Below are 57,671 nucleotides of genomic sequence, written 5' to 3' on the forward strand. Positions count from 1 at the left end.
AGAATTTTTTCTGCCTCTTTCATTGAAGTCCCCTCACTTACTGTTATTAATTTTTCTGAGGTCATAACTTCGATGATAGGACGATTTCCATCACGTTCAAAACGTAAATCACGATTAGTAACAATTCCTCTTAGGGTTCCGTTTTTGTCAACAATAGGAATTCCTCCAATACTGTTTTCTTTCATACTTTTTTGAGCATCAGCTACTTTTGCTTCCATATGAAGTGTTACAGGGTCGATTATCATTCCACTTTCAGCCCTTTTCACCTTGCGAACTTGCATTGCCTGTTCATCAATTGTCATATTTTTATGCAAAACACCGATACCGCCTTCACGTGCCATCGCAATAGCCATCGCAGCTTCCGTAACGGTATCCATTGCAGCTGAAATAATTGGAACATTTAGTGAAATGTTTTTTGTAAATTTTGTTGTGATAGAAACATCTCTTGGTAGTACCTCGGAATAATTGGGAATAAGAAGTACGTCATCGTAGGTTAATCCTTCACCTACTATTTTATTTTGTTGAAGATTCATAATGCAACTTGAAATTTAGTTGCGTGCAAATGTACATCTTTTTTTAGAAATAAAAAAACGGGTTGCTTTTTTCAACAACCCGCTTTCGTATATTACTTGTTTTTCCAATCTTTAATGTTGTTTTCTAATGCTTTTATGTAGCCATCGTTTCCAGCTTTTTTTGCCGATTCTAGTGCTTTTTCAGCTGTTTTTATAGCTTCTTTGTAATTTTTCAAGGCTGCTTCAATATCTGATTTCAATTTTAAAATCCAGTAAGCATTTGGATTTTGTTCTACAGCTTTAGTAGACCATTCCAAAGCTTTGTTCAAATCTATATTTTCTTCATAGTAATAGTTTGCAGCCCTGTGATATTCACTAGCTGTTGGACCATTCATAGTTTTTCCAATGCTTTCCATAACGGCACTTCGCGTATTAACTTTGATTGGTACTTTAACTAAAACATTGTCCCAAGCTAGGGTAAGCATTGCTTCATTATTTCTGATATTATCAAAACTGATTAAGAAAGTTTCGATTTTAGGGCTGATGGTTCCTGGCTTTACGATAGTTTCAGCTATAACTTTTGATGCATCATAGTTTTTTCCTGGGTCACCCCAAAGTTGATGCTCTTGGTATAAAAACACTTTCCATTGATCAACTTCTGGAATTGAATAAAGAGCATACTTTCCTGCTTTAACTTCTTTGTTTCCGAAAGTTACTGCTGTTGAGAATTCGATAACCGTAGCTGCATTAGCTCCTGTACGCCAGATTTTTCCGTATGGGACTAAATCTCCGAAAATTACTCTTCCTTTTACTGAAGGACGAGAATAAGATACATTAATATTGGTCAATCCTACAGTTTGGCTTATGGAAGATTTCGGGCTTGGATTAGGGGTTTTTAGTTGAGCAAAGCAAATGTTCAACAAAAACATAGCAAGTGCTGATGTAAGTAATTTTTTCATATTGAATGATTTGAATAAGATTGTTAGTATATTTCGATTAGTACTCATCATCCTCTGCCAGTCCTTTCAATACAAGTTCGGCTGTGGCAGGATTGGTCGCTATCGGAATGTTGTGAACGTCACAAATTCGCATAAGCATCAAAATATCAGGTTCGTGAGGGTGCTTATCTAAAGGGTCTCTGAAGAAGAAAACTCCTTGAATTTTTCCCTCTACAATTTGTGAGGCAATTTGAGCATCGCCTCCTTTGGGTCCAGAAAGTACCTTTTCTACTTCAAAACCAGCATTTTGAGCGTGTTGTCCTGTGGTTCCTGTTGCAATAATTTGGATATTGGCTGAGTGAAGAATTTTTAAATTTTTCATCAGAAAGGAAACCATTTCTGCTTTTTTTCCATCGTGTGCAATAACTGCTAATTTCATTTTCTTTGTGTTTTATTTTTTTGATAAATCGTTGTAATATATGGTTTTTATAATCCCGTCTGCTAGTCCAATTCTCGGTACGTGAATTATTTTTGCTTGTCCCCATTTCATTGCATTGATGTAAACCTGAAGAGCGTAGAGAATTACGTCCGCACGGTCAGGATTAAAGCCTAAAATACGAATTCTTTCCTCATAAGTAAAGGAAGAAAGGTATTTAGAATGGTCTTTTAAGTATTTGTATGATAAAGGTTTTCCTTCTTTTTTTTCAGAATCTTTGAATATTTTGTTGATATTCCCTCCTGACCCAATGGCTTCAATTGAAGAGATATTTTTTGTATTTTCTTTAATCCAATCTTCGGCTTCTTTCCACATTTTTGAACTAACCATACCATCTAAAAGACGGACGGTACCTATGGGAAAAGAACGTGAATTGATTATTTTTCCATCTACAAAAACGGTGAATTCTGTGCTTCCTCCACCAACATCAATATATAAGTAAGATTTACCTTGTTTTTCTATAAGTGAGTGTATATCAGTAGATGCAATGATTTTTGCTTCCTCTGAGCCATCAATAATTCGGATTTTAACGCCTGTTTTTTTGAATATTTTTTCTGTGATTTCGTGTCCGTTGGAAGCCTCTCGCATTGCAGAAGTAGCACAAGCCATATATTTTTCTACTTTATTTACTTTCATCAGTAAATCAAAGGCTTGCATTGAATCGGAAAGGCGATTAGCATTTTCTTCTGAAATTTGTCCGTCCAGAAAAACATCAGCTCCCAAACGAATAGGAACCCGAACTAAACTACTTTTTTTAAATATTGGAGTTTTGTTTTCTGATTCTAATACATTGGATATTAATAGCCTGACTCCATTCGACCCAATATCAATAGCTCCTAATTTTTTTATTTTCATTTTGTTGTTGGTTTTATAGTTAATGCAAATTTAATTTAAAAAATGATATTTATTTGAATATTTCTGAATTTTATTGTGACTTATTTTAAGAATAATCTTTTTTTAGGATAATCAATAATAGCTTTTCCTGTTTTTAAAATATCAGCACCGATAATTCCGTGAACTGGTGAGATATTGTGTTGTGTTAGAGCGAAATTTACGTGTGTCAAATCAAAAAGAACGATAGATGCTTTTTTACGTTTCCATTTCCCGATTTCCAATAAATTGGTTTTCGATATTTGTGTTTCCATTTCACTGGCTCCTGCTCCTGAGGCTTTAATTTCAGAAAATTCTGTTTTTAAATTGAAATGTTCAATACCATCGAATCCTAAACAAGTGTTTGAGGCTCCTGTATCTAAGATGAATCGCCCTTCTATTCCGTTTATTTTAGCTTGAATTTCAAAATGTTGTGTAATGGTTGGAGTCAAAGGTATTGCTACATATCCCTGACTTATAAGTAATTGTTTTAAATTCATAATTTTAATTAGAATGAGTATAGTACGTTTGGTGGCAAAAGTACAATTTTTTTAATTTTTATTTGATTATTTACAGACATAATTGATAATCATATTTCGTCTATATATTCAAAACAGAATTTTTAATACATTATTTTTATATTTTTGCAAGTTAAAAAAAATGAGATATTTGTTTTATGATAATTACAGATACACATACGCACTTATATAGTAATGCTTTTGATGAAGACCGTAAGGAGATGATAAAGAGGGCGATAGACTTGGGAGTTACGCGATTTTTCATTCCTGCAATTGATTCTTCTTACACTCAAAGTATGTTTGCTTTAAAAGAAGATTTTCCTGATAATGTGTTCTTAATGAATGGTTTACATCCTTGTGATGTTAAGGAAAATTATAAAGAAGAGCTTGTTCACGTAGAAAAACTGATGGATAAACACTCTTTTTGTGCTATTGGTGAAATTGGAATAGATTTGTATTGGGATAAAACTTTTCTAGCAGAACAACAAGACGCCTTTCGTTGGCAAATTCAGTTGGCAAAAAAACATAATTTGCCTGTGGTTATTCATTGTAGAGATGCATTCGATGAAATTTTTGAAGTGTTGGAGCAGGAAAAAGACGAAAAACTTTTCGGAATATTTCATTGCTTTACAGGAACGGAAGAACAAGCCCAAAAAGCCATTGGATATAATTTGAAATTAGGAATTGGGGGAGTAGTTACATTCAAAAATGGAAAAATAGATACTTTTTTGAATAAAATTGATTTACAGCATATTGTTCTGGAAACAGATTCACCTTATTTGGCTCCTGTTCCTTACAGAGGCAAGCGTAATGAAAGTGCTTATATTATTGAGATTTTAAAGAAAATAGCAAGTTTATATCAACTTTCTTTGGAAGAAGTTGCTCATATAACAACGGAGAACTCCAAAAAAATTTTCGGTATTTAGCATTGTTTAATGAAAAAAAAATCGTTACTTTGCTATCCGTTACAACCATAAAATAGCTAAAACCTTGGATTATTTTAAATCAATTCGCCCTTATTACGACCGTGAAGTAGAAGACGTGCTACACAAGGTGAAAGACCATTCTTTTATGAAAGCAATGTTGGGCTATGGTTTTCCTCAGTTTTCGGAGCAAGAAAGGTTTGAGTTATTGTCTTCTTGCAAGTCTATTTTTGAATTTCAAACCAAAATAATGTACAAAGTGGTAAAGAAAGCAATGGAAAAAAGTATTGCTGAATTCACCCACGAAGGGTTTGATAAATTGAGTTCTGAAAAGGCTTATATGTTTATTTCTAATCACCGAGATATTGTTCTTGATACTTCGTTGTTGAATGTTACTTTACACGATTACAATCTAAAAATGACAGCATCAGCGATAGGGGACAACCTGATTAAAAAGAAGTTTCTGCAAAAACTCGCTATGTTGAACAGAAATTTTATCATTTTCAGAAATCTTCCACCAAGAGAAGCATTGGAGCGTTCTAAAATTGTTTCGGAATATATAAGATATTGTATTTGTGAAGATAATCGTTCTGTTTGGAGTGCTCAACGTGAGGGACGTACGAAAGATGGAGATGACCGAACCCAGCAAGGTGTCCTGAAAATGTTATCTTTAGCTACGCCTCAAGGAATTTCAACTTTGCAGTATTTTAAGCAATTAAATATTGTTCCAATTTCAATTTCGTATGAATTTGACCCGACCGATATGCTGAAGATACCAGCTTTGATGGCACAACACTATGGTGTAGAATATGTTAAGTCGAAGAAAGAAGATTTTGAAAATATTTTGCAAGGTTGGCTTGGGCAGAAGGGGCGTGTGCATATGTCGGTAGGAAAGCCATTGAATGAAGAACTTGACCAAATTGAGCGAGAACATAGTCATATAAACAAGCAATTACAAGTTTTAGCTGAACTTTTAGATGAATTTATTCATAAGCAATACAAGCTTTTTCCAGCGAATTATATTGCCTATGATTTGCTAAATAAAACAGATAAATACAAGGAATTCTATAATGAAAAAGAATTCCGTCAGTTTGAACGCCGAATGCATAATCGTAGCAAATCAGAAGATGCTATCTCACAAAAGAAATACTTGGAAATGTATGCAAATCCAGTAAAAAACAAGTATAGTTATTAGTTTAAGTTTGTATTATACAATGGAAACAGAAAACTCAAAAATACTTTTGATATACACAGGAGGAACCATCGGAATGATGAAAGATTATGAAACAGGCGTTCTGAAAGCGTTTGAGTTTGATAATATTTATCATCGTATTCCTGAATTATCACATCTGGATTGTTCGATTGATTCAGTAGCTTTTGAAAAAGCAATTGACTCATCAGATATGAATCCGAAACATTGGATAAATATTGCTGAAACCATAGAAAAAAATTATGATAATTATGATGGTTTTGTAGTTTTACACGGAAGCGATACAATGAGTTACTCAGCTTCGGCACTTAGTTTTATGCTCGAAGGACTTTCAAAACCTGTAATTTTTACGGGTTCACAGTTGCCTGTAGGAGATTTACGAACCGATGCAAAAGAAAATTTAATAACTTCCATTCAGTTAGCCGCATTGAAAGAAAATGGAGAATCTGTAATTAAAGAAGTAGGATTGTATTTTGAATATAAGTTATATCGAGGTAACCGAACTACCAAAATTAATGCTGAAAACTTTCAGGCTTTTGTTTCAATGAATTATCCAACGCTTGCGGAAAGTGGAGTGCATCTGAAAGTTATGAAAGAAAATTTATTGTCTCCAAAAACAAATGTGAAGCTAAAAGTATGGAAAGAGTTTGACCAAAATGTGGCTATAATAAAGCTATTTCCAGGAATTACAGAGAAGATTTTGGACGGGATTTTTAATATTTCAGGTTTGAAGGCAGTAGTTTTGGAAACGTATGGTTCTGGAAATGCTCCTACCGAAAAGTGGTTTTTGAATTGTCTTGAAGCAGCTGTTAAAAAAGGTATCTACATCGTAAATGTTACGCAATGTTCGGGAGGAAGTGTCGTTCTGGGTAAATATGAAGCCAGTGAGTATTTAAGAAAGATGGGCGTAATTAACGGAAAAGATATTACAACAGAGGCAGCAATCGTAAAACTAATGATTTTGTTGAAAAAAAATATTTCTTCTAATTTATTCAAAATCAGTTTTGAAGAAAATGTAAGTGGAGAAATTTAATAAAAAGTTAGCATTTTTCTTTCTCAATAGAAAAAAAATTCGTTATTTGGCATTCTGAAATAGAGAGGTGTCCGAGTGGTTGAAGGAGCACGCCTGGAAAGTGTGTATACGTCAAAAGCGTATCGAGGGTTCGAATCCCTTCCTCTCTGCTTACATAGAATAAATGTAATTTAACCATTAAAATAATTATTAATTAACTAACAAATTAAAAAAGATTAAACATGAAAAAAATGACATCTAAGCTGTTATTTGCAGCTATGCTAATTTTGAATGTCGCTATGGTTAGCGCACAAGAGGTTGAAAGTGCGGAAGCATCGAAAGGGTTTCACCAAATTTTAAAAGAACGTTTTATTGAAGGAGGACCTGCATTTATGGGGGTTGTATTACTCTGTTTGATTTTAGGTTTGGCAGTAGCTATAGAGCGTATCATTTACTTGAACTTAGCAACTACAAATACTAAAAAATTGGTAGCAGAAGTTGAAACTGCTTTAGATAACGGAGGAATTGAAGCTGCAAAAGAAGTTTGCCGAAACACAAAAGGACCTGTTGCTTCCATTTTCTATCAAGGGTTAGACCGCTCAAGTGAAGGAATTGAAATGGTTGAAAAATCAGTAGTCGCTTACGGAGGTGTTCAAATGGGGCAATTAGAGAAAAACGTATCTTGGGTTTCTTTGTTTATTGCTATCGCTCCGATGTTAGGATTTATGGGAACGGTAATTGGTATGATTCAAGCGTTCGATAAAATTAGTGCTGCAGGTGGTCTTGATGCATCTTTGATTGCAGGAGATATTAAAGTAGCTCTTTTGACAACAGTATTCGGGCTTATCGTAGCTATTATCCTTCAAGTTTTCTACAACTACATCGTTGCTAAAATTGATGCAATTGTTAATGATATGGAAGATGCTTCTATCTCATTGGTAGACTTGTTGGTAGCAAAGCAAAAAAGATAAAAATAACTCTTAAATTAATAAAGAAACTTTTAGATTATGTACAAAATATCAAAAATAGGTGCTTTAGCATTAGGTGTGTTAGGGGCATTGCTTTGGATTTTGTTAGTCTCTTCAGATATGACTAACCCAGGCGAGGCTATTAACAATACACCTATGCATTGGATGTTTATTGTATCGTATGTTTTGCTTGCAGTAGCAGTGCTTGTAGCGGTTATTTCAGGAGCAAAAAACGTATTATCATCTCCCAAAGCATTGAAAAAAACACTTATCTATACAGGGGCTTTTGTAGTCATCGTGGGATTGTCATACGCTTTTGCAGGTGGTGACGGAACTGAAAAATTGGTAAGTGCAGGTTTAATTTCATTCTATATCCTTACAACAGTAGCCGTAGGTTTATTAGTTGTTTCGGGGATTAAGAATGCACTAATAAAATAATTGAAATATGGCAAAAAGAGGAATACCTGAGGTAAATGCGGGTTCAATGGCCGACATTGCATTCTTGTTGTTGATATTCTTCTTGGTAACGACAACAATTGAAACCAATGCGGGTATTACTACAAAGTTACCTCCAAAGCTTCCAGTTGATATGCCACCTCCACCGCCTGTAAAAGAGAAAAACGTGTTGGTCGTGGTAGTGAATAAAAACAATCAGTTGTTGGTTAACAACCAATTGATGGAGTTGAAAAATGTAAGAAAAACGGCTATTGAATTCTTGGATAATGGTGGCGACGGAACTTGTGCTCACTGTAAGGGAGCTAAAAATCCTTTGTCTTCAGATAACCCAGAAAAAGCAGTAATTTCGCTGAGAAATGACCGTGAGACTTCTTACAAAACGTATATTGCTGTTCAAAATGAATTGATAGCTGCTTACAACGACCTTCGTGAGCGTGAACGCAAACGTTTGTTCCCAGAAGAAGTGTCGTATATGGAGATGGACGCAGAGTTCAACGCTGCTAGAACTCCGAGAAGTCGTAAGGATATACTGGAAGGAAAAATCAAGAAGTTACAGGAGCTATTCCCAAGAAAATTGTTGGAAACAGCACCTAAGAAAAACTAAAAATCAGAAACAAAATGTCTAAATTTACAAAAAAGAAAAGTGGAGAGTTACCACCAGTTTCAACGGCATCGTTACCTGATATTGTTTTTATGCTTTTGTTCTTCTTTATGACAGTAACGGAGATGAAAGATAGCGATTTGATGGTTCATAACAAGGTGCCAACAGCTGACCAAGTTCAAAGACTTGACAAAAAAGATCCAGTGGTTTACATATATGCGGGAAAACCTCTTGACAAATACAAAGACAAGTATGGTTCTAATGCAAAAATTCAGATTAATGATAAGTTTGCAGATGTATCAGAGGTAGCTCCTTTCATATTGCAGTACAGAGATGGTATTCGTGAGGAATTACGTGATATTTTTATCACTGCATTGAAAGTAGACGCAGAAACAAATATGGGACTTGTTAGTGATATCAGAGAAAAGTTACAGGAAGTTAATGCTCTGAAGTTGAATTATATAACAAGAGAAGGTTCTCCATTAGATCAAAAATAGGATTAAAATTCTATAATTCGTATTGCAAAAAAGAGATAATATTTTTTATCTCTTTTTTGTTTTTTACTACGGATGTATTTTCTTTAATATATCAAAAAAAATATTATCTTTGTCCCGATATAATTAATACTTGTTTATAGATGAAAAAAATTATTATTGTATGTTTAATGCTTTTTTCTTTAAAAGCTTTCACACAAGATATGCAAAGTTACCCAAAACACGAGGTAAAATTGAATATTTTTAACGCAATCGCTATTGCATCAATTGAGGTTGGTTATGAATATTTTATCGGATTTAATCAGTCTATCGAAGGAGAAATGTTCTTTAATGATAGATTTTCGTATTTTCCTAAAAAAGATGGCAAGTTTAAGGCTACAAGTTTTAAATTAGGTTACAATTATTATTTTGATTTGGATAATTTATCAGGACCTTACATTAATCCTTTTATAAAAACGCGTTTTGGAGAATTTAAAAATAATAATCAAGAAAAAACGAATTTAGATAGTTTCATACTAGGAATAGGTGTTGGATACTTGTGGAATTATAATGATACTTTTGTTGTTGCTCCATATGTGAATATAGCACGTAATTTTGGAAAAGGAGTTACAGAAAACAACTACTTTTGGGCTATTGAACCAAATGCTGGAGTTAAAATAGGTTACAGATTTTAGTAGTATAAACTTTAATCTAAACATTTAATAATTAAGAACTTTGTTTGAGTTTTTCAACTTAGGCAAAGTTTTTTGTTTTTAAGATAAAACTTTTAATCTTATGCTTTGAGGTATGCACTTTAAATCATATCTTTGTCAATTGGAAAATATTATCACATATCAATAATAATGTTAAAGTTATGGTAAAATTTTTGTTTTCAACTCGTTTGATGGCTGTGCTGTTCGTTGTTTTTGCTATTGCATTGGCTTTAGGAACTTTTATTGAGAACGACTATGGCATTGATACAGCTCGTATTTGGATATATAATGCTTGGTGGTTTGAGTTGATTATGTTAATTTTTATGATTAATTTCATAGGAAATATCAAACGCTATAATTTGCTAAAAAAGGAAAATTGGGCGGTTTTAGTACTGCATCTTTCTTGGGTTTTCATTATCATTGGTGCGTTTATAACTCGATACGTTAGTGATGAGGGAATTATGTCAATTCGTGAAGGAGAAACAGTTGATTTTTACGTTTCTGATAGAACCTATGTTACTGTTTTTGTAGATGGCGAACATCAAGGAGATGGGCTAAGACGAAGCAATCAAACAGAAGTTCTTTTTTCACAACATACTAACAATTCATATAATTGGAAATCAGATTTTAAAGGAAAAGATTTTGAAGTAAAATATAAGGAATTTATTCGTGGGGTTGAGGATGGATTTGTTCCAGATCCTGAAGGCGAAGGATATCTTAAATTAGTAGAATCTGGCTCAGGAGGAAGACACGAACATTATTTAAAGGATGGGGAAATCAGTAATATTCATAACGTTCTTTTTGCTGTAAATCGTCCTACAGCTGGAGCAATTAATTTGACAATCAATGAAAAAGGATACTTTATTAATACGCCGTTTGAGGGAAATTATATGACAATGGCAACTCAGGAGCAGACTCCAGTGTTTAAAGATAGTATTCAACCTTTTCATTTGAGGTCGTTATATGTTTTAGGTCAAACGCAGTTCGTAATTCCAGAACCAATGACGAAAGGACGAGAAGGAATTCGAAAACTTCCTGAAAAAGAAGTGACTAAGGAAAGCCCTAACGCAGTTGTATTTGAAGTAAAATCTGGAAACGAAGTTAGGGAAGTTACAGTATTGGGCGGTAAAGGTGTTGTAAATCCTCCTATGATGGTCAATCTGAATGGCTTGGACTTTTACATAAGTTATGGTTCACGTCGCGTTCCAATTCCTTTTTCTGTGACATTAAATGATTTTATTGCAGATAAATATCCAGGTACGGAAAAAAGTTATTCAGCTTTTAAAAGTAAAGTTTCAGTAAAATCGGAGAATGAGAAGTTTGATTATGATATATTTATGAATAATATATTGAATTACAAAGGATATAGAGTTTTTCAGGCACAATTTCATCCCGATGAAAAAGGTTCTGTACTTTCGGTAAACCACGATTATTGGGGAACTCTTTTAACTTATATAGGTTATTTTTTACTCTACGGAGGATTGATAGCTTTTATGTTTGTAGGGAAATCCAGATTTATCAGACTTGCTCAACAGCTTAAAGAAGTACAAGCTAAACGGTTAACTTTATGTATTTTATTTTTGATGGGAAGTACTTCATTATTTGCTCAACACGCAATGCAACCCACTGAAAAACAGGTAGATTCTATTTTGAAAGTTACAACTGTAAGCAAAGAACACGCCAAAAAATTTGGAGAGCTTGTTATTCAAGATGCAGGACGAATGAAGCCGGTAAATACTTTCGCTTCTGAACTTCTCCGAAAAATGAGTAAAGATGACACATTCAAAGGAATGGATGCCAATCAAGTACTTATTTCAATGATGCTAAACCCAATGGCTTGGTATTATGTTGATTTTATGTTTGTTAAGAAACAAAATGATAGTCTTCATTCAATTTTGGGAGTTGAAAAAGGAAAGAAATATGTAAGTGCAGTCGATTTTTACGATGAGAAAATGAACTATAAACTTGCTCCTTTTTTACAAGAAGCCTATGCTACAAACACTCCAAATCAGTTTCAGAAAGATTTTAAACAAGCAGATGAGCGTATAGGGCTTTTAAATCGTGCTTTGTCTGGAGAAATTTTAAAAATATTTCCACTTTTAGATGATGCCAATAACAGATGGGTATCAACACTTGAATTTCGTGAAAATCCAACAGTTGTGAATGACTCATTGTATGCTAATTTTATAAATGGTTCTGTACCAATTTATTTGAATATGCTTCGAGAATCTGTACAAACGGGTGATTATGCTAATCCAGATAAATTATTAGATGCTTTTAAAAAGAATCAACAGAACCACGGAGGAGATGTGTTACCTTCGGAGAATAAGATAAAAGCAGAGATTTTGTACAATAAAGCCCATATTTTCAATCGGTTGTTTGAGTGGTATTTGTATGTAGGAACATTTATGTTTGTACTGCTTATTGTTGATATATTTTCTAAAAATAAAGTCTTCAGAATTATTATTAATTTCTGTAAGTATTTGATTTTCTTTCTATTTTTGTTACATACGTTAGGACTCATTGGGCGTTGGTATATTTCGGGTCACGCACCTTGGAGTGATGCTTACGAAAGTATGATTTATGTAGCTTGGGCTACGATGGGGATTGGCTTGTTATTCGCAAAACGTTCTCCATTGTCATTAGCTTCTACCGCTTTTGTGACCTCAATGATACTTATGATAGCTCACTGGAACTGGATGGACCCTTCTATAGGAACACTGCAACCTGTGCTTAATAGTTATTGGCTAATGATTCACGTGGCTGTTATTGTAGGTAGTTACGGACCTTTTGCTTTAGGGGCTATTCTGGGAATCGTTTGTATGTTTTTGATGATTTTCACTAATAAAAAGAATAAGGGAAAATTATCTCCAGCTATTCAGGAGCTTCTCATTGTTAATGAGTTGGCATTAACCGTCGGATTGGTAATGCTCACTATTGGTAACTTCTTGGGCGGAATGTGGGCAAATGAAAGTTGGGGACGTTATTGGGGTTGGGACCCAAAAGAAACGTGGGCTTTAGTTAGTATTATGGTATATGCTTTCGTAATTCATATGCGTTTAGTTCCTGGTTTGAGAGGTAAATGGGCATTTAGTTTTGCTAGTACGGTATCATTTTTCAGTATTTTAATGACTTATTTCGGAGTGAATTTCTATTTATCAGGGCTACATAGTTATGCAAGTGGAGATAAGATTATAACCCCTTCTTTTGTATACTATTCGGTGGCTTTTGTCCTTATTTTAGGATTAACTTCTTTTTGGAAATACCGATTGTATTACAAAAAATAATAAGCAAAATTACATTGCTATATAAAAACAAAAGTTGGGAATTTGTCCCAACTTTTTTGTTTTCTACTAAAAGACTATTCTTCATCATCAACCGAGTCATCAGGTATTTCTAAAGTACCTGCCCCTAAATCGTCATCATCTCCTGAGATTGAGAAATCATCGTCTTCATCAAAATTTTCCATCGTATCAGCCAATCTGGTACTTACTTTAACGAGATAAATGGTGTCCTCAGTACGTACCTCTAAAGCTTCAACAGTTTCATTCTTTGCATTTTTAAATCGGATTACATCATCGTCACCATATCCATCAGGATATTTCTCTACCAACATTGATAAAATTTCATTCGTAAGCTTCTTATAATCAACTATTACGCGTTTCATAATTATCTGATTTTTTTCGGTGGCTAATGTAATTCAAATTTTAGAATTACGAAATAGAAAAATAAAATTTTAAAATTATTTTTATATTATTATGAAATGTTTTAGTAGTGGTATTTTTGGAGAGGATTGATCTTTATTTTATTTATCTGAATTTTATACTTTTGTGAGAGTAATTCAGAAAAATAGTATGATTATGGGAGTAAAAGGAATAATTTTTATAATAATATCATTTTTCTCAATATGTAACGGAATTTTATCATCTCTAAAACAAAAAGATGATGAAAAGATAAGGAAGAGTAGAATTCCTTTCGAGTAGAGGGAGTATTACGAGGGTATTGATTTTTCAAAAAAAGGGACAGAGCTTTATGAAGATTTAGCAATATTGACTATAGAAAAACACACTAAATTTTTAAAATATTCAGACAGGCATCATTATCTTTATAAGGCAGATTGTTCAGAAGTTAATCCCGAAAATGTAACATTAATTTATACCAGTGAAGAACGTTTCTGGAAAGAGTATGAAGGCAATAAAAAATATTCTCCCAATACATTTAATACAGAACACGTGTATCCCCGCTCAAAGATTATTACACAAGCAGTTACAGATTTGCATCACTTAAGAGTTTGTGATTCCAAAGTGAATAACAGACGTGGAAATTATCCTTTCACCGATGGCAAAGGAGAAGCTAAGTTGGTAAAGAAAAGTTGGTTTCCAGGAGACGAATGGAAAGGTGATGTAGCAAGAATGATTTTGTATCTAAATTTGAGGTATGGAGAAGAGTTAAGCAAAGAAATATCAACAGGAGGTGTTGATTTACTGCTGAAGTGGAACGCCGAAGATCCAGTTTCTTTTATCGAAAAAAACAGAAATAATGTGATTCAACAAGCACAAGGGAATCGTAATCCTTTTATAGATAATCCCTATTTGGCAACATTAATTTGGGGAGGAATTCAGGCTGAAAATATTTGGAAATAAAATAGGCGAGTTTATATAACTTGCCTATTTTGTTATAAAATGATTTTTTATTTAACATTAAAGAAAGAATCTACAAATTCATATTTATTGAAAATCTGCAAATCGTCGATGCCTTCGCCTACACCAATGTACTTAACAGGAATTTGAAATTGGTCGGAAATCCCTATGACTACACCTCCTTTAGCTGTTCCGTCCAATTTGGTTATAGCAAGTGCAGTAACATCGGTTGCTTTGGTAAACTCTTTTGCCTGTTCAAAGGCATTTTGTCCAGTAGAGCCGTCTAAAACTAATAAAACATCGTGTGGAGCATCTGGAATTACTTTTTGCATCACGCGTTTTACTTTGCTTAACTCATTCATTAAGTTAATTTTATTATGCAGACGACCTGCAGTATCGATAATTACCACATCAGCATTCTGGCTCACTCCTGAATTTAAAGAGTCATAAGCTACTGATGCAGGGTCACTTCCTAACTGTTGTTTTACGATGGGAACGTCTACACGGTCAGCCCATACTTGTAGTTGATCAATAGCTGCTGCACGGAATGTGTCTGCTGCCCCCAGTACTACTTTTAAACCCTTCTTTTTAAATTGATTAGCCAACTTTCCTATGGTTGTCGTTTTTCCAGCACCATTCACTCCAACGACCATTATCACGTAAGGTTTTTTATTTGAAGGAATTGAAAAATCGGTTTCTTCACCACTTTTACTTTCAGAAAGAAGTGAAGCAATTTCTTCACGGAGAATTTTATTTAACTCATTCGTTCCTAAATATTTATCTTTAGCAACACGAGCTTCAATTCGGTCAATAATTTTCAGTGTAGTATTTACACCAACGTCACTTGCTATAAGAATTTCTTCTAGATTATCAAGAACCTCATCATCTACTTTTGATTTTCCAACAATAGCTTTCCCGAGTTTATCAAAGAAACTATTTTTTGATTTTTCTAGTCCTTTGTCTAAAGTTTCTTTTTTTTCCTTTGAGAAAATATTTTTTAAAAAATTCAATGCCATTTTTTTATTATTTTAAGGTCAAAAAATAATATCAATAAAAAGAGGGGGAATAACTCTTTTTTAAAATTTCCGCTAAAATACAAAAAAAGTATAATAAAACGATGATTCTTAAAAATCTTTATTAATTAAAAACAAAAAAGCCGTCTCACGACAGCTTTCGTTATTTATAAATAGAGAAAATTAAATTATTTTTTTTTCAAGAATTCATCTACCAATTCTGGAGCCATAACGCTTTCAACGAAAGTATAAGCACCTGTTTTAGGAGATCTAACCATTTTGATGGCCTTTGTCAATTTCTTTGATTTTCCCTGTAATGTTGCTACTGTTTTCTTTGCCATGACTCTTATTATTTAATTTCTTTATGAACAGTTACTCTTTTCAAGATAGGATTGAATTTTTTTAATTCCAATCTATCAGGTGTATTTTTTTTATTTTTTGTTGTAACATAACGAGACGTACCTGGCATACCAGATTCTTTATGCTCAGTACATTCCATAATAACTTGTATTCTATTTCCTTTCTTAGCCATTGTACTATGTTTTTTATATTTTTAAGATACTACTAAATGTACCCTCTGCGTTCAATTTGTCTTAAAACTGCGTAAATTCCTTTTTTGTCGATTGTTTTTATCGCAGATGCCGATACTCTCAATGTAATCCAACGGTCTTCTTCAGGAATGTAGAAACGTTTAGTTCTTAAGTTTACGTTGAATTTACGTTTTGTTTTGTTCATTGCGTGAGATACGTTATTTCCCACCAAAGCTTTTTTACCTGTTAATTCACAAACTCTAGCCATTTTTCTCTATTTCTATTATTATAAAATCTTAGTTAATCAAAATCAGGGTGCAAATTAACGTACTTTTTTTGAAACAGCCAAATTATATTTGATATTTTTTAGGGAAAAGATATGATCTTAGTCAAATCAACGAAAATTAAGGTTATGTATTGGTCAATAATTCCTCAATTTTTTTTATCACTCCTTCGTTGTTGTTGTCATATTCTGTTACAAAAGAAGCAATTTTTTTTACCTCTGACTCAGCATTTTTCATCGCATAACTGAACTTAGCAACTTGCATCATTTCAATATCGTTCATTTGGTCGCCAAAAACAAGAGTTTCATCGGGAGATACATTCCAAATCTTTTGTAATTCGCTTAATGCTAGTCCTTTATTTACTTTTTGATGAGTGATATCAAGCCAGAAATTACCCGAAATAACAACATTAAAATCTTTTGAAAAATGTTTCAATTGCGGATAAGAATTTATTTTGGAAGTTTCTTTGTCACAAATTGAAATTTTAAAAACAGTGTCGTCAATGGTTGAGAAATCTGTAACTCTTTGATAAGAAGGGTAGTGCCTTACAATTTCTTGAAAAATACTTTCCGAATTGGTTTTGATGTAAGCTCTTTTCTTTCCACAAACAACAACACCTATGTTTTTTATTTGTTCACAGGCATCTAAAATGGGTTTTATGTCATTTGTTATTGGAATTTCATACAATTCTTGTTCTTGGAATTTGACAAAAGCACCATTGTCCGATACAAAACCAATCTCAGAAATAATTGGTTCAAAGAGTTTTTCGAGGCTCTGCATTTGTCGTCCACTAGCGACACAGAAGCGAATATCTTTTTCTTTAATTAGTTTGAAAATTCTCCAGAAACTATCGGGAATCTCTTTTTTGTTGTTAACCAAAGTTCCGTCAATATCCGATACAATTAATTTTATCATAAGTTTTTTTGCAAAGAAATAACTTTTTTCAATAAAAGGTATATTTTTGCCATAAAAATTTACTTGCATCGTGATTTTTTAATCAATTAAATTATGAGAAATTCAGAAGTTTTACATACTCCCATAGTGTATCTTCGTGGTGTTGGCACACAACGTGCTGAACTTCTGAAGAGTGAATTGGGTATTTTTGAATTTCAAGATTTATTAAACTTATTTCCATACAGATACATTGACAGAACCCGATTTTATAAAATTAATGAACTACAGAGTAATAGCTCTGAGGTTCAGATAATAGGCAAAATAGTTCACTTAAAAACGGTAGAATCCACTTCTCGCAAAAATGTGAGCCGTTTGGTGGCAACATTTGTAGATGACACAGGTTCAATGGAATTGGTGTGGTTCAAAGGTTTAAAATGGATGAGAGATTCTTTGAAAATTAATGAACCTTACGTTATTTTCGGAAAAGTAAATTCTTTCAACGGCATTTTTTCGATGGCACACCCAGAAATGGATTTGCTAAAAGATTTTGATAAAAATCTGGGTGGAAGCATTCAGCCTGTGTATCCTTCTACTGAGAAGCTTACAAAAAAAGGTGTTAGTAATCGGGTAATGAGGCAATTGATGCAAAATATGTTTGAAGATATTGGCAATGTGTTTTACGAGAGTTTGCCACAAACAATAATTTCTTCGCTCAATTTGGTTTCTAAATCAGAAGCTCTTACTAATATCCATTTTCCTAAAAATCAGGAATCACTTACAAAAGCTATTTTTAGACTAAAATTTGAAGAACTTTTCTACATTCAGTTGCAGTTAGTTCGAAAAAATATGCTCCAAAAGCAGAAAATCAAAGGCTTTCCGTTTGATAGAGTAGGGGAGCATTTTACAAATTTTTATGAAAATCATTTGCCTTTTCCTTTAACCAATGCACAAAAACGTGTTCTGAAAGAAATCCGAAATGATTTAGGTAGTAACGCTCAGATGAACAGACTTTTACAAGGAGATGTAGGTTCAGGCAAAACGATTGTAGCCTTGATGGCAATGCTTTTGGCTGTGGATAATGGCTTTCAAGCTTGTTTGATGGCACCTACTGAAATCCTTGCAAATCAGCACTTTCAAGGAATTTCAGATTTGTTAAAGCATACAAACGTAAAAGTAGCTTTACTAACAGGTTCAAGCAAAACAAGTGAACGAAAAGAAGTTGATAGTCAGTTAAAAAGCGGAGAACTTTCCATTCTGATAGGAACTCACGCTGTTTTGGAAGATAGAGTGATTTTTAGCAATTTAGGTTTAGCAATTATTGATGAACAACATCGTTTTGGAGTTGCTCAACGTTCTAAACTTTGGAGAAAAAATCATACTCCTCCGCACATTTTAGTGATGACTGCTACCCCCATTCCTCGAACTTTAGCTATGAGTGTGTATGGTGATTTGGATATTTCAATAATAGACGAACTTCCCCCTGGAAGAAAACCTGTAAAAACAGTTCATCAGTTTGAAAATAACAGGGCAAAAGTGTACGAATTTGTAAAAAAAGAGATAGATAAGGGTAGACAGGCTTACGTAGTTTATCCTTTAATTGAAGAATCTGAGTCTCTTGATTTCAAGAATCTTACAGAAGGGTATGAATATATTTCAGCTAGTTTCCCGTTGCCAAAGTATAATGTTTCAATAGTTCACGGAAAATTAAAACCAGCTGAAAAAGATGCCGAGATGGAAAAATTTGTACAAGGTAAAACTCAGATAATGGTAGCTACGACAGTTATTGAGGTGGGGGTTAATGTGCCAAATGCTTCAGTTATGGTTATAGAAAGTGCGGAACGTTTTGGACTTTCTCAACTACATCAGTTACGAGGACGGGTAGGAAGAGGAAGTGAGCAGAGTTATTGCATATTGATGACAGGTAATGAATTAAGTAGTGATACCCGCACCAGAATGCAAACAATGGTACATACAAATGATGGATTTGAAATTGCTGAGGTGGATTTAAAATTGAGAGGTCCAGGTGATTTGATGGGAACTCAGCAGAGTGGGGTTTTGTCTTTAAAAATTGCTGATATTGTAAAAGACCAAGATTTACTTAAAATGGCACGGTATCAAGCAATTGACTTACTAAAATCGGATAGTAATTTAGAAAAACCAGAAAATAAAATGGTGCTTTATACACTATATCAATTACTAAAGCATAAAAATATTTGGACACATATTTCGTAAGTAATTTTTTTGAAAGAAATACGGAAGAATATTTAAACAAAAAGCTTCAAAGTTTTGTACTTTGAAGCTTTTTTTGTGGGTCCTACTGGATTCGAACCAGTGACCCTCTGCTTGTAAGGCAGATGCTCTGAACCAGCTGAGCTAAGAACCCTAAAAGTAACATTAAAAAAATTCTAATCAAGTGGGTCCTACTGGATTCGAACCAGTGACCCTCTGCTTGTAAGGCAGATGCTCTGAACCAACTGAGCTAAGAACCCCAATGATATGAAAAAATTTGACTAAGTGGGTCCTACTGGATTCGAACCAGTGACCCTCTGCTTGTAAGGCAGATGCTCTGAACCAGCTGAGCTAAGAACCCTTAATGCTTAATTGCGGGTGCAAATATAGCACAACTTTTTTAAAATACAAATTTTTAATTACTTTTCTTTTCTAAAGATAGAAATAAATCAATTTTATATTTTTAAATCATATTGATTATTAGGATTTTTTAGCTAGTTACAAACCTCTTTGATTCGTTTTATCGCCTCACGAATTTCTTTTTCGGAAGCAGCGTACGAAATCCGTATGCATTTGTCATCTCCAAAAGCTTCACCTGTAACAGTTGCTACACCCGCCTCTTCCAATAGATAAAGTGAAAAATCAGAGGCAGTATTGATGGTCTTTCCACGTAATGTTTTACCAAAGAAATACGAAATATCAGGGAAAACGTAGAAAGCTCCTTCGGGAACGTTTAGTTTAAATCCTTTCACTTCACTTAGTAAATCCAGAATTAAATCACGACGCTTTTTAAATTCATCAATCATATATTGAATTTTGCTCACGGGGGCTTTTACGGCAGCAATCGTAGCTCGTTGAGCGATGGAATTCGCACCACTGGTAATCTGTCCTTGCATTTTGGTACAGGCTTTGGCAATCCACTCAGGAGCACCGATATACCCAATACGCCACCCCGTCATAGCAAACGCTTTTGAAACACCATTAACGGTGATAGTTCTGCCGTACATTCCATCAATTTCGGCAAAACTTGTATAATTTCCTGTGAAGTTGATATGTTCGTAGATTTCATCGGAAAGGATAAAAATATTTGGATATTTCCGAAGTACTTTTGCTAAGCCCTCTAATTCTTCTCGATTATACACGGAACCACTTGGGTTACAAGGAGAGTTGAACCATACCATTTTTGTTTTTGGAGTGATGGCTGCTTCGAGCTGTTCTGGAGTTATTTTAAAATCATTCTCAATGGTTGTATGAACTTCGACTGGAACGCCCTCTGCAATTTTTACGATATCTTTGTAACTTACCCAATAAGGTGCGGGAAAAATCACTTCATCACCATTATTTATCATTACCAAGGCTACATTTGCCAAACATTGTTTTGCTCCAGTTGAAACACTGATTTGTGAGGGTTTGTAAATTAGATTGTTATCGCGTTTGAATTTCTCACATATAGCTTCTTTTAAATCAGCGTATCCATCTACGGGGGAATATTTACTGAAATTTTGATTAATTGCCTCAATACCAGCTTCTTTAATAAAATCAGGAATGTTGAAATCAGGTTCACCTAAACTTAGCCCGATAATGTCTTTTCCTTGTGATTTCAATTCACGGGTTTTTGCCGCCATAGCTAACGTGGCAGAGGTTTCCATATTGTTAATTCGGTCAGATAAAAATTGTTGCATAATTCAAAATATTAGTCTGTGAGTGGCAAAGTTACGTAAATTTTTAAAGTGTTTGTTTAAAAAACTATCGAAAAATTAATACTTTTGCGATTGATTTTTACAGAAATAATTCCTAAATGTAGAAAATCAGAAAAATTAAAATAATCACTATTTACTTTTCTTTTAAAAATAAAATTAGATGGAGTGTATCAACAAATATTTCAACAATTTAACTGAGAAACAAATTTCGCAATTTGAAAAATTGAAACCTGTGTATGAGCAATGGAATGCTAAAATTAATGTGATTTCCAGAAAAGATGTGGACTCTTTCTATGAACGACACGTTTTGCATTCATTGGCAATTGCAAAAATAGTTTCTTTCCTTGCTGATAGTGAAATACTTGATGTTGGTACAGGAGGCGGTTTTCCTGGTGTTCCTTTAGCAATTTTATTCCCACAAACAAAATTTACTTTGGTGGATTCCATCGGAAAAAAAATAAAAGTAGTAGAGGAAGTTTGCAAAGAGCTTGATATTAAGAATGTTACTGCAATTAATAGTCGTGCGGAACAAATTGACAAAAAATTTGATTTCATCGTAAGTAGGGCTGTGACGCAAATGCCTGAATTCGTGAAGTGGGTGAGAGGGAAAATAAAGAAAAGTTCAAAACACTCGTTAGATAATGGAATTTTGTACTTGAAAGGAGGTGATTTAACTGAAGAATTAGCTTCTTTTAAAAATATACAATTGTATGAAATTTCTAACTTTTTTTCAGAAGAGTTTTTTGAAACTAAAAAGGTGGTTTATCTTAAAAACTAAAATTTTATGAACTAATTATCTGTAAAGGAGCATTATTAGGGCAATTTCAAAAACCATTCAAAAATATTTCTAAGCGAATTAAAGAAGAAGATAAGTTGTTGATAGATAGATTTTTGTTGAAATTCGATTCTCACGAGAGGGAAATCATTAAGCATATGATTTTTGGAAAAAGCAGATAAAGCAACAGAAAACTTTGTAGATTAAGAAAAAAGTATTACTTTTGCCCCTCGAATTTTTAATATATAATAATAAACTTATGAATCATTACGAAACTGTTTTCATTTTGAATCCCGTTTTATCTGAACAACAGATAAAGGAAGCAGTAGAGAAGTTTGAGAATTTTCTTACAACTAGGGGAGCAGAATTTGTGGCAAAAGAGAATTGGGGCTTGAAAAAATTAGCTTACCCTATCCAAAACAAAAAAAGTGGTTTTTATCACTTGTTTGAATTTAAAGTAGCTGGTGAAGTTATTGACGCATTTGAATTGGAATTCAGACGTGACGAGCGTGTTATGCGTTATTTAACAGTGAAATTAGACAAACACGCTATCGCGTGGGCTGAAAAAAGAAGAGTAAAGTTGAACACTAAAAAGGCGTAAGGAAATGTCAATCGAACAACAAGCAAAAGGAAAAAAAGATGGAGAAATTAAATATTTAACTCCACTGAATATAGATACTTCAAAACAAAAAAAATATTGTCGTTTTAAGAAGTCAGGAATTAAGTACATAGATTACAAAGATGCTGATTTCTTGTTGAAATTTGTGAATGAGCAAGGTAAGTTATTACCAAGAAGACTTACAGGTACTTCTTTGAAATATCAACGCAAAGTGGCTGTGGCTGTGAAGAGAGCACGTCACTTAGCTTTAATGCCTTACGTAGCAGATTTATTAAAATAATAAAAAGGAGTAGATACTATGGAAATTATATTAAAACAAGACGTACAAAACTTAGGTTTTAAAGACGATGTTGTAACAGTAAAAAATGGTTACGCTCGTAACTACTTGATACCACAAGGATTTGCAATTTTAGCTACTCCATCGGCTAAAAAAGTGTTGGCTGAGAATTTAAAACAGAGAGCTTACAAAGAACAACATGTAGTTGATGAGGCTAAAAAAGTAGCTAAATCATTAGGTGCTTTAACAATGAAAATCATTGCAAAGGTAGGAGCAGGAGATAAATTATTTGGTTCAATCAATAGTTCTGATTTAGCACAAGAATTGTCAAAAGCAGGGCATAACATTGACAAAAAATTTATCACAATTGCTGGTAATACAATTAAAAGAACAGGGAAATATACAGCTTCTATTCGTTTACACAGAGAAGTTGTTGTTGATTTTCCGTTTGAGGTTGCTGCTGAAATTCAGAAAGTTGAAAAACCAGCTGAGAAACCTGTTGAAAAAGCAGAAGAAAAATCAGAAAACGAATAAAAAGCAATTTTATTTGGTTAATAATAAGAACACCTACAAACTTTTATTTTGTAGGTGTTTTTCTTTTAATCAATTTTGAAAAAAAGTTCTAATTCTTTTAGAGTTTCTTCTGAGGTTTGAATATCCTTAACGATTATTCCTTTGTTTAGAACTACAATTCGGTCTGAAACCTCTACTGTATGTAGCAAGTCGTGACTTGAAATTAAAATTGTAATTTCTTTATTTTCAGTTAGCTCTTTGATTATTTTCTTTAAACGAATTTGAGTAGTTGGGTCTAAATTAGCAAAAGGCTCATCAAGAATAATAACTTTGGGGTTCCCGATGAGAGCAGCAATGATTCCTACTTTTTTTTGATTTCCTTTAGATAAATCTCTCAGATATTTTTGTTTTCCTAAAATTTCATCATTGAAAAAGTCACTATATTTCTGTATGTGATTATTAATGTCTGCTTTGTTTTGTCCACGGAGTTCTCCTATAAAATAAAAATATTCTTCTGCAGTTAAATATCCGATTAGAAAACTTTCATCAATAAAGGCTGAGGTAAAAGTTTTCCAATTTTCGCTAGAATTAACCTGAATTTCATTATTTGTTATGTTTCCTGTTGTGGGTTGAATTAGGTCAAGTAGTAAGCTAAAAAAAGTTGTTTTTCCAGCACCATTATTTCCAACAAGACCAAAACTTTCTCCTTTGTTAATGATTAGATTAGGAATATTGAGTACAGTTGTGCTTCCGTATACTTTGCTAAGATTTTTTACTTCAATCATATTTTATAAGATTTTTGAGTTGATAATTGAAAAAATTGATTTACTGATTTTCTTTAAATCCGTTTATGGTAATGTATTTTCTTGATTTATATTTCTTTACGATAATATTCATAAAATAGTTTCTGAGAATGAAACCCATAATTCCTATTAATGCAATAACTGCAGAAGCAATCATATCATTAAAAAAATAATATGCTATTGACCATAAGATAATAGGAATGAGTAATATAGGCAAAGAAATAATCCATTGTGTTATTCCCATACCCTGATAACTTCCGAAACCACGTTTTTCCAAATCGATACGTTTTTTGTTATAAGCTCCTAAAAAGAGAACAGAAGGAACTCCAATTCCTATATTGTAAATAGCACAAGATGTGTTGATTATAAAGATATGTTTTCCAAAATAGATGTAAGGCGTTGAAATGATAAACAAAACAATAATTGAGAAATAGAACAATACTGCTTTTGAATTTAAGTACTGCCTTAACGGAATGTTTTGAGCCATCAGCATTGGGTAATAAGCACTATCCCAAGCAGGTACAAATTGTCCGAAGTTAATTAAAAATACTCCAGTTGTGAATATTCCAACAAAAACCAAAAAGAAAGGCATATTTTCAAAAGAGGGATTTGGATAGAAAATCAATCCATAAAAAATAAAGATTAGTGATGTCCAAAAAACGGATTTACTTCGTTTGTTACGCCAAATGAGCTTTAAATCAAGTTGTAGAAAAGTTGCTATATTTCCGAATCGTTTTAACCATTGAAAATCAGAAGTTTTTATTTTTTGAGTTTTTCCTCTGAAAGTTGAATTAAGATGTAAATTCTTAGATAAACTATTGAAATTCAGTATGTAAATTCCTATGGTTAATACTATTGGAATAATAACTAAAAAAGGATAGCTCAATAATAAATTGAATGATTGCCCAATGAATTTTGTGATGCTAAATATTTCAAAGTATTCTAAAAGGATAAAAATAACAATGCTTCCTGCATAAGGAAGTAAACCTTTTAGGTTTTCGCCAAATTTTTTAATTAAGATGAAATTTGTAAAGTTCGCTAAAAAAACGAATGAAAACATTGCAACCCACCAACAAAAAATTGTTAAGAAAGAACAATCATTTGAGGTAATTACCCACATTCCAAACGGAACAAAAATTAAAGGTGCAAACAAATTAAAAGGATGTAAAATGGTTTTTAGAAGTAGATAATGAATGATTTTACTTCGGTGTATGTTATTTGTTAGTAATGGTTTAATATCCATAACAGGTAATGATTGAAACATAAAACGGATAATCAATTCCCACAAAAACCAAATGGCAATAAAGTTATTAAAAATATATATTGGTTCTTGTTTTGGGAAGATTTCTTTCAAAATTGGATAAATAGTAATTCCTATAAATAAAGCCATACTTAGGAAGTAAATAGCTATGAAAGCGATAAAAATCTTCAAAGCAAGGCTTCTCCCAAAGGTTGCTGAACGCGTAAAAGCTTTCCATTCAAGGGTTAAAAAATGTTTAAACATAATAATATTCTATTAAAATATGTGAAATGCAAATATAAATAAAAATATGAATGCAAGTTGTTAATGAAAAAATATTTATTTTGTTGTGATTTTATTCAGATTTTCCAATATTATCATTTATATTTGTGGAATAAAAATAAATTAAGTTTTCAAGATGAAAAAAATAGCATTATTTATTGCTTTCGGAACTTTTTTTACGGTTTCGGCGCAAGACAATTTGATTAACGCAGTGGCTGGAAACCAAAGTGAAAAAGCAGGATTTAAGTTTACTCCTGTAATTAATCTCGAAAGAATGGAAGTGAAAGACCAAGGAAGTAGTGGTACTTGTTGGAGCTACGCTGGTGCATCTTTTTTGGAAAGTGAAATGAGCCGTATGGGTAAAAAACCTGTGGATTTGGCTGAGATTTATACTGCCAGAAACACCTACATTGAAAAAGCAAAACAATATGTTCGTTTTCACGGAAATTTAGATTATGGTGATGGAGGTGAGTTGCACGATATTATCAATATGTATGCTAAGTATGGAGCTGTTCCTCAGTACATTTACACAGGATTGAATTACGGAACTACTCGTAATAATTTTTCAGAAATGCAAGCAGCCTTGAAAGGATTTTTGGAAGGATTGGTTAAGCGACCTAATATTAAAAAACTAACTCCCAATTGGGAAAAAGCTTTCACTGCCGCCATTGATGCTTATTTAGGAGAAATTCCTGAAACATTTTTGTTCGGAAATAAAAAATATACACCCCAATCTTTTGCTAAAGAAGTGGTAGGAATTAATCCTAACGATTATGTTGAAATGCTTTCGTACGAACACGAACCAAAGTACAAAAACGTACTGATGGCTGTTCCAGATAACTGGAGTTTTGATCAAGCATATAATGTTGAAATGACTGATTTTGTGAAAGTTATTGATAATGCTCTTAAAAAAGGATTTACAATAGCTTGGGCTTCAGATGTTAGTGAGCGTTATTTCAGTTGGAAGAATGGTGTTGCATTTGTTCCTGAAAAGCATTGGGAAGAAATGACAATGGAGGAACAAAAAACATTGTTTGATAATCCTCCAACAAAGGAAAGAAGCATCACTAAAGAAATGCGTCAGAAAGCGTTTGATAATTATGAAACTACCGATGACCACGCAATGCACATCGTTGGACTTGCTAAAGACCAAAATGGAAGAGAGTATTACATCGTGAAAAATTCGTGGGGAGTAAGTAACGACCATCAAGGGTATTTGTACGTTACCAAAGCATTCGTAACCTACAAAACTACAGCCATAATGCTCCATAAAGATGGAGTCCCTTCAGATATTTTGAAAAATTGGAAAAAATAAGACAACTAAATATGAAAAAAATATTATCATTAATGCTCATTTCATCAATGGGATATTTAACAGCACAAGAAAATCTGACGTACCAAAAACCATCGGAGGAGATTTTGCAGTTAGCTGATTTCGAGAGAGCTCCATCGGTAATGATGAACAACCAACGCACGTGGATGGTTTTTAGTTATCGTTCCACGTATCTTAGTTTAGAAGAATTAAATCAAGAGGAAATCCGCTTAGGAGGACTTAGAATGAATCCTAACGTGAATGCCCCAAGCAATTTAAACTATATTTCTAATCTGAGAATTCAAAAGGTAGGAGCAAAACAGGCTCAACAGATTAAAAATTTACCCGAAAAAGCGAAGATAGCTTACGTGATGTTTTCTCCTAATGAGAAGAAAATATCTTTCACAAATACAACAGAAAAAGGGTTAGAACTTTGGTTGGTTGATTTGGAAACAGCTACCGCTAAGCGTTTAAGTGATACGTTATTGAATGCTAATTTTGGAACTCCTTATGTTTGGTCGCCTGATGCTTCTTTTTTGCTTATTAAAACTTTGGTAGAAAATCGTCCTGCGTTGCAAAGTGAAGCTAAAAGTATCCCTACAGGTCCTATTGTTTCTGTTGGAAGTGGGCAAGTTTCACAAAATAGAACGTATCAAGATTTGCTGAAAAATAAAATTGATGAATTTAATTTTGAGGTTTTAATTACTTCCGAATTAAAAAAAATAGATTTGAATGGAAATCAAACGTCCTTTAAAGAAGCAGGAATGTATCTTTCTGAGAGTTTCTCTCCCGATGGAAAATATTTGCTGATAACGGAGATTAAAAAACCTTTTTCGTACATTGTACCTTATAGTCGTTTTCCAAGAGAATCAAAGGTTTATGATGTTCAAGGAAAAGAAATTGCCAAAGTAAATGATTTGCCGTTAATTGAAAATATGCCAAAAGGTTTTTCATCAACATATCAAGGCAAACGCTCTATGACTTGGTGTACAGATAAGCCACACACATTGTATTTTGTTGAGGCTTTAGATGGAGGAGACCAAAATAAAAAAGCCGATTTTCGTGATGAGTTATTTGTTTGGGAAGCTCCGTTTACGAAATCGCCGACGTCACTGATGAAGATGAAGCAACGTTTTCAAGGAGTTACTTGGGGAGATGAAGAAAACGTTTTGGTTTCTGAGGCTTGGTATGATACTCGCAATAGCAAGATAATTTTATTGAATCCTAAAAATGGCACACAAAAGGTCATTGTTGACCGAAATTATCAAGATGTTTATAACAATCCTGGAGTACCACAAACGATTAAAAATAAATGGGGAAGGTATGTTCTTCAAATTGAAAACGGGAAAACATATTGGTTAGGTGACGGATATACTAAAGAAGGTCAGTTTCCTTTTCTTGATGAATTGGATTTGAAAACGTTGAACAAGAAACGTTTATACACATCCAAAGTAAAAAATCAAAAAGAAAACATTCACGATTTAGATGCTAAGAAAAATTGTTTGCTTATCAGTTTGCAATCTCCAACAGAGTACCCAAATTATTATATTAAAAATTATAAAAACAATAAGCTAACACAACTTACATTTTTCAAAAATCCGTTTGAAGCTCTCAAAGGTGTTCATAAAGAGGTGATTAATTACAAACGTAAAGATGGTGTAGCTCTTAGTGGGACGCTCTATCTTCCTAAAAATTATGACTTTAAGAAGAAAGAAAAATTACCATTACTTATTTGGGCATACCCGAAAGAGTATAAAAGCAAGGATACTGCTGGGCAAAGTACCGCCAATCCTAATGAATTTACATATCCACACTACGGTTCGTTTATTTATTGGGTTACAAAGGGTTATGCGGTTTTAGATGATGCTGCATTTCCGATTGTAGGAGAAGGTACGCAAGAGCCTAACGACACTTTTATTGAGCAATTGGTAGCTAATGGAGAAGCTGCAATTGATGCGGTGGATAAATTAGGATATATAGACCGAAAAAGAGTTGCTGTGGGAGGTCATTCTTACGGAGCATTTATGACGGCTAACTTATTGACTCACTCCGATTTATTTGTTTGTGGAATTGCCAGAAGTGGAGCTTACAATCGTACATTAACCCCTTTCGGTTTTCAGTCCGAACAAAGAAACTATTGGGATTCTCCAGAAATTTACAATACGATGTCTCCGTTTATGAATGCTCACAAAATGAAAAAGCCATTGTTGTTAATACACGGAGCTGCGGACAATAATGCTGGTACTTTTACTTTCCAGACGGAACGTTACTTCCAAGCTCTTAAAAATTTAGGAGCTCCCGTGCGAATGGTGTTGCTTCCGCTTGAAAGTCACGGTTATAGAGCCAAAGAAAGTATTTTACATACCCTTTGGGAACAAGATACATTTTTAGAAGAAAATTTGAAGAACAATAAAAAGTAGTTGTTTTTCATTAGTTTATAAAAAAGACCTTGAGCTATTATCCGTTCAAGGTCTTTTTTATTTCAAAAAAATATTTTTAATGCTTAATCTTACCAAGTAGGATTATCAAATCTTCCGAAAGTTTAAATTTCCAAAGGATTATACCACAAAAAACAAGAATTATCAGCGATTTTAGAACAATATTCCAAATTGGATTGAAAGGGAAATCCCAAAAATAGAAGCTAATTATTGTGATTATTCCAAAGAGAGTGATTTTTAGAGTTTCGTTGTAAAAAGGATTTAATCTGAATTTGCTATATGTAAAAGATAATTTCAAGAAATTGTAAATAGAAAAAGCGCACAAGGTGGCAAAACCAGCTCCATTAATGCCATAAATAGGTATCAACCAGATATTTAAAATAATGGTGCAAAAGGTTAAAAATATACCAAAATACAATATCGTTCTGTAGTAAATGGAGTTAAATAAAATTGCATTGTTGATGCCCACTAACGAATCAAAGAGTTTAACAACGGAGATAAGAATTAGTACAACTATTCCGTTAACGTATTCTTTATCAGGAAGTAATTCGTAAAATTGCTTTGCATTAGAAATTATTAGGATAAAAATAATAACACTTGTTAAATAAATATTTATAGTACTTTTTTTGTACAAGTCATTAAGCTGGATTGTTTCTTTTTGGTTAAGAAGTTTAGCAACTAAGGGACTTACAATCTGATACATAGCTCTGTAAGGGATAGCAATAACCGTTGCGGTAAAAATGGCCACATTGTAAATAGCAATTTGTGAAATAGGCAGATATTGGTTAATCATAAATTTATCGATATCCATCAGCAAACTTGCCACTGACCCCGATAAAATACTAAAAAGGCTATATTTAAGAATTTCATTTCTATTTTCTGGCAGACCGAAATAAAAAGTAGGACGTTTTATACGAAAAGCAGATATCGCCATAAAAATCATTCTCAATAAATATACTCCAAAAACGCTATACATAAATTGCTTGAAATCAATGATTTTGAAATAAAATAATATCAGAAGAAATGTGATACCAACACGCTGAAAAACTTCTTTCAGAAAGTTTCCAAATACGGTTTTGAATTGAACTCTTGCCCACGAATAGCAAATTTCAAAATAAGCCATCGTAATTGAAGTGATGAAAATCAAAACGACATAATCACCCACGATTTCATTCTTTTGAGAAAGCCATCTTACAATTTGTTCATAAGCTAAAATTCCAACAAAACCAAAGGGAACAATAGTTAACAAAGGCAACACAAAAAGCATAAAATTGAATTTGGAAAGCTCTTGAGGTTCTTTGTAAGAAGAGTAAAACCGAATGAAAGTATTATGCACACCAAAAGCTACTAAAGGTGATAGAATAGTTGCTGTGGAAGTGACGTAGCCTACCAGTCCGTATTCTTCTTTTGAAAGAAAGTATACGAACAGAAATAGTGTATTGATGGCTCCGAAAGCAAAGCCAAGATAAGTAATTAGTATATTTTTAACCGATTGCCGAAAAACAATACCCATTTTAAAAAAATTACTTTACAAAAGTAACAAAAAGTAGAATGAAATTGTAAATATATTGATTATAAATATAAAAAGGTCGGGGTATCCGACCTTTTTATATTTACATTTTGTTTAAATCTTAGAAGTAAACATTGAATAACAATGAAGCTACTCCAATTCCGTTTTCGCCTCCGAAACCAAAACCAAAAACGCTTGTTTTGTTTCCAGCTGCATCTTTGCTTGATTGGTGGCCAACACCAACAGCATAAGAGTATTGAGCTCCTAAAGCAACTTTAGGGAAGATGAAGTACTCAGCACCTACAAAACCTTGAGCACCAATAGCAAAACTGAAAGCATCTTTTTGAGGAACTCCAAATCCTAAAAGAGCATCAGCTCCGTAGAACCCTTGCAAACGTGTAGAACCTTTTCTCCACTCTTTTCCGTATCCTACTGCAAGACCGAAAGTTGTTGTAGCATCAACGTCTTTTGGTTTTAAATAGTTGAAAATGAAGTTAGCAGTGTAACGATCAGCAGTGTTATCACTTGTCATTTTTTTACCTAAGAAAGAGTATCCTTCAGCAAATCCAGGAACAGCAAAAGCTGTGTTGTTTTTGCCAAAAGCAGAATTACCAAACTCATTGTTAGTGTTGCTGTTGAAAGCATTTCCAATGAATTTCAAAGCGTTTCCAGCGTTAAAACCGAATGACCAATCACCTTCTTTTGGTAGATATTCTTCACCTTTAGAAGAAACCAACTCTTGTGCACTTACAGCACTAAATGCAAAAACTGCAGCTAATGATAAAATAATCTTTTTCATCTTTGATATAAAATTAAAATTAGTGGGGCAAAACTAAACAAATATTTTTAACAAACAAGAAAAAATGATTTAATTTTATTATGTTAAAATTTTATATTGCTTGTAATCAGTGCTTTATGTTTTATTTGAATGTTTAATTTAACAAATTACATAATGAAAAGCATAAAATTTAGCTCCATTTATCCTAAAATAATCAATCTTTTTTTGAAAAAATTATCATTATATTCTTGTTAATCAATGTTCAAAATATATGATTTAGAAGAAAAGGTGTTTTAGTTTTATTTTTTTATGTAATGTATTTATCTGAAAAATAGATTTTTAATATTTTTTATAAATAATTTTTTAGTACTATGTATTGCATAGTATTGTTTATTGTTATATATTTGCCCTAACAAAATACCTTATATAATATGGAGACAATTAACACAGAAAAAACCAAAACACAGATGCGAAAAGGCATCTTGGAGATGTGTATTCTTTCCATAATCAGCAAAAACAAAGAGGCATATGTTTCGGATATTATTGAGGCTCTGAAATCTGCTGATATGATTGTAGTTGAGGGAACGCTTTACCCGCTTTTAACACGGCTAAAGAATGAAAAATTACTCGACTATAATTGGAAAGAATCCAATTCGGGACCACCCCGAAAATACTATGTGCTGACCGATAATGGTACAACTTTTCTGCAAGAAATCGTGAAATCGTGGCAAGAACTACAAACAATGGTTAATAAAATTATTTAGTTATGGACAAAACACATAATATCAGTTTGGGCGGATTTTCATTTTTGATTGAAGATAAAGCCTATCAAGAACTTTCAAAATATTTGAACGAAGTACGTAAATCACTCGGAAATACTTCTGATACCAACGAAATCATTTATGATGTGGAACAACGAATGGCTGAACTGCTCAAAACTCAAATGAAGGGTAGGGAAGTGATTGTAAGCCAAGATGTTGATTATTTAATAAGTGTTTTAGGGCGACCAGAACAATACGTTGATGAAGAACAAACAACAGAAACCAACTTTTCAAAACAACAGGAAACTACTTTTAAACGTATTAATACGCATATCAGAAGTCGTAAGCTTTATCGTGATATGGAGAGAAAGAAACTTGGAGGTGTACTTTCAGGGCTTTCTTATTATTTGAATTTTGATGTGGCGTGGTTGCGAATTATTTATTTGGTTTTATTATTTTTTGTGCAAACATCGCTTATTTTTAATAAGTTGCATTATTTGAATTTGACCTCTACTTCTACGTTTTTTGGTATCAGTGGATTTTGGATTATGATGTATATTGTTTTTTGGATATTAGTGCCTCCCGCTGAAACTACTGCCGAAAAGTTAGAAATGCAAGGTAAATCTGTAACAATTGATACGCTTTCTGCTTCCAAAATTACAAAAAATGCAAACGGACGACAACTTTACCGAAGCCGAGAAAAAGCAAAATTGGGTGGGGTTTTGAGCGGATTATCAGAATATTATCAATTTGATACCACTTGGATACGAATTCTATTTATTGTTTTGGTACTAGGATTGATACCGCTGATAAGTATATCTTCATTGCTTGTAATTGGATATGCAATTCTGTGGATAGCCATACCCAAAAAGCCTATATTTTTTGATGACGAACCTAACGAACTGGATAAAAACCAAAGTAATAAATCTGAAAGTGAGTTTGAAATGAAAGAAAATGAAACTCATCATACAACGAATCAAGATTTTGAAAATCAGAATTTCGTTGAAAAAAAACAAACACAAAAAACCGGAAATAGAGAAGGTTTTTGGCTGTTTGTACGAGCTGTCATCAAAGGCGTTTTATATGTTATTATTGGTTTTGTGTTGCTCATTTTGTTGTTCAATCTTTTGTCTCTACTCTTGGCGTTGTTTGGGATAGGTATTGCAGGTTGGGGTGTTGGTTTCAGTGTACTTACCTTAACAGATTATCTTTCATTTATTGTAGAAGGAAATTGGCAGCTTTGGATTGCCTATTTTTCAGCAGCATCACTATTTATTTTGCCTATTTTGGTAATTTCGATTTTGTGTCTTAAACTATTTTCTAAAAAAGGTTATCAAGTATCTAAAGCGTGGATTTTACTCAATGTTTTTCTGTTCTTTTTTGGGGTAATGGGAGTAATTACCGTGAGTGTTGATACGTTTAAACATTTTCAAGCCTATGATTCTGTTGAAGAAAGAATTCCTTTTGCCGTATCTGATACTATTTCGTTATCGTATGAAAAACAGCCTCATAGATATTACAAGTATGATATACTAAATTTTGGTAGCCCAATTTTAAAAGATGATAATGAAATCATTGCCAAAGGAGATTTTGTTCGATTCCGCATTGGGGAAACCTCTGAAAAAGAACCTTATATCATTTTGAAGAAATATTCCAGGGGAAGAAACCTTTCTGATGCTCAATCTAAAGCTTCACAAATAAAATACAACTTGAAAATAGAGGAGAATAAAATTGTTTTGCCTGAAAAGTATTCACTTGGCGAAAATCCAAAAATAAGAGACCAACGAATTGAAGTTGTTTTATATCTTCCTCAAGGAAAACATATTACAAGTTCGGATGAAGAACTTTCCGTATTGGAGTTCAGAAGTAATAAATGGATAGACATTAGTAGGGGAGGAGTTGCTAAAATGACTGAAAATGGGCTTGTTAAAATTGAAAATAATTAATTTATAATATTTAAAATAGTATTAAAAATGAAAAAATTAACCATCTTTACCACATTACTATTATTTTGTTCGTTAGTTTTCGGACAAAATACGTTCAGAGGAAAACTTGTCGATGCCACAACCAAACGAGTTATTCCTGATGCAAATATTATTTTGATAGCTCTGCCCGATTCTACATTGGTAAAAGGGGCGATTAGCAACGATGAAGGAATTTTTGAGTTGATAAATACCTCCAAACACGATAATTTAGTACTAAAAATATTGCATTTGGAGTATAAAACTCAAACTATTTCAGTGAAAAATACTGATTTTGGTACAATTTTGTTGCAAAAATCGATAAATGAACTTGGTGAGGTAGTTGTTTCGGTCTCAAAACCTATTATGAAACAGAAAGGAACGGCTGTCGTTACTGATATTTCTACTTCTACACTGAAAGATTTGCCTAAAATGGAGATGCTTTTGAACTTTTTACCTGGGGTATCGACTTCCTATACAGGTGGTGGCTACAATGTGTTTGGCAAAAGCAATCCTATTTTCTATATTAACAAACGAAGGGTGTACAATGCTGAAGAAATTAACCGACTTTCTCCACAAGATATTCAAAGTATTGAGCTGGAAACTCAACCTGGTGCTGAGTACGACAACAATGTGGGAGCTGTCATTCGTATCATCTTGAAGAAAAAACAAGGTGATGGACTTAGCGGAAGTATTTATAACGGCAATGAATTTAAAAAAGGAATTTGGCAATACTTAGGAACAAATCTGAACTATCGTACTGGAAAAACTGATATTTTTGGAAGTATTAATGTAAATTTTCGTCAAGCAGTGCGTAGCGATAATTGGCAAGAACTCATTGTGCAAACACCTACAAATCAATGGAAAGTACGTACTGAAGATATACAGAAAAACAACGGAAAGAATATAAACGCAAAACTTGGTGTAAATCACGAGTTTAACGATAAACATTCCGTTGGGGCAACCGTGTGGACGTACGTAAATCCGTTTGCTGGGCATACATTCACCGACCAACAAACGGAAACTTTCCAAAATGCAACGCTCTTCAGTAAAGGACTTAATCATTACGACCGCTTTAACCAAGATAAAAAAATAGAAGTTAATGCGTACTATGAAGGGCAACTTTCCGACAAAATCAAACTTCATACTGACGTGGATTATTCCATAGCAAATTCTGACCACACTTCAAATATTTTAGAAAAAAATCTATTGGCAAATTCGCAAAAAAATGTGCATACTCATTCTAATTCTCAAGCCAATTGGTTACATACCAAAACTACTTTCACTCAAAAATTGAATAAAGCTACACTGAGCTATGGTGCTGAATTTAGTACACTTACACGCGATGAAAATTACACGGACAATGTGCTAACGACTTCTCTCGTTGAAAATAAAGAACTTCGCTCATCGGGATTTGTTAGTTTTTCGCGACCAATTGGTAAGACGAATATAAAAACAGGAGTTCGTTATGAATATGCTGATTTTGAGTATTTCCAAAACCATACAAAAGACCACGTAAAAAGCCGAACTTACGGGCATTGGTTGCCTAATGTATCGCTTTCTTTTCCTTGGGATAAAACCAGAATGGCAATCAGTTATACCAAAAAAATCCGCCGACCTGCCTTTTACGAATTGAGCGATTATGCGGCTTATGAATCGCCATTTATGTACAATCGAGGTAATCCTGATTTGCGTCCACGCCTTGATGATGAATTTAGTTTGTTGGCAACTTACAAAAGTATCTCAGCTTCAGTTATTTATTCATTTATGAAAGATGCGTACTATGAAGATTATAATTTGTTGGCATCAAATCCGAATGTTGTTGAGCGTACAATGCGTAACTATGATGATTTTCAGATTCTTAAAATGGTACTTTCTGCACAACATAAAATCGGGAAGTGGATGCCTAAGCTGGACGTTACTTTCGGAAAGCAATTCGCTAAAGATGTTTTTTATACTAACAAACCTATTTTTGCTGTTGAAATGATGAATCAATTTATATTATCAGAAAATTGGTTAGGTCTTTTTTATGTAAATTATCAATCAAAAGGAAGTTTGGCTGTTACTTATCGTGAAAAATCTGCGATTTTTTCGGGGATAGCCCTTGCACGTACTTTCTTTAATAAATCATTGCAAGTGTATTTGGTGGCACAAGATATCTTTAATATGTCAAATGCTACTACTGTTGTGCAAAATTCTTATATTACAAACCGCCGTTTTTCTGACGGAAATAATCGAGGAATTAACATAGGTTTACAATACACATTTAATCCAACTCAGAATAAATACAAAGGACAAGGAGTTGATGAAGATGAAAAAGGACGTTTATAAAAAGTAAAAGTAAATTTTAGTATAGAGGGATTTTTAATGAACTGAAAATCCCTCTATGTTTTTATAAGTTATTAACTTTCAAGAGAAAGTCGTGCTTTGGCTGTGGTTTGTTGGTCAGTGAATTGGTTTTCTAAAAATTTATAATATCCTACGATGCCAACCATTGCAGCATTGTCAGTACAATATTGAAATTCAGGAATATATGTTTTCAATCCATATTTTTCTCCCAAAGTGAGTAGTGCGTTGCGTATTCCTGAATTTGCTGAAACTCCTCCACCTATGGCAATTTGTTTGATACCTGTTTGTTTGACAGCTTTTTGTAGTTTTTTCATCAGAATTTCAACAATGGTATACTGTACAGAGGCACAAATATCTGCGAGATTTTCAGCAATGAAGTTTGGATTTTCCTGAGTTTTCTTCTGTATGAAGTACAAAACAGCAGTTTTAAGTCCTGAAAAACTGAAATTTAGCCCTTCGGTTTGTGGCTTCGAAAATGAGAATGCTTTTGGGTTGCCTTCTTTCGCATATTTGTCAATCAGTGGACCACCAGGGTAGGGCAGACCAAGTATTTTCGCGGTTTTATCAAAAGCTTCACCTACAGCATCATCAAGGGTTTCTCCCAGTATTTCCATTGAAAAGAAGTTGTTTACCTTTACAATTTGCGTATGTCCGCCACTTATGGTCATTGCTAAAAAAGGAAATTCTGGCTTTGGATTTCCCTCATCAATAAAATGGGCTAAAATATGTCCCTGCATATGGTTTACTTCAATCAGGGGGACACCTAATCCCATTGCTAACGATTTGGCAAATGAAGTTCCTACAAGTAGTGATCCCATAAGCCCTGGACCTTGAGTGAAAGCTATGGCTGAAATCTTTTCTTTTGGTATACCTACTTTTTTCAGAGCGTTATCTACCACAGGTACAATGTTTTGAAGATGTGCCCGTGACGCTAATTCAGGTACAACGCCGCCATACTGCTTGTGTACTTCCTGATTTGCAACAACATTTGAAAGAACTTTGTCATTTTCAAGAACCGCAGCAGAAGTATCATCACAGGAAGACTCAATGGCTAATATATAAACGTTTGATTTTGTCATTTTGAGTAATTTTTCTGTACAAAAGTATAAAACAATTATCAATTAACAATACATTGCCAGTAACTGACTTTTGAAGTAGTTCGTTATGGTGTTAAAAATGGTATAGAATGTTTGCTTTTATAATTTTTTAATATATTTTTGCATCTCAAAAGAATACTACAACTACGATGAAATTATATAAGTACATACTTAGCGGTATCTACTTTTTTGCTTCTTTGAAGAATATGAAATTTTGGCTTCAAGGAGGTAAAAATATGGAGAAAAAAGATACTGATATCTTTTGTAATTTTCATAAAATCAGTATATTATTATGTATATTAGCACAGCAAAGCACAGCTTATACACTAAATAGTATTACACTCGTCTTTGTTGCAAGACGAATATTGTTAAAAATCAGAAATAACAGCATCTTAGGAGGTTGTTGTTTCTGATTTTTTTTGTTTTTAGATATTTAATTTTTTAAAATTTTTACATAATGAACAAAAATAATCTAATCTCAATGGAGTTTTCTTCTGAAGAAATGAAGAAAATTGATGACGCACTAAATGTAATTATTGAATTGCTTGAAAAGAAAGCGGTTAATTTAACACCTGATGAACGCCGTCAGTATGGAAATGTCGCTGATTATAACAAAATGTTTATCGAAAAGGTAAAAGTGAATATGGAACAAGCTCCTGATACAATCCCAACTACGATTGATAAGGCAGAATTTGACCGTGATTATAGGCTTAGTTCGCAAATGACTGAGCCTTTACGAAAAGTAAATCGTATTTTGGAGATGCTTACAGATACTCGTACTTTGGCAGATACGGACAATTATGTAGTAGGTTTGTTATACTATAAATATATCAAATTCCTTGCTGCTCAGAATATTCCGAGTGCAGTAACCATTCTTGCCGAGCTTCGTAAACACTTTAAAAGAGGAAATAAGGAGCAAACACCACCTCAAGAACCCTCACAGACCACCCCACCAACGGAAAGTTAGGTAATAATATCCCTTTCAAAAGTTAGTTTATCCCTTACTATGGTAAATGTAGCGGTTGAAAGGGATAATTCTGCCAAAATTTTGGTAAAAATACCCCAAAAAGGGACTAGATTTACTAAAATTTTGAATAAACTATCCTTTTCTCTGGCTATATTAGTATTATATACAATTGATATAACAATAAAAAAGAAAAAAGTTAAAAGATATGCTGTGGTTTGGCATATAGTGTTTTTATTTTTGCCACATAATAAAAAAATGTTTAACAATTAAAGTTTTAAGTAATGGAAACAAAAACTGATTTGGAACAAGACAATTTAAAAGGCAGGGTAAAACGTGTAATAGGTTATAAAATTGAAAATTACGACCCAAAGAGCAACTTACCACAAAAAATTAGTTATGAAGATGTTTATAATCCACAAGGAAGAAAAATAGAAAAGATTTTTTATGAGGAAGATGGAAGCATTTCGAGTAAAGAAACTTGCAAATACGATGAACAAGGCAATTTATTAGAAAATAATAGTGATTATTATTATTATAAAGGTGTACATTCTTTTTACTACACTACTTATAAATATAATGAGAAAGGAAAACTAATAGAAGAAATTTGGAATATTAATAGTTCTTCAACGAAATCCATTTGGAAATACAATGAAAAAGAAGAGTTAATAGAATATATTAGGTATGAAGATGAAACAGTGTCAAGAAAAGAAAAACGTATATACAAAGAAGTAGGAGAACGAGGAAATTTAGTAAAAACCATCTGGTATAAATACAAATTTGGAAAGACTTTTAATGTAGAAAGGTACTACAACGAACACGAGAAATTAATAGAAGAAATCAGGTATAATAGAAATGGAAAAATTGACTTCAAAGAAACTCGGAAATATGACGATAAAGGAAATAAAATAGAAGAAATTTGGTATAGGGGCAACAGAAAAATTGGTTTCAAAACAACCTTGAAATATGACGATAAAGGAAACTTGATAGAGGAGGTTAGATATAATAGTAAAGGTATCATTTCTGAGAAAAAAACTTGGAAATATGATGATAAAGGAAATGAAATAGAAAATATTTGGTATAATAAAAATGAAAAAATTGATTTCAAAAAAAACTTGAAATATGACGATAAAGGAAACTTGATAGAGGAGGTTAGATATAATAGTAAAGGAAGCATTTCTAAGAAAGAAACTTGGAAATATGATAATCAAGGAAACTTAATAGAAGAAATCAGGTATAATAGAAATGGAAAAATTGACTTCAAAAAAACTTGGAAATATGACAGTCAAGGAAATAAAATGGAAAGATATGAGGGAAGACAAGATAGAAAAAAATGGCAAGAAGCTTTTAGTAAATTCACATATGAAAACAACAGAACCACAATAGAAAGAGTTAGGTATACTAATGGAAATATTTCGAGTGAAGAAACTTGGAGATATGATGAAAAAGGAAAGCTGATAGAAGTATCTGAAAGGAAAAAACAAAATACAGGAAAATGGAAAGAAGAACTTACTAAATACGAATACGATGACCAAGATAATTGGATACAAGAAATGATTTTCAAACAACAACGTAATAAACAAATAATTAGCAAAAGGATACAAGAAATTGAATATTACCAAGATGAAGAATAATTTATACAATAAGCAAATAATAACCAAAGGGAAATCCTTTTATAAACCAATTAATTATGCCGTTATATAGAGTAACAATCAAGAGGAGTATGACCACCAATGGTATTCGCCTTGAACAAGGAATGAACGTTGATGTAACAACGCCTACCACCACAAACCCCGTTTCGGTAAATGGGGGCGTATTAGTAAAAGAAGCCTTTGCACGTATTTACGGAATTGACCTAAGCCCCATTTGGCTTTCAGCAAAGACAGCAATGGAAGTAGTGAAAATTAATTAAAAGTAGATATATGGAGCATAAAATAGATACATTGGAGTTAGAGATGGCATTTAGTGAGCTTATTAAAGAGCTTGAGTCTATTAAAGAACTAAATGATTTGACAGTTATACACAAGGATAACTCCAAAAAACTGATTGAGGAGTTGCAAAATTTTTATTCTAATGCAAAAAAAAATGAAATAAAAATTCAGCAATTATTCGATAAAAATAGAAACTTTATAGAAAACTTAAATTTGCGATACGAAAATCTATACGAAAAGTTTCATAAAATTAGTGTGGAACAGCAAGAAAGAATGTTTTCTTTTGAGAGGGAACAACAAGGAAAATTTGCAGTATTTAAAAAGGAAAATTTTACTCTAAAAATATTACTTTTCATTATTTTATTATTTCAAGTTATTTTATTAGCTTTTAAATTCATTCCATAATGATTCTACAAGATGTAGCCTATTTAATTTGTACATATTGCATTATTGCAGATGAAGAGATTGATATTAATGAAGTAGAGAATCAAAAGAAAATTTTTTCTCCAAGTGAAGATATTGCTAAAGAACACTCAAAAATTTTATCTGATGCTGCCGATAAGGTATCATTGGAAAAATTGATTGATGAATATAAAAAAGCTAATTTTGAGCAAAAAAAAGACCTTTTTGAAAAACTATTCAAAATGGTATATGCAGATAAATTTTATCATCCCAAAGAAGTAATATTTATAGAAGAACTAATTATAGCATTGAGTTTTCCTAAGGAGCAAATTGTTTCTATACAAGAACAAATAGGATCTTCATTAGATGATAAATATAAGGAAACTCAACAAAATTGGTTAGAAAATATAAAACAAGCTTTTTACGGAGTACTTTATGAAATAAATAGAGATGATAAATATGAAACATCTCTACTACGAGGTAAAAGTTTTGTAAATAGAGTACGTGCTATGGCAAAAAAAGCCAAGGAGGACTTACTATTTACAGAAAATAAACTTTATTTTTTAAATGCTGATATCGCAGGTAACATAACAAAAATCAAAGATGCATTTCAAAAAATTGCTGAAAATAGAAGAAATGATAAAGAATCTGAAGAACTTTATGATTTTGTGAATGATATTAATACCAAGTTAGAGAAAGATATGACTAATATGCTTTTTTCAAACTTGGAGATGATTAACAAAAAGAAGCGAACAGTTGATTATTTTACAATAGCTTTTATGGGAAGAACTAAGGCAGGAAAAAGTACTTTTCATAGAGTAGTTACAGGAGAAGATACAGATGATATAGGTGTAGGTAAGCTTAGAACAACTCGTTACAATCGTGTTTTTAATTGGGAAAACATTCGGATTGTTGATACTCCCGGAATAGGAGCACCAGGCGGGAAGACAGATACAGAAACGGCAAGAAAAATTGTTGATGAGGCAGATTTAATCTGTTATGTGGTTACAAATGATGCAATACAAGAAACAGAGTTCAATTTTCTTTCAGAATTGAAAGAAAAAAATAAACCTATTTTTATTATTCTAAATTGTAAAAATGATCTTGAGCATAAACTCAGATTAAGAAAGTTTCTGGAAAATCCGACTCAATGGAAAGAAGAAACTGGAAACAAAAGCATTAAAGGGCATATTGATAGAATCCACGAAATGATTCAGAAAAATAATTACAATTCAGATTTTATTGAGGTGATACCAATCCAGCTTTTGGCAGCCCAAATGTCAATGAATGCAACAGAAAATAACTTTTCATCCGAAGAAACAAAAAAATTGCATATAGGTTCAAATATTGATGAATACATCACGAAAGTAAAACAAACTATTTTTCGTACTGGGAATTTGAAAAAAAGTCAAAATATAATTGATGGAGCCAATTATTATGTTGCTAAAATTAACAATGATATCAATAATGACATCATTCGGGCAGAGAAGTTGTTGAGAGCTCTGAAGAACAATAAAAAACATTTGAATACTATTATTAATAAGGAAAAGTTAAGCACAAATGAGGAATTAAATAAGTTAGTTCAAAATACACATAATCAAATAAAAGGAGATCTAAAATCTGTTTTTGCTGAAAACCATTTTAATAGTAAAACTATTTCTGATGATTGGAAAAGATTTATGGAAGATAAAAAATATTATACCAACTTAAAACAAGAGGTAGAAAGCAAAATGGTAGAATTCTCTCAAAGGATAAAAGACCGTATAGAAGAAGTCTTTGATGATATTTCTATGATAGTGAGTTATTCTTTCAACTTTAATATAAAAGCAAGAGATACAACAGACTATAAGTTTGCATATAATTTGACAATAAGGGGAATAGGTGTAGCTTTAGGAGCTCTAGCTCTAACAAATATTTGGAATCCAGGAGGGTGGGTGTTGGCAGGTGTTATTGTTTTAGGATTAATTAGTAATCTTTTTGATAGTAAGCAAAAAAGAGAAAAAAAAGCAAAACAAAAGTTAATTGACGGTATTTTACCTTACATTGAGGAAAATCAAAGGAAGACCAAAGATGAAATTGTAAAAGTTTTTACTTCTAATGTACAAGAAGTAGAAAAACAACTTAATATGAAGTTGGATTATCTCATTGAAGGAATTACTGATATCATAGAAGTCCTAAAATCAATACAAACTGCATCTCAAGAAGCATATGTAGAATTAAATAAAATGTTTGTTTATAGAATTTTAGAGCATTTTAACTTAGCAAAGAATGAGGATAATATTTTTTCAAAAGAACAATTTAAAATATTGAGGGATTATAAAAAGGATTTATTAAAAATCCAAACCACAATGTATATAAAGGAAAAACAAAAGCAAGAAATAAAAAAGGTATTACAAACTAGTGTAGAAATGGTAAAAATATAGGTGTATGATGAATAAGAAAATAGAAATAGCTGAACTTAGTAACAGATTACAAGATTTAATTAATAAAACTTATAAAATCTTAGACGACACCAATAGTCAAGAGTTAAAAGAAAGATTGAAAACAGAGATTGCCGAGTTAAATAATAGGACAGATTTAAGGGTTGCTTTCGTGGGGCAATATAGCTCAGGTAAATCAACTATAATTTCAGCAATAACAGGTAATAGGGATATTAAAATTGATGCCAATGTTGCAACTGATAAAGTTTCGGAATATCGTTGGAATAATATAGTTCTGCTTGATACGCCAGGTATACTGGCAGGAAAGGTGGAGCATCACGATGAAGGAACAAAAGAGGCGCTTAAGAAATCAGATTTGATAGTTTATGTTATTACCAGTCAGTTGTTTGATGATATAATATTTGAAAACTTCATAGATTTGGCATACAATCAAGCCCTAAAAGATAAGATGCTTATTGCTGTGAATAAAATGTCAATGGAGAAAGGAGGGTTTGCCGAGTTAGAACAAAACTATACAAGCTCTATAAAATCAATCTTTAAGGAACGAGGGTATGATTTTGATTTTGACATTGTATTTATTGATGCAGCTGATTACATAGAAGGGATAGAGGACAATGATGATGAGTTTGTTGAATTAAGTAATTTCAATAAATTTATTTATACGCTCAATAAGTTTGTTAATAAAAAGGGACTGATAAAAAAACAATTTGATTCTCCCATAAGGCTACTAAAAAGTAGTATTGCAGATGTTGCATTATCTAATTTTGACCCTAACTTACAGATATTGTTGGAACAAGGGGTAAGAAGAATTAAAACGAGTAAAAAAAATATAGAAAGGAAAGTCGATTTGCTTATTTCTGAATTTGAACAAGAAGTTAAAAACAGAGGATATGAACTTTCTGACCATGTGGAAGAATCAGATGAGGAAACTTTTAAAAGAGAACAAGAAGGCTATGAGAGGTTTGTTAGTGAGAAAATAAATGAAGTTTCTGACAAGATTGAAAAACTGATTAAAGAAGAGGAAGAGGAATTGATACGCGAGTTGGAAAATTTTGAGAACAAAGAGGCGGTATTAGAATATCAGAAATCAATAGACGTAAAATTAAATGTTCCCAATCTTAGTATTAGTCAAAAAAATAGTTTAGAAAAACAAAAAAAAATTATTAATTTTTTACAGAAAGGAAGTGGTGAAATTGTCAAACAATCTGTAGGAAATACAGCACTTAATGGACTTAGGGCAACGAGTGGTAGTAATTTGCATAAGGGAGTTTATCAAGTAGGAAAATTCTTTGGTCATAAATTTAAGCCTTGGGGAGCGGTTAAAATGGCTGGGCAAATAGGAAAGTGGGCTAAAGTGGGAGGAGTAGCACTATCCGTTGTAGGTATAGGAATGGATATTTGGCAGAAAAATAAAGAAGATAAACAGCGTAAGGAAATTGATATTGCTAAAAACAAATTTAATAACGAAATAAGGAGTTTCGTTGGTGATATGGTAAAAGAATTAAAGGAAAGGTTGAGTGAATATTTACGGAATAGCTACGATACAAAAATGTCTGAATTAGATAAACAAAAAATAGAAATTATCAATTTAGAAAATGAAAATAAACAATTTTCTGAAGCTATTAGTAAGTTAGATACTGAGTATATAGATTTTATAGAAATTATCAATAAATAGACAAATGAATATTCTCTCCCTTCACCCTGAGCTTTCGCCTTTTATAGGTAAGCACTATCGTAATGCTCCTTGCAAAGTGTTGTTTGTGGGGGAAAGTCATTATTTACCAAGTGCGTATGATAACCGTATTGGGGCAGAGTGGTACTCACAAAGCACAGCAAGTTATGGTTTTACGCCAGAGGCTTTAGCATATTTAAACACGGCACAAATCATCTGTAATGATGTTATTGCCAGTGATTTTAAAAACAAATCGCATAGTATTTATCGTAATATTGGCAATGTGTATGGCGAGGTATTTCGCAGAGGTGATTACCGAAGTGCGTTGGAGTTTGTGGCTTTTAGTAATTATTTTTTACGTCCGGCTGAGGTTTGTGGTGGGAGTATTGTAGTAAATGATTTAGATGCAAAGATTTCCTATCTGCACCTAACGGAATTGTATAAGCAGTTGCAACCCCAATGGATTATTTTTGTGAGTAAAAAGGCTTATGAAACTTTTTGTAATGTCTGTAAAGATACTTCTTTGTTTAACAAATCGGAAGTGCTTCCGCACCCGTCTTGTGCTTGGTGGAATACTCCGAGTGCTTCGTACGGTAATCTCAGTGGTAAAGAAAAATTAAAACAACTTCTCAAAAAAGTTTAATAAAAACAACCCCATTAGTTTCGAACTAATGGGGTTGTTTTTATTCAAAAGATAAAAGATTATTTTTTCTGCCAAATGAGTGGTGTTTCTGGTTTGTCTTCCCCACCGAGCAATTGCAAAGCTTGTTTGTATCCCGCTGGATTTTTTGTTTTTAGATTGATAGGATAACGCACTCTACGATATACATTTTTGATATCCGCTTTTGTGGCATCGGTATAGAAGGGCATAAAAGGTAATAATCCTTCTAAAAACGGATTTTCAAAGAAGGGTAATCCTGTCCTGCGGTAATCGTTGGTAACTTCGAAAGGTTGCCACGGATTCTGAGCTATGTACTTTTGAGTCATAATTTTTGAAAGCACATCATTGTTGGTAGGATGTACCCCTTTTGGATAATTGTAAGTTATGGTTTCCTCAGCTTTTGATGAATGAATTTTACGCTTTAGTTGAGTGCTACTAATTTCAGTAGTATGATCAAACTTAGCTGAAGTTCCTATACGATTGTAACTTTCACTTTGTAAATATTCATCTGCGTAAAGTCCTATTTTATGATATTCAAAACTTGTTTTTACGCCTAATTCATACCATTCTTTTGCGGTTTTGCCTGTTTGCCAACCATAATGGGCAGCTTCAGCAAGAAGGAAATAAGTTTCCCAAGCTCCGAAATATACACGTCTGAGATTTCCACCTCTGTATTGTTTGCTAATAGCAGGTAATCGTCCTAAAGCAATGCGAAAACTTCGGATAACATCACCTTTTCCTGTCAAATCACCACAAGTAAATGAAGAGAAAGTATATTTGGTGCTAATTTTGTTTCCCGAACCACTTGGAACTTCAATTTCTTGATAATTTTTTCCTTCTTGTTCAGCATCTTTGTCTCGTTTTTCGTAGAAATTTACCAAACCATCGTGATGCCCAGGTATGTGATAATTTACCAAAATACGTGGGTCAATTTCAGAAGGAATATAATCGTACAAATATCCAGCAGATTCTATATTTGTTTTGGTAGGAAGTACCTCTGGCATATATAATCCTAAATATTCGTTAGGTGAACGTAAATGATTATTGAGAGCCTCATCGGGCAGTCCGTAAGCTGATGTGCCAGGGTGTTTTGCCATTTCACGAATAGAAATGCCACCTAGTCCAAAACCAATGTTAGTAAGTGTTGAGGTGATTTCCATTCCGATGTAACTCAGTGCAAAAATAGAACCGGCAGGATTTTCTAAGTCAGCAATATCAGATTGAGCTACGGAAGCGTTATCAATATTTTCTGAAATAAATCCGCTAACGTCGCCCACCTCTCGTATGATATTTTCAAAACGAGTTTTGCCTACATCGCCCACATTTGAAAAACGCATTGCACAACGTAAACGCAAGGAGTTAGCATATTTTTTCCACGCTTTGATGTCTCCTGCATAAAAAGCATCGAATGCATCATTTTTGATAGTTGCATTTTCATCAAATTTACTTACAGCTAATTTGAGTTCATCTTCAATATAACTATAAATTTCCTCAACACTATTGTATTCTGCGACCCTGCCTTTGAATCCATTTTTAGCAGGATATGGACCAAACATATCAGCAGCTTCCGAAAATAAGTAAGCACGATACACACGAGCCATTTGGACGTAATTATTCGTTGCAGCAGAAGCATTCACTCCTGAAGCAATACGTTCTTCACCAATTTCAATGGCTTGACTGGCATTGTAAATCCACTGAGCTAATGATCCCCAATAATCAGTCATATAGTTGTTTTGGTCTTGCAATACCTGTGGTCCGTGAATAGGTCGATAGGTGTAACGAGCCCCCCATAACCACGTACGATGAAAAAGAATATCCCGATTCCACCAACTGAGCTGAGCATCAGCAACAGAAGCGTTAAAAAGTCCTTCTACTAAAACTGAGTTTCGGTCAGCAGCATTATGGTCTTTGTTTATATCTTCAAAATCTGAGCAAGATTGCCAGAACAAAGCAATGGATACTATGATTGTTATTTTTGAAATTATTTTTTTCATAACCTTACTATTTGAATTTTAAAGTCCGATAGTGATATTAAAAGTAAATGACCTTGTTGTAGGTGGAGCTCCAAACTCTAAGGCTGTTACGTTTGTTCCTGTTCCTGAAACTGATTCGGGGTCGATTCCAGGTATATCTGTGTGGATAAGCCAAAGATTATTAGCTGTAAAAGAACATTTCAAACTTTGGATGTGCATTCTTTCCAAATGTTTTTTATTGATGTTATATCCTAAAGTTAATGTTCTCAATCGCACAGAGGTAGCATCGTAAATATTAGCTTCGGTAATTCCAATATTATTTTGAGCTAAGGCACCCCAATATCTTTGAGGAGTTACTTCTTTTGTGTTTACATCGTATCCTCCTGAGGCATTTGCAATAACTCCTTCAACAACAAAAGGTTCTCGGGCTCCTCCTGGAGCTGTCTCGGCAGCCATTCCGTAACCTGTAAGTAAGTTTCTGGTCATTGAAAATATTTTTCCACCTACACGAGCATCAACAAGAAAATCAAGATTAAAGCCCTTCCAAGAGAAACTATTACTAACCCCCAGCATAAAATCAGGTTGTTGGTGTCCGAGGTAGTGTAAAGCCACTTGGTCACGTTGTGGAAGTCCTTCACTATTGAGAATCATTTTTCCGTGATGAGGACTATTTACATCATTCACTCTTCGGATTTTTGAACCATAAATAGCTCCGTATTCTTTGTCTTTTTCGGCAAGAACAGTGATTTCATCAACTGTTAGAAGATCATAAGAGTTTACGTCAGTATAAAGGTCAATAATTTTATTTTTGTTTTTGGAGAAATTTACCGAAGTATCCCAATTTAATCCTTTTGGGTTGTTGAGTATTCCTACTCCTAAAGAAACTTCAACTCCTTTATTTTCAATATTTCCAGCATTGATAATTCTAAATTTATATCCACTTGTTTCATCCATTGGTAAGCGTAATAATTGCCGAGTGGAATTGGTTTGATACACAGCAGCATCAAGTTTTAAGCGATTGTTAAAGAAACGCAAATCAATACCAGCCTCGTATGATTTTACCAATTCACTTCTAACGGAACTATCATAGAGTATTTCTTTTGTTGAAATTGTGGGCGTTCCCCAGAAATCTTTACTCACAGAATAGCTGTTATAAAGCATATGTGGCTCTAAATCATTTCCAACTTCAGCATATGAGGCTCTTAATTTGGCAAAAGTAATCCACTCAGGTAGAGATAATAATTCAGAAAAAACGCCTGAAAAGCTAACAGAAGGGTAGAAGTATGAACGATTTTCAACGCTCATCGTTGAAGACCAGTCATTGCGGAAAGTAGCGTCAAGGTAAAGACTATTTTTCCACCCAATTTGAGCAGAGCCATAGAGTGAATTCATTTTTCGTTCAGTAAGAAGCGAATTGACTACTGGTTTTTCCTTACCATTATTTAATGAAAATATGTTTGGAAGAAGTAAATCACCTGAAGAGGCACTCATTTCTGACGTTTGTTGTGACATCAAGTTTCCTCCAAATGTAAGGCTTCCGCTGAGGTCTTTAAGCAAATCATTTTTCTGTGCAATGAACAAAAAGCTAAGGTTTTTCTCGATAAATTCTTTAGAACCTTCGGAATAGAATCCATTTTTTGGGACGGACAGACTTCCTGAATGCTTACGATGGAACATTTTAGTATTGTAGTAATCCATTCCTCCTTTAACTTCTCCTTTTAACCAATTAGTAAACTCGTAACTCAATGAAGCAAAACTTATATAGCGGTTACGAACATCATTATTTCTGTTATATTTTAATGTCCACCAAGGATTATCATCAGGTAGAGTTTGAGTGTCGTACCATACTTGTTTTTCGTTCACTATAGGCGGGTTAAACTCTCGAATATCAAGTGTTTGAGGGAAGATATTAAGAGTTTTGTACACGTTTGATTGGTTCAACCCTTGTATAGGACGATTATTTGCAACAGTATTCACATAATTGATTTTAAAATCAAGTTTCCATCGGTCGCTTTTACCTAAGTTGGTAGAGGTACGCAAAGTTGCTGAAGTTCTGTTAAGTTCAGTTTCAGGTACAATGCTGCTGTTATCCATATAGTTAAGTGATGCATAGACGGATGTCTTTTCAATTTGCTGTTGGAACGTAATTGCTTGTGTGGAAGTGATTCCAGTACGGAAGAAATTCCCAATATTATCGTAGGTATCCAACTTAACTTGTTTATTATCCCAATTAGTTACGATTTGCCCTTCAATTTTAGGTCCCCAATTAAGTGTAGTTTTTGGGTCGTAAATTTCGTCTCTTCCCTGAGCAAAACTATTTTGTAACTTAGGTCTGACAAAAATATCTTCTGTGGCGATGGTGCTTGAAATTGTGATACCTAAGCCTTGTTGTTGTTTGCCTGATTTGGTGGTTATTAGAATAACTCCATTTCCTGCACGTGAACCATAGAGTGCCGCAGCCGAAGCTCCTTTTAGTACAGAAACAGATTCAATGTCTTCAGGATTAATGTCTTGTAGTCCATTTCCCATATCCATTCCTGAGTTACCCCAAATATCAGCAGCTCCACTTGCCTTATTATCTATGGGTACACCATCAATAACTACTAATGGTTGGTTATCCCCCGTGAGGGAATTTTGCCCCCTTAGAATGATTTTAGAAGAACCTGCCATACCTCCTGCACCTTTTACTATCTGTAAACCAGAAACTTTACCCGAAAGAGCGTTGGTAACATTCGCATCACGTGATTCAAGCAATTTTGAACCATCAACCTCTTGTAAAGCATATCCCAAAGCTTTTTCACTTCGTTTAATTCCTAAAGCTGTAACTACAACTTCTCCCAATTGCTGAGTGTCTTCTTTTAGTACAATATTCATTGTTAGTGAATTACTGCTACTTTTGACAACCTTTTCTTGGGTAGAAAAACCGATGTAACTAAACACAAGAACATCGCCCTGCTTTGCCTGAATGGAATACTTACCATCAAAATCAGTTGTTACGCCTTGAGTTGTGTTTTTAATCATAATCCCAACTCCTGACAACGGAATTCCTGCTTCGTCGGTAACAGTACCCATAACTGTACGCGTTTGTGCAAGTAGCGGATGTGTGAAAACTCCCATAACAAGTACAAACATCATTAAAAGCTTTCTTTTCATACTGTTCTAAATTTGGTTAATAATAACAAATAAACTTTGTCGAAAATAAAAAAAATTATGTTAATAGAAAAGAAATTTAACTTTTTTAAAGTTTTATAAATATAACAAATTGCAACTATTTAGTTATATTTAATTTGTAATGTATTTTAAATCAAATGTTTGATTATTCTGTTGTTTAATGAGAATGATTTTTGTTATTTAAAACATTATCATTTTTTTAGCATATTATTTAACAAAAAATTCGGATAAGAAATTTTCTTACCCGAATTTCATCTTTAGAAAGTGAATTGTAATATTTTTTACAGTTTTGTCTTCGCAGGATCGGTGGCTAGAGGAACAAAACGAGCTTTTAGATTAGGCTCTGGCATATCAGCATCGAGTGGGTATATTGGACGTTGAACGTTTTTATAAGGCAAACGCAGTAAATCTTGATCAACGCCTCCTGGTGTAAGAGCCATTACCCAACCTTTACGCATATTGTAAAGCTCAGGAACTAAATAACCAATTTTTACAACTAAAATATCTGTTTCTCTCGGATTTAAACCTAACTCTGTGAAGTATCTTTCAAAATGAAAAGCTTTTCTTTTTTCTGTAACGATTACAGAAATATTTCCGCTTTTAACTACTACAATGGTATTATCTTTTTCATCTTTTTTAATTGCGGTAATTGTACCCGTAATGCGAACAGGTGGTGCGTAGCGACTATCAACTCTTGCTCCAGCTGTAGCATCAATTTTTCCGCCAACACCAATGTTCACAGCTTGTTTTACGAATTCAGCATCAGGAATAGAAGCATAAATAAGATTTTTCCCCTTTTCAGTTTTAAATTCAGGACGTTTTAAAAGTTCAGTTAATGTCCAAGTAACATCACCCGCTCCTCCAGCGGTAGGGTTATCGCCCATATCACTTATAATGAATGGCTTTTCAGTACTAGCTAGTGCTTGAGAGATGCATTCGGGTAGGTAGGCTGTTGGGGCTACAAACTCAAAATCCTCACGGACGTTCCAGAAATGTTGGGCTAAGGTTTCGGCAGCCTTGGCGACGGCTTCTTTGTCATCTCCGTATGTCATAACTACTCCGTGATTACGAGGTTCATCAGCCCAAGGGTAAGACATCCAGATTGAAGCATCTATTACTTTATCACCATCAATAAGATTTGGGATTTGACCATACAAACTCTTAGCAGGTTCAATACGTGTACTTGTCTTTTCGCCTGGTAGTAAGATTGGTACTGGAATCCAAGCCTTATAAGCTGGTTTCCCTTTACCGCTTTCCAGCCTATCGAGAAGATTCGTTAAAGCTCGTTTTTTTGAAATCATAGCATCTTCGTGTGGAGCGAGTCGATAACAGGTTATCATATCGATATTTTGTGCCAATCGAGGAGAAACACTTCCGTGTAGGTCCATACACGATGATACAAGTACATCATTGCCAATTACTTCTCGAATGCGAACTATTAAATCTCCTTCGGGGTCTTCTAATCCTTGTACACTCATTGCTCCGTGGATGTCAAAAAATAAGCCGTCGATAGGGAGAGCTTCTTTGAGCATTTCAAGGGTTTTTGCGACCATTTTTTCGTAAGTTTCACGTTCAACAATACCTCCAGGCATAGCGTGTGAACGCAGAGTAGGTAACCACTTAGCACGTTGTACAACACCTGAATCAGGAACGAAAAAATTATAATATGAGAAAATGCTATCACCAATACGCAAAGGAAAGGCGTCTTCTCGAGAAACTGCTGGAGAAAAAGTACTTGATTCAATGGCAATACCTGCTATAGCAACGCGTGGAAGCTCTTTTTTAGCTTCTTTTTTGTTACAACTCGTAAGAGTTATCAATCCTAAAGATAGGAAAATAAAGGCTATATTTTTCATAGAAAAAAGAAGTTTGGTTTAACATTACAAAGGTAGTTAATTTATGTGAAAAGTAAATATATTTGCTTAATTAATGTAAATTTTTTCGTATAAAAAAATAACTTTTTTGTAATTTATTGATAAATAGGAGTTTATTTTTTTAGAAAGTGATTTTTTCAACGACTATTGCTTGTTGTAACAGTATTAGGAAGAAAATATTGAATTGGAGTTATTTAAACTCAACTTACTAGTTTAGTTTTTACAAGATTTTAAGGTTTTAGCCTTGTTATTCTAGCTCAAATAAAGTTTTTGGTAGTTTCAAAATAGTGGTTCTTTGAAATAAAAAGAGTTCTAAAAGGGAAAGGGGGTAGTTTTTTTAAAGCATACATCTTAAACTTCCTTCAAAATTTAATTTCTTTATTTGTAACTATCTTATTATGAGTAGTTTTGTAGTTTTTTAAGTCATACATCAGGTATATCCAGCCTATAGTTTTTCAAAAAAAACGTAGTAATATTAAAATCTCACCTGTAGAAGCAAAATATGTTAATAGTTTATTTCTATAGGTGAGATTTTTTCATAAATATTTTTTTTCTATTTTTTCTACTCTCCGTAGAACTCTATTTCGTAGATTCTAAAATAAGATTTTTGTCCTCCTCTTGTAAAGCCATGCAGTGTAAGATTTGATAGAGAAACAGCACTTTTAAATGTAATCACATACCAATTATCAGTAGAGCTAAAGGTAGCTGTTCCCATACGTTCACGTCCCACGTTTATAACTATTTTATCAGTAGGAGTAGATGGATCCATTTTGAGACGAATTGTTTTTACTTTTTTGTTTGCCACAAAGTTAAATCTTAGTTCTTCATCTCCACCCCACATAACATTATCATTTGAGAAACTGCCAAAAGTATTTTCATTTCCATCTGACATTTTTTCAAAACCTTCTCTATTACCTACGTTTAAGTAGCTGCCAAAAGGTCCAGAAATACCACTAATTTTCGTGCCAGAAGGAATTTCCATTGAATTAGAGCCTACTAAAAAATCTTTAGGATATACTATTTCTGGATAGAGGCGTATGCTTGTTTTTAAGCCTGTAGGGTATTCCTTGCCATCTGCACCATAAATGACTACTTTAAGAGGTAAAACAGTTCTTCTTGTTATGCTATTGGCATTTTGTAGTTCAAAAGAAATTTCAGCTTCCGTTAAATCTTTGAAAGTTACTTTTTCAATCGTTCCTTCTATGCCTTCGGGTGCAATTATTGCACCTTCGTCACGTACCAAACCTAGCGAAATGTCTTGAGGAATGCCCTTGTCAGACGTGATTGTAAAACTTACATTTGGATTTTGAAAAGAAGCCTCTCCCGTAACAGCGTCTATATTAACAGTTTTATTAATATGAGGATGATTAATTTTTAATGTTATTTCTTTAGGGAAAATCTTTACTACGAAAAATTCGCTACCTTTAAGAATTTTAACACTATCATCACCTATTATTTTTAATGAAAAAGGCAGTATTACCTGTTTATCAAAATCGCTTCTGTTTTGTGTTAAAAGCTCGAAATTAGCGGTTTTACTTCCTGGAGTAACTGTTACCTCAGCTTGTGTAAGAGATACTAAATCCTCTGTTCCTAGTTCATAATCAGGGTATTGTTCTTTAAGAGATTCGTATAATGTAGGGTCATATACTAAAGAGGCTTTCAGCTCTTTCTCAACCTTATTTGTAAAGTTCAAAATAGCACTTACCCTGTTCTCATTAGAAATTGTTAGTGTTGAAAGAGAAAACATAGGAAAGTCCGTCTCTGACTTATGAAAATATACTTGCTGTTCACGTGGATCATATCCAATACGATTACGGATATCGTCCTCAATTATTTTTTTATCAATCTCCCAAGCAGTGCTATTGTTCTTTTCAACTGTAATTTCATCTTTATTACAAGAATTAAAGAAACCCACACACAAAAGAGATAAAACTGTAGTTCTTAAAATATGTGTCTTCATTGTAAATTGTTTTAGGTCGTACGATTTCTTCGTCTGACAATTTTATGATATTTGATATATTCAACCCTTACCAAAGCAACCCTTTTGTGATTAAGTAAAAACTTTACTATACAGATAAGCTCTTTTGATAGGTTGTTGCGAAATCTAAAAGAAAATGTTTCGCTTATCTAACAATTTGAATGATAATAATCCTGCTATATAAGCGAAACATTTTTCTTTCATAAAGATTAATAAGTTTTACTCATTATATCTGTTATTCTACTCCTCGTAGAAGTCAACTTCGTAAATTTCAAACCAAGCAAGCATTCCACCCCTAGTATTTGAGGTAAAATTATTAAAATATAGATGTTTGACTGGTATTGCTTCTCTAAAAGTAATTGTATAAAACTCTCCTTGTTCAGTAAAATCCGCCCAACCTTGTTCTTTTAAATCATACCCATCTTCATCTTGTGCTCCATATATGTAACACCTTGTCATACCGTGGGTGGCTTTCATTTTAAAACGAACAGACTTGATATTTTTTACAGAATTAAAGATGAAAGTAAGATATTGATCAGGTCCTCCTTTGAAATAAGTTGTTTCATTATAATCTCCGTCCAACATTCTTTCATCGTTACCAGTATCTGTATCATCGTAGTAAGAAAAAGCAATGTTTGACTTATCCTTTATCAACTTGCCAAGAGGATGTTCATTATGAGAACCTTGTGAATTTTCCTCATTTTGCACTAACCCTTTTCTTTTCACTCCAATACGAACAGATACTTTGTTATTGTCTAACTCATAAGATTTACCATTACTATCGTATACTAACCACCTCAGAGGCAGTACGTAAGCTCCTAATTCAGGTTTCAACTTACTTATATCTAAATTAAAGTTTAGTGTCTGTTCACTTCCTGAAAAATCAACCTTAGGTAGTGTTCCTTCAATAGCTTTAGGTGCTAATACCTGACCATCAGGTAGATTCACACTATCATCGCGAACCAAACCTATTTTAACACCAGATAACATTCCCTTAGTACTACGAAAAGTAATCCCTACTTCTGCTGAATTAGCCGAAAGAGCACCATCCTTAAGGAATATAGTTTTCTCAAACTCTGTACTCACTGGTTTTAATTGAATTTGTTCAGGGAAAATTTTAACTACAAAATAATCCTTATTAGCAATCCCTTTAATATTTTCATTATTCATTTTTACTGAAAAAGGAATAACAAATTTTTTATCTAACTTATAGTTGTTGTCAATAGTAAGATCAAAAGTTGTAGATTCTGTACCTTTTGCAATTGTTTGAGTTGGTTGGAGAATTTTCACTAACGAGGCGTCTCCTAGTTCGAAACCTGAGTAATCTCCTTTTATCTTCTCATAAAGAGTCGCATCGTGATTAATAGTTACTTGTAAATCTTCTGAAATTTTTCCTCCAATTTTCTCAAAAACAACTTGATATGTGTTCTGACCGGTTAAAGGAATTTCACCCAAAGACAACATTGGTGCGTCAATTTCCGTTTCTTTAAAGCTAACATACTCAAAACGAGGATCGTATCCAATACGATTGCGAATATCGTCATCTATTATCTTTTTGTCAATTCCCCAATTAGTGCTGTTATTTTTTTCAACTACAATGTTGTCTTTACTACAGGAGCTTAGCACTCCTGTAATAAAAACTCCTAATATTATTTTTAAATAAAAACTTTTCATTTCAAATAGTTGTTAAGGTTCAATGACTAATCCTTCTGCAGGAAATTTAACATTCTCTGTCCATTTTACTTCCATTTTTTCAACATCCACATTTTTACCATGTCGACCAAATTTTACAATGTTTTTGTGTTTAGATAAATCTTTAAAACCATTTTTCTTATCAATTGGTAAGTAAACAAGTAATCCTTCACTATCTGAATTTACTGGTAGATAAAGTTTATCTTTAATTTCCGCTTCACTTAGTGCTCTATTCCAAAGTCTTACCTCTCTTATTCTAAAATCACGAGAATCAGCCAATGTTGAGTTTGCAACAGTTATTGTGGCTCCTTCTCCTTTTGATATTCTTAGTCCAGGTCTAGAAAATGTTTTTTTCAGTTCTCCGTTTACATATACTTTCAAGCTATTTGCTTTATAAACATATGATACTTGATACCAAACATTTAATTTTACGTCAAGTTTCACGTGAGTTGCCTCTCCATCTGCATCTAAATCTTTTACTTGAAAATGATCGGGATTTACGCGTGTATACCACCAATTTGACCCTGGTCCTCCTTTAAAATTTATCATTGATTGATTCCAAGAGTGTTGCATACTATTCCAATTTAAAAACATAAATTGTCCCTGAACAGTAAACTCATCTGTTGATTCAATCTCAGGATCTAATTCCACAGCAAAATTATGTCCCTTAACTATTTCTGCTACAGATGTTTTGTATGGTCTGTTAAAAGAAATAATAGCATCTTTATTAGACAGAATCTTTGCACTAGAAGACGAAATACGTAGTGGAATAGCATACCTAGTACTAACAGGATATACGCTATCATCCAAAGGCTTTACTTTTACGCCTATTCTTGAAGAGTAATCCCCGCCCTTTACAGATATACTCAAAGTACCATTATTGGATTTATTGCTAGGATTTCCAATTTCGTATAACTCATATTCAGAAGAGGGTAAGGCTTTATATTCTGTACCATTTTTCTTATTGTATTCAGAAAAGAAATCAATGGCTGATACAGAGATATTTACACTGTTTTCTGCTAATCTGGATAAGCGTACTTCTATAAAAGTTTCACCACTTTCAACAGCGTTAGAAATATTAATCAGTTGATTATCTTTTGTCATGTATACAGCAGTACTATGTTCTCCTGAAACAGTATCTAACTTTTCTTGACATCCAACAGTTCCTAAAAGTAGGATTGCAGTGGATACTTTAAAAAATAAATTTTTCATTTTGC

General features: G+C 33.2%; 49 protein-coding genes, 4 tRNA genes and 1 pseudogene (1 of these 54 cut by a window edge). 28 read left to right on the forward strand and 26 right to left on the reverse strand.

The genetic code is table 11. The features are described 5' to 3' along the window. The 5 genes from guaB to CGC48_RS09265 form a co-directional block, all read right to left on the reverse strand. Positions 1-533: the 5' end (the start) of an IMP dehydrogenase gene (guaB, locus tag CGC48_RS09245; RefSeq protein WP_098029343.1), read on the reverse strand. 940 nt of this gene lie to the left of the window's left edge; only the first 533 of its 1,473 coding nucleotides appear in the window; the start codon lies at positions 531-533; its stop codon lies beyond the left edge, outside the window. A gap of 92 nt (positions 534-625) precedes the next feature. Next, the gene (locus tag CGC48_RS09250) at positions 626-1,471 is read right to left on the reverse strand and encodes a DUF2911 domain-containing protein (protein ID WP_232780491.1); all 846 of its coding nucleotides are present in this window, start codon (positions 1,469-1,471) and stop codon (positions 626-628) included. Between the two features lie 37 nt (positions 1,472-1,508). Further along, positions 1,509-1,889, reverse strand: coding sequence for a methylglyoxal synthase (locus CGC48_RS09255; RefSeq protein WP_098029345.1), 381 nt, complete (start codon positions 1,887-1,889; stop codon positions 1,509-1,511). 12 nt (positions 1,890-1,901) lie between these two features. After that, the gene (locus tag CGC48_RS09260; protein WP_018279489.1) at positions 1,902-2,801 is read right to left on the reverse strand and encodes a Ppx/GppA phosphatase family protein; all 900 of its coding nucleotides are present in this window, start codon (positions 2,799-2,801) and stop codon (positions 1,902-1,904) included. 80 nt (positions 2,802-2,881) lie between these two features. Then, positions 2,882-3,316 (reverse strand): retropepsin-like aspartic protease, encoded by a 435-nt coding sequence (locus tag CGC48_RS09265; protein WP_018279490.1) that lies wholly within the window; start codon positions 3,314-3,316, stop codon positions 2,882-2,884. Positions 3,317-3,498: 182 nt separating this feature from the next. On the opposite strand from CGC48_RS09265, the gene CGC48_RS09270 reads away from it, so the two are divergent. The 10 genes from CGC48_RS09270 to ccsA all read left to right on the forward strand — a co-directional run bounded on the left by CGC48_RS09270 (position 3,499) and on the right by ccsA (position 12,977). Further along, on the forward strand, positions 3,499-4,260 hold the full coding sequence (locus CGC48_RS09270; protein WP_098029816.1) for a TatD family hydrolase: 762 nt from the start codon (positions 3,499-3,501) through the stop codon (positions 4,258-4,260). Between the two features lie 64 nt (positions 4,261-4,324). Then, positions 4,325-5,452: a lysophospholipid acyltransferase family protein gene (locus CGC48_RS09275; protein WP_098029346.1), complete on the forward strand. Its 1,128-nt coding sequence runs from the start codon at positions 4,325-4,327 to the stop codon at positions 5,450-5,452. A 19-nt stretch (positions 5,453-5,471) separates the two neighbouring features. After that, positions 5,472-6,500: an asparaginase gene (locus tag CGC48_RS09280; protein WP_098029347.1), complete on the forward strand. Its 1,029-nt coding sequence runs from the start codon at positions 5,472-5,474 to the stop codon at positions 6,498-6,500. 61 nt (positions 6,501-6,561) lie between these two features. Beyond that, positions 6,562-6,649: transfer RNA gene (locus CGC48_RS09285), tRNA-Ser, on the forward strand. Positions 6,650-6,721: 72 nt separating this feature from the next. Beyond that, positions 6,722-7,450, forward strand: a complete 729-nt coding sequence (locus CGC48_RS09290; protein ID WP_026193887.1) for a MotA/TolQ/ExbB proton channel family protein — start codon at positions 6,722-6,724, stop codon at positions 7,448-7,450. Positions 7,451-7,486: 36 nt separating this feature from the next. Continuing rightward, complete coding sequence (locus tag CGC48_RS09295; protein WP_098029348.1) at positions 7,487-7,885, forward strand: hypothetical protein; 399 nt, start codon at positions 7,487-7,489, stop codon at positions 7,883-7,885. Between the two features lie 7 nt (positions 7,886-7,892). Beyond that, on the forward strand, positions 7,893-8,507 hold the full coding sequence (locus tag CGC48_RS09300; RefSeq protein WP_018279496.1) for an ExbD/TolR family protein: 615 nt from the start codon (positions 7,893-7,895) through the stop codon (positions 8,505-8,507). Between the two features lie 14 nt (positions 8,508-8,521). Beyond that, a complete protein-coding gene (locus tag CGC48_RS09305; RefSeq protein WP_026193888.1) occupies positions 8,522-9,001 on the forward strand; it encodes an ExbD/TolR family protein in 480 nt (159 codons plus the stop codon). A gap of 140 nt (positions 9,002-9,141) precedes the next feature. Beyond that, positions 9,142-9,672, forward strand: a complete 531-nt coding sequence (locus CGC48_RS09310) for a hypothetical protein (protein ID WP_018279498.1) — start codon at positions 9,142-9,144, stop codon at positions 9,670-9,672. A gap of 179 nt (positions 9,673-9,851) precedes the next feature. After that, positions 9,852-12,977: a cytochrome c biogenesis protein CcsA gene (gene ccsA / locus CGC48_RS09315; RefSeq protein WP_232780492.1), complete on the forward strand. Its 3,126-nt coding sequence runs from the start codon at positions 9,852-9,854 to the stop codon at positions 12,975-12,977. 74 nt (positions 12,978-13,051) lie between these two features. Here ccsA and CGC48_RS09320 read toward each other — a convergent pair whose 3' ends face one another. Continuing rightward, positions 13,052-13,357 (reverse strand): hypothetical protein, encoded by a 306-nt coding sequence (locus tag CGC48_RS09320; protein WP_018279500.1) that lies wholly within the window; start codon positions 13,355-13,357, stop codon positions 13,052-13,054. Positions 13,358-13,673: 316 nt separating this feature from the next. Between CGC48_RS09320 and CGC48_RS09325 the strand changes: the two are divergent. Next, positions 13,674-14,333 (forward strand): annotated as a pseudogene (locus tag CGC48_RS09325) (endonuclease I family protein); the annotation flags it as partial. Between the two features lie 47 nt (positions 14,334-14,380). On the opposite strand, the gene ftsY reads toward CGC48_RS09325, so the two are convergent. The 5 genes from ftsY to CGC48_RS09350 all read right to left on the reverse strand — a co-directional run bounded on the left by ftsY (position 14,381) and on the right by CGC48_RS09350 (position 17,072). Then, positions 14,381-15,346: a signal recognition particle-docking protein FtsY gene (ftsY, locus tag CGC48_RS09330; RefSeq protein WP_098029349.1), complete on the reverse strand. Its 966-nt coding sequence runs from the start codon at positions 15,344-15,346 to the stop codon at positions 14,381-14,383. 185 nt (positions 15,347-15,531) lie between these two features. Further along, the gene (locus tag CGC48_RS09335) at positions 15,532-15,684 is read right to left on the reverse strand and encodes a DUF4295 domain-containing protein (protein WP_018279503.1); all 153 of its coding nucleotides are present in this window, start codon (positions 15,682-15,684) and stop codon (positions 15,532-15,534) included. Between the two features lie 8 nt (positions 15,685-15,692). Beyond that, positions 15,693-15,875, reverse strand: a complete 183-nt coding sequence (gene rpmG, locus CGC48_RS09340) for a 50S ribosomal protein L33 (protein ID WP_018279504.1) — start codon at positions 15,873-15,875, stop codon at positions 15,693-15,695. A gap of 32 nt (positions 15,876-15,907) precedes the next feature. Beyond that, the gene (gene rpmB / locus CGC48_RS09345; RefSeq protein ID WP_098029350.1) at positions 15,908-16,141 is read right to left on the reverse strand and encodes a 50S ribosomal protein L28; all 234 of its coding nucleotides are present in this window, start codon (positions 16,139-16,141) and stop codon (positions 15,908-15,910) included. A gap of 142 nt (positions 16,142-16,283) precedes the next feature. Continuing rightward, entirely contained in the window at positions 16,284-17,072 is a 789-nt protein-coding gene (locus CGC48_RS09350; RefSeq protein WP_098029818.1) for an HAD family hydrolase, read from the reverse strand. Positions 17,073-17,165: 93 nt separating this feature from the next. Here CGC48_RS09350 and recG point away from each other — a divergent pair, with 93 nt between their 5' ends. After that, on the forward strand, positions 17,166-19,283 hold the full coding sequence (gene recG, locus CGC48_RS09355) for an ATP-dependent DNA helicase RecG (RefSeq protein WP_098029351.1): 2,118 nt from the start codon (positions 17,166-17,168) through the stop codon (positions 19,281-19,283). A 76-nt stretch (positions 19,284-19,359) separates the two neighbouring features. Here the strand turns inward: recG and CGC48_RS09360 are convergent. The 4 genes from CGC48_RS09360 to CGC48_RS09375 form a co-directional block, all read right to left on the reverse strand. Further along, positions 19,360-19,434 (reverse strand) — tRNA-Val (locus CGC48_RS09360). Between the two features lie 31 nt (positions 19,435-19,465). Further along, positions 19,466-19,540: transfer RNA gene (locus CGC48_RS09365), tRNA-Val, on the reverse strand. 26 nt (positions 19,541-19,566) lie between these two features. After that, positions 19,567-19,641: transfer RNA gene (locus CGC48_RS09370), tRNA-Val, on the reverse strand. A gap of 133 nt (positions 19,642-19,774) precedes the next feature. Continuing rightward, on the reverse strand, positions 19,775-20,962 hold the full coding sequence (locus CGC48_RS09375) for a pyridoxal phosphate-dependent aminotransferase (RefSeq protein WP_098029352.1): 1,188 nt from the start codon (positions 20,960-20,962) through the stop codon (positions 19,775-19,777). Between the two features lie 178 nt (positions 20,963-21,140). On the opposite strand from CGC48_RS09375, the gene rsmG reads away from it, so the two are divergent. From rsmG to rplI, 4 genes are all read left to right on the forward strand, one after another. Further along, complete coding sequence (rsmG, locus tag CGC48_RS09380) at positions 21,141-21,758, forward strand: 16S rRNA (guanine(527)-N(7))-methyltransferase RsmG (protein ID WP_098029353.1); 618 nt, start codon at positions 21,141-21,143, stop codon at positions 21,756-21,758. A gap of 256 nt (positions 21,759-22,014) precedes the next feature. Continuing rightward, entirely contained in the window at positions 22,015-22,356 is a 342-nt protein-coding gene (gene rpsF / locus CGC48_RS09385) for a 30S ribosomal protein S6 (RefSeq protein ID WP_098029354.1), read from the forward strand. A gap of 4 nt (positions 22,357-22,360) precedes the next feature. Beyond that, positions 22,361-22,654, forward strand: coding sequence for a 30S ribosomal protein S18 (gene rpsR, locus CGC48_RS09390; protein WP_018278818.1), 294 nt, complete (start codon positions 22,361-22,363; stop codon positions 22,652-22,654). 18 nt (positions 22,655-22,672) lie between these two features. Then, positions 22,673-23,185, forward strand: coding sequence for a 50S ribosomal protein L9 (rplI, locus tag CGC48_RS09395; RefSeq protein ID WP_098029355.1), 513 nt, complete (start codon positions 22,673-22,675; stop codon positions 23,183-23,185). Between the two features lie 65 nt (positions 23,186-23,250). On the opposite strand, the gene CGC48_RS09400 is transcribed toward rplI, so the two are convergent. Together CGC48_RS09400 and CGC48_RS09405 are read right to left on the reverse strand one after the other, a co-directional pair. Beyond that, positions 23,251-23,949, reverse strand: coding sequence for an ABC transporter ATP-binding protein (locus tag CGC48_RS09400; RefSeq protein ID WP_098029356.1), 699 nt, complete (start codon positions 23,947-23,949; stop codon positions 23,251-23,253). Between the two features lie 40 nt (positions 23,950-23,989). After that, positions 23,990-25,471, reverse strand: a complete 1,482-nt coding sequence (locus CGC48_RS09405; RefSeq protein WP_098029357.1) for a DUF5687 family protein — start codon at positions 25,469-25,471, stop codon at positions 23,990-23,992. Between the two features lie 154 nt (positions 25,472-25,625). On the opposite strand from CGC48_RS09405, the gene CGC48_RS09410 reads away from it, so the two are divergent. Continuing rightward, entirely contained in the window at positions 25,626-26,804 is a 1,179-nt protein-coding gene (locus tag CGC48_RS09410) for a C1 family peptidase (RefSeq protein WP_098029358.1), read from the forward strand. Between the two features lie 11 nt (positions 26,805-26,815). Further along, positions 26,816-29,221: an alpha/beta hydrolase family protein gene (locus CGC48_RS09415; protein ID WP_098029359.1), complete on the forward strand. Its 2,406-nt coding sequence runs from the start codon at positions 26,816-26,818 to the stop codon at positions 29,219-29,221. A 76-nt stretch (positions 29,222-29,297) separates the two neighbouring features. Here CGC48_RS09415 and CGC48_RS09420 read toward each other — a convergent pair whose 3' ends face one another. Both CGC48_RS09420 and CGC48_RS09425 read right to left on the reverse strand, forming a co-directional pair. Continuing rightward, a complete protein-coding gene (locus tag CGC48_RS09420) occupies positions 29,298-30,752 on the reverse strand; it encodes a lipopolysaccharide biosynthesis protein (RefSeq protein ID WP_098029360.1) in 1,455 nt (484 codons plus the stop codon). Positions 30,753-30,870: 118 nt separating this feature from the next. Then, entirely contained in the window at positions 30,871-31,548 is a 678-nt protein-coding gene (locus CGC48_RS09425) for a hypothetical protein (protein ID WP_098029361.1), read from the reverse strand. Positions 31,549-31,958: 410 nt separating this feature from the next. On the opposite strand from CGC48_RS09425, the gene CGC48_RS09430 reads away from it, so the two are divergent. The 3 genes from CGC48_RS09430 to CGC48_RS09440 are packed head-to-tail and all read left to right on the forward strand — an operon-like array spanning position 31,959 to position 36,580. Beyond that, the gene (locus CGC48_RS09430) at positions 31,959-32,291 is read left to right on the forward strand and encodes a PadR family transcriptional regulator (protein WP_018278810.1); all 333 of its coding nucleotides are present in this window, start codon (positions 31,959-31,961) and stop codon (positions 32,289-32,291) included. Between the two features lie 2 nt (positions 32,292-32,293). Next, positions 32,294-34,234 carry a PspC domain-containing protein gene (locus CGC48_RS09435; RefSeq protein WP_098029362.1) on the forward strand — a complete coding sequence of 647 codons (1,941 nt, stop codon included), beginning with the start codon at positions 32,294-32,296 and terminating at the stop codon, positions 34,232-34,234. Between the two features lie 27 nt (positions 34,235-34,261). Continuing rightward, a complete protein-coding gene (locus CGC48_RS09440; protein WP_098029363.1) occupies positions 34,262-36,580 on the forward strand; it encodes an outer membrane beta-barrel family protein in 2,319 nt (772 codons plus the stop codon). A gap of 71 nt (positions 36,581-36,651) precedes the next feature. On the opposite strand, the gene tsaD is transcribed toward CGC48_RS09440, so the two are convergent. Then, a complete protein-coding gene (gene tsaD, locus CGC48_RS09445) occupies positions 36,652-37,677 on the reverse strand; it encodes a tRNA (adenosine(37)-N6)-threonylcarbamoyltransferase complex transferase subunit TsaD (RefSeq protein ID WP_098029364.1) in 1,026 nt (341 codons plus the stop codon). A gap of 475 nt (positions 37,678-38,152) precedes the next feature. Between tsaD and CGC48_RS09455 the strand changes: the two genes are divergently transcribed. The 7 genes from CGC48_RS09455 to CGC48_RS09490 all read left to right on the forward strand — a co-directional run bounded on the left by CGC48_RS09455 (position 38,153) and on the right by CGC48_RS09490 (position 45,748). Further along, a complete protein-coding gene (locus tag CGC48_RS09455; protein ID WP_098029366.1) occupies positions 38,153-38,662 on the forward strand; it encodes a hypothetical protein in 510 nt (169 codons plus the stop codon). Between the two features lie 281 nt (positions 38,663-38,943). Then, on the forward strand, positions 38,944-40,293 hold the full coding sequence (locus CGC48_RS09465) for an RHS repeat domain-containing protein (RefSeq protein ID WP_098029368.1): 1,350 nt from the start codon (positions 38,944-38,946) through the stop codon (positions 40,291-40,293). A 56-nt stretch (positions 40,294-40,349) separates the two neighbouring features. Next, a complete protein-coding gene (locus CGC48_RS09470; RefSeq protein ID WP_098029369.1) occupies positions 40,350-40,571 on the forward strand; it encodes a DUF6140 family protein in 222 nt (73 codons plus the stop codon). A gap of 10 nt (positions 40,572-40,581) precedes the next feature. After that, positions 40,582-40,995: a hypothetical protein gene (locus CGC48_RS09475; protein WP_098029370.1), complete on the forward strand. Its 414-nt coding sequence runs from the start codon at positions 40,582-40,584 to the stop codon at positions 40,993-40,995. After that, on the forward strand, positions 40,995-43,415 hold the full coding sequence (locus CGC48_RS09480; RefSeq protein WP_098029371.1) for a GTPase: 2,421 nt from the start codon (positions 40,995-40,997) through the stop codon (positions 43,413-43,415). The genes CGC48_RS09475 and CGC48_RS09480 overlap by 1 nt, the downstream gene beginning before the upstream one ends. Positions 43,416-43,419: 4 nt before the next feature. Then, complete coding sequence (locus CGC48_RS09485; protein WP_098029372.1) at positions 43,420-45,108, forward strand: GTPase; 1,689 nt, start codon at positions 43,420-43,422, stop codon at positions 45,106-45,108. 4 nt (positions 45,109-45,112) lie between these two features. Next, a complete protein-coding gene (locus CGC48_RS09490; RefSeq protein ID WP_098029373.1) occupies positions 45,113-45,748 on the forward strand; it encodes a hypothetical protein in 636 nt (211 codons plus the stop codon). A gap of 59 nt (positions 45,749-45,807) precedes the next feature. Here the strand turns inward: CGC48_RS09490 and CGC48_RS09495 are convergent, their stop codons facing one another. The 6 genes from CGC48_RS09495 to CGC48_RS09520 all read right to left on the reverse strand — a co-directional run bounded on the left by CGC48_RS09495 (position 45,808) and on the right by CGC48_RS09520 (position 57,666). Further along, positions 45,808-47,760: a SusD/RagB family nutrient-binding outer membrane lipoprotein gene (locus CGC48_RS09495; RefSeq protein WP_098029374.1), complete on the reverse strand. Its 1,953-nt coding sequence runs from the start codon at positions 47,758-47,760 to the stop codon at positions 45,808-45,810. An 18-nt stretch (positions 47,761-47,778) separates the two neighbouring features. Further along, positions 47,779-50,892: a SusC/RagA family TonB-linked outer membrane protein gene (locus CGC48_RS09500; protein WP_098029375.1), complete on the reverse strand. Its 3,114-nt coding sequence runs from the start codon at positions 50,890-50,892 to the stop codon at positions 47,779-47,781. Positions 50,893-51,191: 299 nt separating this feature from the next. Next, the gene (locus CGC48_RS09505; RefSeq protein ID WP_098029376.1) at positions 51,192-52,766 is read right to left on the reverse strand and encodes a M81 family metallopeptidase; all 1,575 of its coding nucleotides are present in this window, start codon (positions 52,764-52,766) and stop codon (positions 51,192-51,194) included. A gap of 580 nt (positions 52,767-53,346) precedes the next feature. Further along, positions 53,347-54,744, reverse strand: a complete 1,398-nt coding sequence (locus CGC48_RS09510; RefSeq protein ID WP_098029377.1) for a BT_3987 domain-containing protein — start codon at positions 54,742-54,744, stop codon at positions 53,347-53,349. Positions 54,745-55,002: 258 nt separating this feature from the next. Then, on the reverse strand, positions 55,003-56,436 hold the full coding sequence (locus CGC48_RS09515; protein ID WP_098029378.1) for a BT_3987 domain-containing protein: 1,434 nt from the start codon (positions 56,434-56,436) through the stop codon (positions 55,003-55,005). 12 nt (positions 56,437-56,448) lie between these two features. Continuing rightward, the gene (locus CGC48_RS09520; protein ID WP_098029379.1) at positions 56,449-57,666 is read right to left on the reverse strand and encodes a DUF1735 and LamG domain-containing protein; all 1,218 of its coding nucleotides are present in this window, start codon (positions 57,664-57,666) and stop codon (positions 56,449-56,451) included. Positions 57,667-57,671 lie beyond the last annotated feature (5 nt).

It is taken from the genome of Capnocytophaga cynodegmi, from assembly GCF_002302475.1.
GTDB lineage: Bacteria > Bacteroidota > Bacteroidia > Flavobacteriales > Flavobacteriaceae > Capnocytophaga > Capnocytophaga cynodegmi.

Coding starts and splice junctions, on each gene's coding strand:
- rpmG (WP_018279504.1), bottom strand. CDS start 15,875: ATGGCTAAGAAAGGAAATAGAATACAAGTTATTATGGAATGTACTGAG.
- CGC48_RS09495 (WP_098029374.1), bottom strand. CDS start 47,760: ATGAAAAAAATAATTTCAAAAATAACAATCATAGTATCCATTGCTTTG.
- CGC48_RS09440 (WP_098029363.1), top strand. CDS start 34,262: ATGAAAAAATTAACCATCTTTACCACATTACTATTATTTTGTTCGTTA.
- CGC48_RS09430 (WP_018278810.1), top strand. CDS start 31,959: ATGGAGACAATTAACACAGAAAAAACCAAAACACAGATGCGAAAAGGC.
- CGC48_RS09405 (WP_098029357.1), bottom strand. CDS start 25,471: ATGTTTAAACATTTTTTAACCCTTGAATGGAAAGCTTTTACGCGTTCA.
- CGC48_RS09300 (WP_018279496.1), top strand. CDS start 7,893: ATGGCAAAAAGAGGAATACCTGAGGTAAATGCGGGTTCAATGGCCGAC.
- CGC48_RS09515 (WP_098029378.1), bottom strand. CDS start 56,436: ATGAAAAGTTTTTATTTAAAAATAATATTAGGAGTTTTTATTACAGGA.
- CGC48_RS09480 (WP_098029371.1), top strand. CDS start 40,995: ATGATTCTACAAGATGTAGCCTATTTAATTTGTACATATTGCATTATT.
- CGC48_RS09335 (WP_018279503.1), bottom strand. CDS start 15,684: ATGGCAAAGAAAACAGTAGCAACATTACAGGGAAAATCAAAGAAATTG.
- CGC48_RS09415 (WP_098029359.1), top strand. CDS start 26,816: ATGAAAAAAATATTATCATTAATGCTCATTTCATCAATGGGATATTTA.
- CGC48_RS09280 (WP_098029347.1), top strand. CDS start 5,472: ATGGAAACAGAAAACTCAAAAATACTTTTGATATACACAGGAGGAACC.
- CGC48_RS09290 (WP_026193887.1), top strand. CDS start 6,722: ATGAAAAAAATGACATCTAAGCTGTTATTTGCAGCTATGCTAATTTTG.
- CGC48_RS09260 (WP_018279489.1), bottom strand. CDS start 2,801: ATGAAAATAAAAAAATTAGGAGCTATTGATATTGGGTCGAATGGAGTC.
- CGC48_RS09255 (WP_098029345.1), bottom strand. CDS start 1,889: ATGAAATTAGCAGTTATTGCACACGATGGAAAAAAAGCAGAAATGGTT.
- rpmB (WP_098029350.1), bottom strand. CDS start 16,141: ATGGCTAGAGTTTGTGAATTAACAGGTAAAAAAGCTTTGGTGGGAAAT.
- CGC48_RS09295 (WP_098029348.1), top strand. CDS start 7,487: ATGTACAAAATATCAAAAATAGGTGCTTTAGCATTAGGTGTGTTAGGG.
- rpsR (WP_018278818.1), top strand. CDS start 22,361: ATGTCAATCGAACAACAAGCAAAAGGAAAAAAAGATGGAGAAATTAAA.
- CGC48_RS09435 (WP_098029362.1), top strand. CDS start 32,294: ATGGACAAAACACATAATATCAGTTTGGGCGGATTTTCATTTTTGATT.
- CGC48_RS09265 (WP_018279490.1), bottom strand. CDS start 3,316: ATGAATTTAAAACAATTACTTATAAGTCAGGGATATGTAGCAATACCT.
- CGC48_RS09505 (WP_098029376.1), bottom strand. CDS start 52,766: ATGAAAAATATAGCCTTTATTTTCCTATCTTTAGGATTGATAACTCTT.
- tsaD (WP_098029364.1), bottom strand. CDS start 37,677: ATGACAAAATCAAACGTTTATATATTAGCCATTGAGTCTTCCTGTGAT.
- recG (WP_098029351.1), top strand. CDS start 17,166: ATGAGAAATTCAGAAGTTTTACATACTCCCATAGTGTATCTTCGTGGT.
- CGC48_RS09500 (WP_098029375.1), bottom strand. CDS start 50,892: ATGAAAAGAAAGCTTTTAATGATGTTTGTACTTGTTATGGGAGTTTTC.
- ftsY (WP_098029349.1), bottom strand. CDS start 15,346: ATGGCATTGAATTTTTTAAAAAATATTTTCTCAAAGGAAAAAAAAGAA.
- CGC48_RS09425 (WP_098029361.1), bottom strand. CDS start 31,548: ATGAAAAAGATTATTTTATCATTAGCTGCAGTTTTTGCATTTAGTGCT.
- CGC48_RS09420 (WP_098029360.1), bottom strand. CDS start 30,752: ATGGGTATTGTTTTTCGGCAATCGGTTAAAAATATACTAATTACTTAT.
- rplI (WP_098029355.1), top strand. CDS start 22,673: ATGGAAATTATATTAAAACAAGACGTACAAAACTTAGGTTTTAAAGAC.
- CGC48_RS09465 (WP_098029368.1), top strand. CDS start 38,944: ATGGAAACAAAAACTGATTTGGAACAAGACAATTTAAAAGGCAGGGTA.
- CGC48_RS09305 (WP_026193888.1), top strand. CDS start 8,522: ATGTCTAAATTTACAAAAAAGAAAAGTGGAGAGTTACCACCAGTTTCA.
- ccsA (WP_232780492.1), top strand. CDS start 9,852: ATGGTAAAATTTTTGTTTTCAACTCGTTTGATGGCTGTGCTGTTCGTT.
- CGC48_RS09320 (WP_018279500.1), bottom strand. CDS start 13,357: ATGAAACGCGTAATAGTTGATTATAAGAAGCTTACGAATGAAATTTTA.
- CGC48_RS09310 (WP_018279498.1), top strand. CDS start 9,142: ATGAAAAAAATTATTATTGTATGTTTAATGCTTTTTTCTTTAAAAGCT.
- CGC48_RS09485 (WP_098029372.1), top strand. CDS start 43,420: ATGATGAATAAGAAAATAGAAATAGCTGAACTTAGTAACAGATTACAA.
- CGC48_RS09375 (WP_098029352.1), bottom strand. CDS start 20,962: ATGCAACAATTTTTATCTGACCGAATTAACAATATGGAAACCTCTGCC.
- rsmG (WP_098029353.1), top strand. CDS start 21,141: ATGGAGTGTATCAACAAATATTTCAACAATTTAACTGAGAAACAAATT.
- CGC48_RS09455 (WP_098029366.1), top strand. CDS start 38,153: ATGAACAAAAATAATCTAATCTCAATGGAGTTTTCTTCTGAAGAAATG.
- CGC48_RS09400 (WP_098029356.1), bottom strand. CDS start 23,949: ATGATTGAAGTAAAAAATCTTAGCAAAGTATACGGAAGCACAACTGTA.
- CGC48_RS09350 (WP_098029818.1), bottom strand. CDS start 17,072: ATGATAAAATTAATTGTATCGGATATTGACGGAACTTTGGTTAACAAC.
- CGC48_RS09510 (WP_098029377.1), bottom strand. CDS start 54,744: ATGAAGACACATATTTTAAGAACTACAGTTTTATCTCTTTTGTGTGTG.
- CGC48_RS09490 (WP_098029373.1), top strand. CDS start 45,113: ATGAATATTCTCTCCCTTCACCCTGAGCTTTCGCCTTTTATAGGTAAG.
- CGC48_RS09410 (WP_098029358.1), top strand. CDS start 25,626: ATGAAAAAAATAGCATTATTTATTGCTTTCGGAACTTTTTTTACGGTT.
- rpsF (WP_098029354.1), top strand. CDS start 22,015: ATGAATCATTACGAAACTGTTTTCATTTTGAATCCCGTTTTATCTGAA.
- CGC48_RS09475 (WP_098029370.1), top strand. CDS start 40,582: ATGGAGCATAAAATAGATACATTGGAGTTAGAGATGGCATTTAGTGAG.
- CGC48_RS09470 (WP_098029369.1), top strand. CDS start 40,350: ATGCCGTTATATAGAGTAACAATCAAGAGGAGTATGACCACCAATGGT.
- CGC48_RS09520 (WP_098029379.1), bottom strand. CDS start 57,666: ATGAAAAATTTATTTTTTAAAGTATCCACTGCAATCCTACTTTTAGGA.
- CGC48_RS09250 (WP_232780491.1), bottom strand. CDS start 1,471: ATGAAAAAATTACTTACATCAGCACTTGCTATGTTTTTGTTGAACATT.